50 protein-coding genes and 4 pseudogenes (1 of these 54 running past the window's edge) are annotated in these 57,671 nt (G+C 39.6%); 28 read left to right on the top strand and 26 right to left on the bottom strand.

Annotated elements, in window-relative coordinates; all coding sequences use genetic code 11:
* On the bottom strand, window positions 1-34 hold the 5' end (the start) of the coding sequence (moeB, locus tag KO511_RS00415; protein ID WP_215985550.1) for a molybdopterin-synthase adenylyltransferase MoeB. 728 nt of this gene lie to the left of the window's left edge; only the first 34 of its 762 coding nucleotides appear in the window; it begins with the start codon at window positions 32-34; the stop codon falls past the left edge of the window.
* Between the two features lie 8 nt (window positions 35-42).
* A complete protein-coding gene (gene moeA, locus KO511_RS00410) occupies window positions 43-1,278 on the bottom strand; it encodes a molybdopterin molybdotransferase MoeA (protein ID WP_215985606.1) in 1,236 nt (411 codons plus the stop codon).
* A gap of 263 nt (window positions 1,279-1,541) precedes the next feature.
* Here moeA and folE point away from each other — a divergent pair, with 263 nt between their 5' ends.
* Window positions 1,542-2,195, top strand: a complete 654-nt coding sequence (gene folE / locus KO511_RS00405) for a GTP cyclohydrolase I FolE (RefSeq protein WP_215985549.1) — start codon at window positions 1,542-1,544, stop codon at window positions 2,193-2,195.
* 109 nt (window positions 2,196-2,304) lie between these two features.
* Window positions 2,305-3,681: an ATP-dependent RNA helicase DbpA gene (dbpA, locus tag KO511_RS00400; protein ID WP_215985548.1), complete on the top strand. Its 1,377-nt coding sequence runs from the start codon at window positions 2,305-2,307 to the stop codon at window positions 3,679-3,681.
* 75 nt (window positions 3,682-3,756) lie between these two features.
* Here the strand turns inward: dbpA and msrB are convergent, their stop codons facing one another.
* Window positions 3,757-4,893, bottom strand: a complete 1,137-nt coding sequence (gene msrB, locus KO511_RS00395; protein ID WP_215985547.1) for a peptide-methionine (R)-S-oxide reductase MsrB — start codon at window positions 4,891-4,893, stop codon at window positions 3,757-3,759.
* A 146-nt stretch (window positions 4,894-5,039) separates the two neighbouring features.
* Window positions 5,040-6,245, bottom strand: coding sequence for an aromatic amino acid transport family protein (locus KO511_RS00390; protein ID WP_215985546.1), 1,206 nt, complete (start codon window positions 6,243-6,245; stop codon window positions 5,040-5,042).
* A 651-nt stretch (window positions 6,246-6,896) separates the two neighbouring features.
* On the opposite strand from KO511_RS00390, the gene KO511_RS00385 reads away from it, so the two are divergent.
* Window positions 6,897-8,177 (top strand): DEAD/DEAH box helicase, encoded by a 1,281-nt coding sequence (locus tag KO511_RS00385; RefSeq protein ID WP_215985545.1) that lies wholly within the window; start codon window positions 6,897-6,899, stop codon window positions 8,175-8,177.
* A 25-nt stretch (window positions 8,178-8,202) separates the two neighbouring features.
* Window positions 8,203-8,709 (top strand): GNAT family N-acetyltransferase, encoded by a 507-nt coding sequence (locus tag KO511_RS00380; protein ID WP_215985544.1) that lies wholly within the window; start codon window positions 8,203-8,205, stop codon window positions 8,707-8,709.
* A gap of 118 nt (window positions 8,710-8,827) precedes the next feature.
* Here KO511_RS00380 and KO511_RS00375 read toward each other — a convergent pair.
* Window positions 8,828-10,361, bottom strand: a pseudogene (locus KO511_RS00375) (IS3 family transposase).
* Between the two features lie 265 nt (window positions 10,362-10,626).
* Here KO511_RS00375 and KO511_RS00370 point away from each other — a divergent pair.
* The 3 genes from KO511_RS00370 (at window position 10,627) to KO511_RS00360 (ending at window position 13,686) form a co-directional block, all read left to right on the top strand.
* The gene (locus KO511_RS00370) at window positions 10,627-11,400 is read left to right on the top strand and encodes a substrate-binding periplasmic protein (protein ID WP_215985543.1); all 774 of its coding nucleotides are present in this window, start codon (window positions 10,627-10,629) and stop codon (window positions 11,398-11,400) included.
* A 171-nt stretch (window positions 11,401-11,571) separates the two neighbouring features.
* Window positions 11,572-12,900, top strand: a complete 1,329-nt coding sequence (locus KO511_RS00365) for a hypothetical protein (RefSeq protein ID WP_215985542.1) — start codon at window positions 11,572-11,574, stop codon at window positions 12,898-12,900.
* Window positions 12,901-13,119: 219 nt separating this feature from the next.
* Complete coding sequence (locus KO511_RS00360; RefSeq protein ID WP_215985541.1) at window positions 13,120-13,686, top strand: GNAT family N-acetyltransferase; 567 nt, start codon at window positions 13,120-13,122, stop codon at window positions 13,684-13,686.
* 69 nt (window positions 13,687-13,755) lie between these two features.
* On the opposite strand, the gene KO511_RS00355 is transcribed toward KO511_RS00360, so the two are convergent.
* From KO511_RS00355 to KO511_RS00345, 3 genes are all read right to left on the bottom strand, one after another.
* Window positions 13,756-15,519, bottom strand: a complete 1,764-nt coding sequence (locus KO511_RS00355) for a methyl-accepting chemotaxis protein (RefSeq protein ID WP_215985540.1) — start codon at window positions 15,517-15,519, stop codon at window positions 13,756-13,758.
* A gap of 242 nt (window positions 15,520-15,761) precedes the next feature.
* Window positions 15,762-17,066 carry an inosine/guanosine kinase gene (locus KO511_RS00350; RefSeq protein ID WP_215985539.1) on the bottom strand — a complete coding sequence of 435 codons (1,305 nt, stop codon included), beginning with the start codon at window positions 17,064-17,066 and terminating at the stop codon, window positions 15,762-15,764.
* Between the two features lie 108 nt (window positions 17,067-17,174).
* Entirely contained in the window at window positions 17,175-17,645 is a 471-nt protein-coding gene (locus tag KO511_RS00345; RefSeq protein ID WP_215985538.1) for a CreA family protein, read from the bottom strand.
* Window positions 17,646-17,808: 163 nt separating this feature from the next.
* Between KO511_RS00345 and KO511_RS00340 the strand changes: the two genes are divergently transcribed.
* Window positions 17,809-18,312, top strand: coding sequence for a flavodoxin (locus tag KO511_RS00340; RefSeq protein ID WP_215985537.1), 504 nt, complete (start codon window positions 17,809-17,811; stop codon window positions 18,310-18,312).
* 27 nt (window positions 18,313-18,339) lie between these two features.
* On the opposite strand, the gene KO511_RS00335 is transcribed toward KO511_RS00340, so the two are convergent.
* Window positions 18,340-18,795, bottom strand: coding sequence for a methylglyoxal synthase (locus KO511_RS00335; RefSeq protein ID WP_215985536.1), 456 nt, complete (start codon window positions 18,793-18,795; stop codon window positions 18,340-18,342).
* 9 nt (window positions 18,796-18,804) lie between these two features.
* On the bottom strand, window positions 18,805-19,866 hold the full coding sequence (gene torT / locus KO511_RS00330; RefSeq protein ID WP_436840202.1) for a TMAO reductase system periplasmic protein TorT: 1,062 nt from the start codon (window positions 19,864-19,866) through the stop codon (window positions 18,805-18,807).
* A 17-nt stretch (window positions 19,867-19,883) separates the two neighbouring features.
* On the opposite strand from torT, the gene torS reads away from it, so the two are divergent.
* Entirely contained in the window at window positions 19,884-22,769 is a 2,886-nt protein-coding gene (gene torS / locus KO511_RS00325) for a TMAO reductase system sensor histidine kinase/response regulator TorS (protein ID WP_215985534.1), read from the top strand.
* A 73-nt stretch (window positions 22,770-22,842) separates the two neighbouring features.
* Here torS and KO511_RS00320 read toward each other — a convergent pair whose 3' ends face one another.
* Complete coding sequence (locus tag KO511_RS00320; protein ID WP_215985533.1) at window positions 22,843-23,991, bottom strand: iron-containing alcohol dehydrogenase; 1,149 nt, start codon at window positions 23,989-23,991, stop codon at window positions 22,843-22,845.
* A gap of 166 nt (window positions 23,992-24,157) precedes the next feature.
* Between KO511_RS00320 and KO511_RS00315 the strand changes: the two genes are divergently transcribed.
* Together KO511_RS00315 and KO511_RS00310 are read left to right on the top strand one after the other, a co-directional pair.
* A complete protein-coding gene (locus tag KO511_RS00315) occupies window positions 24,158-25,033 on the top strand; it encodes an AraC family transcriptional regulator (RefSeq protein WP_215985532.1) in 876 nt (291 codons plus the stop codon).
* A gap of 264 nt (window positions 25,034-25,297) precedes the next feature.
* A pseudogene (locus KO511_RS00310) lies at window positions 25,298-28,216 on the top strand (chitinase C-terminal domain-containing protein); the annotation flags it as partial.
* A 112-nt stretch (window positions 28,217-28,328) separates the two neighbouring features.
* Here KO511_RS00310 and KO511_RS00305 read toward each other — a convergent pair.
* Window positions 28,329-28,847 carry a hypothetical protein gene (locus KO511_RS00305; RefSeq protein ID WP_215985530.1) on the bottom strand — a complete coding sequence of 173 codons (519 nt, stop codon included), beginning with the start codon at window positions 28,845-28,847 and terminating at the stop codon, window positions 28,329-28,331.
* A 97-nt stretch (window positions 28,848-28,944) separates the two neighbouring features.
* A complete protein-coding gene (locus KO511_RS00300) occupies window positions 28,945-29,313 on the bottom strand; it encodes a YgiW/YdeI family stress tolerance OB fold protein (RefSeq protein WP_215985529.1) in 369 nt (122 codons plus the stop codon).
* Window positions 29,314-29,469: 156 nt separating this feature from the next.
* On the opposite strand from KO511_RS00300, the gene KO511_RS00295 reads away from it, so the two are divergent.
* The 4 genes from KO511_RS00295 to modC are packed head-to-tail and all read left to right on the top strand — an operon-like array spanning window position 29,470 to window position 33,501.
* Entirely contained in the window at window positions 29,470-30,942 is a 1,473-nt protein-coding gene (locus KO511_RS00295) for a cobyric acid synthase (protein WP_215985528.1), read from the top strand.
* Window positions 30,939-31,697, top strand: coding sequence for a molybdate ABC transporter substrate-binding protein (modA, locus tag KO511_RS00290; RefSeq protein ID WP_215985527.1), 759 nt, complete (start codon window positions 30,939-30,941; stop codon window positions 31,695-31,697). The genes KO511_RS00295 and modA overlap by 4 nt, the downstream gene beginning before the upstream one ends.
* Before the next feature lie 11 nt (window positions 31,698-31,708).
* Window positions 31,709-32,395, top strand: a complete 687-nt coding sequence (gene modB, locus KO511_RS00285) for a molybdate ABC transporter permease subunit (protein WP_215985526.1) — start codon at window positions 31,709-31,711, stop codon at window positions 32,393-32,395.
* Window positions 32,395-33,501 (top strand): molybdenum ABC transporter ATP-binding protein ModC, encoded by a 1,107-nt coding sequence (modC, locus tag KO511_RS00280; protein ID WP_215985525.1) that lies wholly within the window; start codon window positions 32,395-32,397, stop codon window positions 33,499-33,501. The genes modB and modC overlap by 1 nt, the downstream gene beginning before the upstream one ends.
* 20 nt (window positions 33,502-33,521) lie before the next feature.
* Here modC and KO511_RS00275 read toward each other — a convergent pair whose 3' ends face one another.
* The gene (locus KO511_RS00275; RefSeq protein WP_215985524.1) at window positions 33,522-33,968 is read right to left on the bottom strand and encodes a DUF3069 domain-containing protein; all 447 of its coding nucleotides are present in this window, start codon (window positions 33,966-33,968) and stop codon (window positions 33,522-33,524) included.
* A 172-nt stretch (window positions 33,969-34,140) separates the two neighbouring features.
* Between KO511_RS00275 and KO511_RS00270 the strand changes: the two genes are divergently transcribed.
* The 10 genes from KO511_RS00270 (at window position 34,141) to KO511_RS00225 (ending at window position 43,806) form a co-directional block, all read left to right on the top strand.
* Entirely contained in the window at window positions 34,141-35,076 is a 936-nt protein-coding gene (locus KO511_RS00270; protein ID WP_215985605.1) for a GGDEF domain-containing response regulator, read from the top strand.
* Between the two features lie 232 nt (window positions 35,077-35,308).
* Window positions 35,309-35,680, top strand: coding sequence for a late competence development ComFB family protein (locus KO511_RS00265; RefSeq protein ID WP_215985523.1), 372 nt, complete (start codon window positions 35,309-35,311; stop codon window positions 35,678-35,680).
* A gap of 12 nt (window positions 35,681-35,692) precedes the next feature.
* On the top strand, window positions 35,693-35,974 hold the full coding sequence (locus KO511_RS00260) for an HlyU family transcriptional regulator (protein ID WP_215985522.1): 282 nt from the start codon (window positions 35,693-35,695) through the stop codon (window positions 35,972-35,974).
* Between the two features lie 258 nt (window positions 35,975-36,232).
* Complete coding sequence (locus KO511_RS00255) at window positions 36,233-37,771, top strand: Re/Si-specific NAD(P)(+) transhydrogenase subunit alpha (RefSeq protein ID WP_215985521.1); 1,539 nt, start codon at window positions 36,233-36,235, stop codon at window positions 37,769-37,771.
* A gap of 11 nt (window positions 37,772-37,782) precedes the next feature.
* Entirely contained in the window at window positions 37,783-39,159 is a 1,377-nt protein-coding gene (gene pntB / locus KO511_RS00250) for a Re/Si-specific NAD(P)(+) transhydrogenase subunit beta (RefSeq protein WP_215985520.1), read from the top strand.
* 125 nt (window positions 39,160-39,284) lie between these two features.
* Complete coding sequence (gene vxrA, locus KO511_RS00245; protein WP_354668141.1) at window positions 39,285-40,760, top strand: sensor histidine kinase VxrA; 1,476 nt, start codon at window positions 39,285-39,287, stop codon at window positions 40,758-40,760.
* Window positions 40,735-41,394: a response regulator transcription factor VxrB gene (gene vxrB / locus KO511_RS00240; RefSeq protein WP_215985518.1), complete on the top strand. Its 660-nt coding sequence runs from the start codon at window positions 40,735-40,737 to the stop codon at window positions 41,392-41,394. The genes vxrA and vxrB overlap by 26 nt, the downstream gene beginning before the upstream one ends.
* A complete protein-coding gene (locus KO511_RS00235) occupies window positions 41,394-42,266 on the top strand; it encodes a DUF2861 family protein (RefSeq protein WP_215985517.1) in 873 nt (290 codons plus the stop codon). Before vxrB ends, KO511_RS00235 begins: the two co-directional genes overlap by 1 nt.
* Before the next feature lie 59 nt (window positions 42,267-42,325).
* The gene (locus KO511_RS00230; RefSeq protein WP_215985516.1) at window positions 42,326-43,540 is read left to right on the top strand and encodes a conjugal transfer protein TraF; all 1,215 of its coding nucleotides are present in this window, start codon (window positions 42,326-42,328) and stop codon (window positions 43,538-43,540) included.
* Window positions 43,541-43,647: 107 nt separating this feature from the next.
* A complete protein-coding gene (locus tag KO511_RS00225; RefSeq protein WP_215985515.1) occupies window positions 43,648-43,806 on the top strand; it encodes a YoaH family protein in 159 nt (52 codons plus the stop codon).
* Window positions 43,807-44,241: 435 nt separating this feature from the next.
* On the opposite strand, the gene KO511_RS00220 is transcribed toward KO511_RS00225, so the two are convergent.
* The 7 genes and pseudogenes from KO511_RS00220 to KO511_RS00190 form a co-directional block, all read right to left on the bottom strand.
* Window positions 44,242-44,784 carry a hypothetical protein gene (locus KO511_RS00220; protein ID WP_252724189.1) on the bottom strand — a complete coding sequence of 181 codons (543 nt, stop codon included), beginning with the start codon at window positions 44,782-44,784 and terminating at the stop codon, window positions 44,242-44,244.
* Window positions 44,785-44,866: 82 nt separating this feature from the next.
* Window positions 44,867-45,284: pseudogene (locus KO511_RS00215) on the bottom strand (GNAT family N-acetyltransferase).
* 246 nt (window positions 45,285-45,530) lie between these two features.
* Window positions 45,531-46,097 (bottom strand): hypothetical protein, encoded by a 567-nt coding sequence (locus KO511_RS00210; RefSeq protein WP_215985514.1) that lies wholly within the window; start codon window positions 46,095-46,097, stop codon window positions 45,531-45,533.
* A gap of 637 nt (window positions 46,098-46,734) precedes the next feature.
* Window positions 46,735-47,046, bottom strand: a complete 312-nt coding sequence (gene yciH / locus KO511_RS00205; protein ID WP_215985513.1) for a stress response translation initiation inhibitor YciH — start codon at window positions 47,044-47,046, stop codon at window positions 46,735-46,737.
* Window positions 47,047-47,052: 6 nt separating this feature from the next.
* Window positions 47,053-47,427 carry a DUF3319 domain-containing protein gene (locus KO511_RS00200; protein ID WP_215985512.1) on the bottom strand — a complete coding sequence of 125 codons (375 nt, stop codon included), beginning with the start codon at window positions 47,425-47,427 and terminating at the stop codon, window positions 47,053-47,055.
* Window positions 47,428-47,674: 247 nt separating this feature from the next.
* Complete coding sequence (locus KO511_RS00195) at window positions 47,675-48,670, bottom strand: D-alanine--D-alanine ligase (RefSeq protein WP_215985511.1); 996 nt, start codon at window positions 48,668-48,670, stop codon at window positions 47,675-47,677.
* A 155-nt stretch (window positions 48,671-48,825) separates the two neighbouring features.
* Window positions 48,826-49,377: an SPOR domain-containing protein gene (locus tag KO511_RS00190; protein ID WP_215985510.1), complete on the bottom strand. Its 552-nt coding sequence runs from the start codon at window positions 49,375-49,377 to the stop codon at window positions 48,826-48,828.
* 217 nt (window positions 49,378-49,594) lie between these two features.
* Between KO511_RS00190 and KO511_RS00185 the strand changes: the two genes are divergently transcribed.
* On the top strand, window positions 49,595-52,291 hold the full coding sequence (locus KO511_RS00185) for a bifunctional acetate--CoA ligase family protein/GNAT family N-acetyltransferase (RefSeq protein WP_215985509.1): 2,697 nt from the start codon (window positions 49,595-49,597) through the stop codon (window positions 52,289-52,291).
* Window positions 52,292-52,299: 8 nt separating this feature from the next.
* On the opposite strand, the gene KO511_RS00180 is transcribed toward KO511_RS00185, so the two are convergent.
* The 5 genes from KO511_RS00180 to KO511_RS00160 form a co-directional block, all read right to left on the bottom strand.
* Entirely contained in the window at window positions 52,300-53,187 is an 888-nt protein-coding gene (locus KO511_RS00180; protein ID WP_215985508.1) for a LysR family transcriptional regulator, read from the bottom strand.
* Between the two features lie 508 nt (window positions 53,188-53,695).
* Window positions 53,696-53,947, bottom strand: coding sequence for a hypothetical protein (locus KO511_RS00175; protein ID WP_215985507.1), 252 nt, complete (start codon window positions 53,945-53,947; stop codon window positions 53,696-53,698).
* Window positions 53,916-55,655, bottom strand: a complete 1,740-nt coding sequence (locus tag KO511_RS00170) for an SgrR family transcriptional regulator (protein ID WP_215985506.1) — start codon at window positions 55,653-55,655, stop codon at window positions 53,916-53,918. Before KO511_RS00170 ends, KO511_RS00175 begins: the two co-directional genes overlap by 32 nt.
* A gap of 76 nt (window positions 55,656-55,731) precedes the next feature.
* Window positions 55,732-55,965: a DUF3389 family protein gene (locus tag KO511_RS00165; RefSeq protein WP_215985505.1), complete on the bottom strand. Its 234-nt coding sequence runs from the start codon at window positions 55,963-55,965 to the stop codon at window positions 55,732-55,734.
* Window positions 55,966-56,415, bottom strand: coding sequence for a hotdog fold thioesterase (locus KO511_RS00160; RefSeq protein WP_215985504.1), 450 nt, complete (start codon window positions 56,413-56,415; stop codon window positions 55,966-55,968).
* A gap of 83 nt (window positions 56,416-56,498) precedes the next feature.
* Here KO511_RS00160 and KO511_RS00155 point away from each other — a divergent pair, with 83 nt between their 5' ends.
* Complete coding sequence (locus KO511_RS00155; protein WP_215985503.1) at window positions 56,499-57,287, top strand: M48 family metallopeptidase; 789 nt, start codon at window positions 56,499-56,501, stop codon at window positions 57,285-57,287.
* A 79-nt stretch (window positions 57,288-57,366) separates the two neighbouring features.
* A pseudogene (locus KO511_RS00150) lies at window positions 57,367-57,671 on the top strand (alkylphosphonate utilization protein); the annotation flags it as partial.

Genomic DNA, 57,671 nt, shown 5'->3' with positions numbered 1-57,671 from the left:
AGCGCAGCATTTCCTGATCAGAAAGAATGGTCACACTATTTCCTAATAAAGTGAACAATTAAACAATTGAATATTTACCGTATCACCCACATTGACATGGCCGCGATCTTGTTCAAGAACGGCAAAGCAGTTGGCTAAACTCATAGAACGAAAAGCTCCGGAGCTTTGATTTCCAGTACTTTCAACAAAAAATTCACCATTTTCAATGCTGAAGATAGCACGTTGGTAGTCTGTACGTCCCGGAGACTTTCTAAAAACAGAGCGTGTTTTAGCAGGAATAGATTCAGGTTTTTTCCAGCCAGTATGTCCAGCTAATTTTGCTAAAAGGGGTTGGACTAAAACATACATAGTAACAACAGCAGAGACAGGGTTGCCAGGAAGTCCGCAAAACAAAGCATTTGGTAACGATCCAAAAGCGAAGGGTTTACCTGGCTTGAGAGCCAGCTTCCAGAAATCAATTTTTCCTAATTTCATTAATATATCTTTTGTGTAATCTGCTTCGCCTACACTGACACCACCTGATGTAACAACAACGTCAGCTATAGTTTGAGCCTTTCTAAAGGTTGCTTCTAACTCGGCTGGACAATCTGGAATAATACCAAGGTCAATTGCCTTACAACCAAAATTTTCAATGAGAGGCTTTAAACCATAGCGGTTACTATCATATATTTGACCTGCTTTGAGAGGTTCGCCGAGTGAAACAAGCTCGTCGCCTGTTGAAAAAAAAGCGACACGTGGTTTACATAGTACCGTGACATGGCTGATGCCCAAAGTTGCAATCATCGGGATATCACGTGCTGTTAGTCGAGAACCTTTCGCTAAAACCAAGTCTCCTTGACGGATATCATCACCCTTAGGGCGAATGTTATTCTGTGGTTTGATATTAGATTGTTCAAATATGACACCTTGCTCTGTCAAATTTGCATTCTCTTGCATAATAACAGCATCACAGCCATGAGGGATCTGCGCCCCTGTCATAATTTTAATACAGGTACTTTCAGGCCAAATGTCATTAAAAGGCTGGCCTGCATATGATGTTCCCGCTATAGGTAAGGGGGTATAAGTACTCAAATTAGCAATACGAACAGCAAACCCATCCATTGCAGAGTTTGCGAAAGGTGGAACGAAAATAGGAGAAATGATGTCTTCGGCAATAATGTAGCCAATGGCATCAATTAAGGGGAGTGAGAAACTTGTCTGAAGTGGTTTGATTGACGATAATATCTTGTCTATGGCATTTTCAATTGGCATTAAGCCCGGCGCGTCGCAGCAACCCATCATATTAACCCTAAATCTTGTTAGTTTTACACTCAATCTGGTAGTGATTATGGTAACACACATAATTGTAGTCACAATAATAGCCACGGATAAAATATGGGTGTAATTCAATAAAAATACGAGTATCCTTGTCAGCCGAAAAAGCTACCCTATCTTTATCTTGATGGGAACCGTAGCCACTCCGGGTGAGTGAATTATTTTTTGGAGCAACACATGCAGTAGGTTGATGTTGAAACGGCAAACAAACTTTGAGAGGAAGTAGGATGTCAGGTCTGAGTGAATCCGCAAAATTGGTAAAAGAAGCGTTAGAAAACCGTGGTCTAGAAACGCCAATGCTACCGAACCAAATTAGTCGAGAAGAGAAGAAAGAAAAGATCCGGCATCATATGCGTGAAATTCTGACTCTACTTGAGCTTGATCTTACGGACGATAGTCTTGAAGAAACACCACATCGAATCGCTAAAATGTATGTGGATGAAATTTTTTCTGGGCTAGATTACTCAAATTTCCCCAAGATTACTGTTATCGAAAATAAGATGGATATGAGTGAAATGGTGCGTGTAAAAGACATCACTGTTACTAGCACTTGTGAACACCACCTCGTAACCATTGATGGACACGCAACCGTTGCATACATTCCTAGAGGAAAAATAATCGGTTTATCCAAGATTAACCGAATTGTACGCTTTTTCGCTCAACGCCCTCAGGTGCAAGAAAGAATGACCCAGCAGGTTCTAGTCGCATTGCAAACCTTGCTTGAGTCGGATGATGTCGCGGTGACTATCGATGCCACACACTACTGCGTGAAATCAAGAGGTGTTATGGACGCAACCAGTGAAACAACGACTACAGCTCTCGGTGGTATTTTTAAGAGTAATCCAGCCACTCGCCATGAATTCCTGCACGGTATTCGCTAGAGTTTTAATCAAGTTAATGCTTACATGAACCGCTTCTTATCTGAAGCGGTTTTTTATTTTGAACGGCCGACATACACTCTACAGTTGGCTTTTTTTGAGGGTTTTCCCTGTGACAAACACATTTAAAAGTCTAAATATAAAACCTGAATTGATTGAGACACTTGATAGTTTAAATTTTATCGAGATGACACCTATACAACAGCGAGCTTTACCCATTGTTTTACAAGGACATGATGTTATTGGTCAGGGAAAAACAGGATCGGGAAAAACTGCGGCTTTTTCTCTTGGCTTATTAAGTAACCTTAATGTTAAGCGCTTTCGCGTTCAATCATTAGTTCTTTGTCCCACTCGTGAGTTGGCGGACCAGGTTGCACAAGAGATACGTTTACTTGCCCGAGGTATTCATAATATCAAAGTCTTAACCTTGTGTGGTGGTATGCCTATGGGCCCACAAATAGGTTCTCTTGAACATGGCGCACATATATTGGTAGGCACTCCTGGACGTATTCTAGATCATCTATCTAAAGGAAGAATAAATTTACAAGAGATCAATACGTTAGTGTTGGATGAAGCCGATAGAATGTTAGAGATGGGATTTGAAGATGCTATTGATGCAATTGTTGAGCAAGCACCAAAAGCAAGGCAGACCTTATTATTTAGTGCGACTTTTCCAGTAAATATAGAGACATTAGCAGCCAAAGTTATGCAAGGGCCGCAAATGGTAAAAGTTGAATCGACGCATCAAATCACAACTATTGAACAACAATTTTTCAAACTTGAGACACGACAAGATCGTGATGAAGCATTGGAGGCATTACTTCTAACACACAAACCAGAATCTTCAGTAGTATTCTGCAATACAAAAAAAGAAGTTCAGAATGTTGCTGATGAGCTTATCTATCGCGGTTTTAGTGTTGTAGAACTTCACGGCGATATGGAACAACGTGATCGCGAACAATCACTCACTATGTTTGCGAATAAGAGTATCTCTATATTAGTTGCTACCGATGTGGCAGCTCGCGGGTTAGATGTAGACAATTTAGATGCAGTATTTAACTATGAGTTGTCTCGCGACCCAGAAGTTCATGTTCACCGAATTGGTCGCACTGGCCGAGCTGGTGCCAAAGGTGTTGCTTATAGTTTTTATAGTGAAAAAGAATCATACCGTGTTGCTCGTATTGATGAATACATGGATATTGAAATATCTCCAGTCATCTTACCTGAAAAGCCGCTCGAAAAACCTTTCTATCCTAAGATGCAAACGATCCAAATCTTGGGAGGTAAAAAACAAAAAGTTAGAGCAGGTGACATTTTAGGTGCTCTCACGAAGCAAGCTGGCTTGGACGGAAAGAAAATTGGTAAGATAAAAATCTTGTCTATGGTGTCTTATGTGGCGGTCGAACATGAACTTGTAAAGCCGGCTCTTAAACAACTGCAAAACGGAAAGATGAAAGGTAAGAGCTTCAAAGCGCGTGTTATGAAGTAGGTACATTATCTGTTCAATAATGTGCCTAAGAGGCCTTACGTGATACTAATTCAGTAAGGCCTGCAATTGAAAAATTTAACTATCAAACAAATATAAGTACTCGCTGTAACCTTGTTGTTCTAGCTCTTCCTTAGGAATAAATTTCATTGCTGCAGAGTTCATGCAGTAGCGTAAACCTGTAGGCGCGGGGCCATCTTTAAACACATGACCTAAATGGGAATCTGCAAATCTACTCCGTACTTCAGTTCTAGGATAAACAAGGTAGTAGTCTGTCTTTTCAGCAATGTATCCCTCATTGATTGGCTTAGTGAAACTTGGCCAGCCAGTACCAGATTTGTATTTGTCTGTTGAAGAAAACAAAGGTTCACCTGAGACAATGTCTACGTAAATCCCTTCTTTCTTATTATCCCAATACTCATTATTAAAGGCTTTTTCTGTTCCTTCTTTTTGGGTTACATAGTATTGCAAATCAGTTAGTTTGGCCTTAATTTCCTTATTGGAAGGTTTTGTGTAAGGCTTAACGTTGGCCACTGCATTGTGTTTATCAATCAGTTGACGAAGTGTAATTGGATTTTTATCTCGGTCATCACCAAATATTTCATCTAGATACTGATCACGACCTGAAGCATAGCGGTAGTAGTTGTAGCGAATCTTATTCTTCTTGTAGTAATTTTGATGGTAAGTTTCAGCTGGCCAGAATTTTGAAAATTCTTTCAGTTCCGTTTTGAGAGGTTTTTTAAAGATACCAAGACTGTCGATTTCATCCATAAAGTCACGAGCAGTATTTTTTTGCTCAATGCTATGGTAAAAAATGGCTGGACGATATTGTGGACCACGATCAACAAAGGATCCTTTGTCATCTGTCGGGTCTATATGACGGAAAAATTGATCAAGTATCTGTTCATAATTGACCGTTTTGGGGTCGAACTTGACTTCAATGACCTCAATATGGCCTGATTGTCCGGAAGATACCTGTTTGTATGTCGGGTTTTCTAGCTCGCCGCCTGAATAGCCCGACACAACATCAATAACACCATCTAACTTTTCAAGATCTGATTCGGTACACCAGAAACAGCCACCAGCTAAGGTTGCTATTTCATGATTACTATTATTCGTCTCTTTTTTAACTTCAGTTTTCGCTGTGCCAAAAAATGATACTAGGGCCGCAGTTAAAGCTAGGGCAGAAACGGCTATTTTTGACTTAACTTTCATATCAACCTCTTCAAATACTTTATCTTTGATTAATAAGAAAGGTAAGACTTGGAAAAAATTACACTGAAAATTTTTTTTTGCAAAACAGAATCAAATGAAAACAAAAAGGCAGCACTAGGCTGCCGCTGTTAGATCACCCCAAATTGCTAGCCGAGGGCTGGAATAACGCCTGTAGTAATGAGGATTTGAGCTCCAATAATTACAACCCCTACAGTGCCGCTTACTAGCAAGCCAAGATTACCGCCCATCACTTGATAATTTGCTTGATTATTCATAATGATTCGAGCTTTTTTGACCATCAAAATAGGTAAGAAAATGGCCAGTATAGCGAGAGAAATTGCCGCATAACCAAGAGCCATAATGAAACCTTGTGGGTAAAAGATAGCAAAGCCCATTGGGGGCAAGAAGGTAATTGCACCAATAATAACTCGGTTAGAGGAGGCATTTTGCTTGTTAAAGCTATCTCCTAAAAACTCAAATAACCCTAAACTAACCCCTAAAAAAGAAGTCAAAAGTGCAAGATCAGCGAATACACCAATGGTTTGACTTAGACTCGATTGGTGGACCTTGGTCGATAGGGTTGCAATAAGTCCACTTAACCCTTGGTTGTCAATTAATGCTTCTTGACTCACTACACCGAGAGTCACAATCTGCCAAAAGACATAAATTAGTAATGGAATAGAGGAGCCAATAATGATTGCTTTGCGTAATGACGGAGTATTTCCGTCTAGGTAGTTAACGATTGCTGGGATACTACCGTGAAAACCAAAAGAAGTGAAAATTATTGGGATAGCAGCAACAATTAAGCCTTGTTCAATTGGCATACTAAGTAAATACGACTCACTGACATTAGGCGCAAGAAAGCTAAGTGCTATTGCCATGGCAACGAGTTTAATGGTAAATAAAACACGGTTGACTTTATCAACCATCCCGGTACCGATTGTCACAACTGAGGCTACAATAAAAGTAAACAAAATCGTCGATGATGTGCCTGTTAGCTCTATGCCAGTAAAATGAGCTAGGCGCTGTCCAAACTGAGCTCCACCTCCTGCAATGTAAGCGGCGCAAAGTGAATAGAATAAAAAGAGCATAGAGAAGCTCGCGATCCACTTGCCTTTGCTCCCTAGAAACTGCTTGGCGAGAGTATGTAAAGTAGCCTTGGAATCGGCATGTTGGTGTAATTCGATCATTAAGAGTGCGGTATATGACATAAGCCCCCATAATGCGAACATAATGATTAGGGATGCAGAAAACCCTATTCCAGCAGAGGCAAGTGGCAGAGCAAGCATTCCTGCACCAATCGTGGTTCCGGCAATGATCAAAGTGCTACCTAGTACTTTTGATTTTTTCATGTATAAAATTCTTTACAGGTTTATGTTAAAAAATTAAGACTTCTGTCTATAACACATTTAATCTTAAGATCGTATAGAAGAAGCATTTTGCAAACTTCATCGTATAATTACAAGTCCATTGTACATTTTTATGTTCAATACTGTAGTTAATAGTTTACATATTTATAGTTCGGTAAAAGGTAAAGATTACTTATCTCGATGAATAGATTGCTGATTGAGTAGCAACATTTAACATTGCTATTTCAAAAAACTGTCATAAATTTGGTGTAAAAAATAGCTATCGATCTTATATTCGAGCTAAGACTTAAAAAGTCTATATAAATGTCTGTACGCAAGGAGGTCAAAATGAGTGACCAAATCATAAATGATGAATGTCTTGAATTGTTAGATGCTATGGAAATTGGTTTTAACCTGTCAGAATATGAACAGGTAACTAATGAGCTGACGGAAGATAACTTTAACTAATATTCTTTAATAAGTTGAGCTTGATAATGAGCCAGCGCAAAGTTGGCTTTGTGCTTAATACCCCTATTTTAATACCTTTAAACGACACGCCGTAGAACCTTTGAAATCTACTTGAGATGTTTTAGACTAAACGCATCGAAAATATTTTGATAGAATCCCTAACTCTGTTTCATCTGGAAATTTACCATGTCTTCATTCCACCAGTTAGGTTTATCTCAAGTACTAACTAGCACGTTAGATAAATTAGGTTTTAACATTCCAACACCAATTCAGGAGCAAGCTATTCCTCTGGTATTAGAAGGAAAAGATGTGCTTGCGGGTGCACAAACTGGGACAGGTAAAACAGCAGCTTTTGGTCTACCGCTGTTGAATAAACTACTCGAAAAAGATGTGAGTCGAGATGTACAATCTAATGACGTGTTAGCATTGGTAATTGTGCCAACACGCGAGTTGGCTCAGCAAGTATTCGACAGTCTTACTTCTTATGCCGAATCTACCGAGTTAAAAATTGTTACTGCTTATGGTGGTACCAGCATCAATATTCAAACTCGTAACCTAAATCAAGGATGCGATGTTTTAATTTCAACACCGGGTAGACTTCTTGACCATTTATACTGTAAAAACATTAATTTAAGAAAAGCTAGGCATTTAGTTCTGGACGAAGCAGACCGTATGCTAGATATGGGTTTTATGCCCGATATTCAACGTATTTTGAAGCATATCAATCCCGAGCGCCAAACATTGTTTTTCTCAGCGACTTTTGATGAGAGAATCAAAACTATTGCATACCGATTAATGGTTCAACCTACTGAAATTCAAGTCACGCCATCTAATAGCACGGCTGAAACTGTTAAACAGATGATTTATCCAGTAGACAAAAAAAGAAAATCTGAATTGCTTGCGTATTTGATAGGCTCTCGTAATTGGCATCAGGTACTGGTATTTACTAAGACTAAGCAAGGCACTGATATACTGGTAAAAGAGCTTAAACTGGATGGAATTCACGCTGCATCAATTAATGGTGATAAGAGCCAAGGGGCTCGCCAAAAGGCGCTAGATGATTTTAAAACAGGTAAAATTAGAGCGCTTATCGCCACGGATGTTGCTGCAAGAGGGTTGGATATAAATCAATTAGGTCAAGTCGTAAACTTCGACATGCCATATAAAGCAGAAGACTATGTACATCGTATCGGCCGTACAGGTCGTGCTGGTCAAGAGGGGCTAGCTATATCGCTTATGAGTAAAGATGAAGAATATTTGCTTGAAGCTATAGAAAGCCTCTTGGATACACGTTTACCACAAGAATGGTTGCAAGGGTTTGAACCAAGCAAAGAAAAGCATGAGTCTGAGTTTAAACAAGGCAGAAGTAACAACAGTAACAGTCGTTCTGCAGAGAAACGTAAGTTAAAAAGACAGTTTAAAATTCACTCTAGCCGAGGGAAAAATAAGCGACCAAAAATCAATTAGGCACCAAGTAGACAAAGGATTTGATATGCGCCTAGAGTTACTATCTGAAGGTTGGAGTCAACAACTACTTCAATTTGAACTGGAAAATAAAGACTGGTTTGAATCAATGATCCCTCCTCGTGACATTGATTTTTATTCTTCGGATGGATTCAAGGAGCACATCAAGATATTTTTGTTAGAGTATAAAGCCAAAACATTAATCCCAATGTTAATCGTTAATGAAAATGGGGTTATTCTTGGAAGGGTTAATGTATCAAACGTTGATCACCGAAAAAAGCTAGGTCATATAGGGTATCGAGTTGGAAAAAACGCCACAAACCGTGGTGTAGCCAAGTTTGCAGTAGCTAATATGATACGTATTGTTCAAAAGTTAGGTTTGTCAGAGTTAATAGCATATGCATCTACAACAAACCTAGCTTCGAAGAAAGTATTGTTGGCAAACGGCTTTCAACCTGTTGCTTTGGTTTCAAACTACGCAGAATTAAACGGAAGTCCCATCAACTGCATTAAATTTAAATTGTCTATTAAATGATTAAGAGTACATTTTGTGGTATAGGAAAAAGTGAATACACAAAGTAGATCCATTACAAAGTTTAAAAGCTCTTAACTTGCGGCGTTTTTCAAGGTAGTTGTCATCATTTGCTTATTTATTAAGCAGCTTCTCTTTCAGGATTTAGGTGGACTTCACCAACTGGTTCACAGTTCCTGATATCGCTAGCCCAGCGCTCTGGTTTTAACTGTTTCGCGGCAAGCAATACCTCAGCTCGGCGCTTCAAGAGCTCTTTGTCTTTTCCATTATGACGCTGTGAAGGCGTGACATAATTGAGCTTGCTGTGTTTGTGCTCGGTGTTGTACCAACGAACGAAGGCTTCAACCCAACTGCGACTGCTGTCGAGATTTTCAAAGCCCTTTGTCGGCCAGTTTGGCATGTACTTTACCGTTCGGAACAACGACTCGACATACGGGTTATCATCACTGACTCTTGGACGGCTATACGATGAGGTTATGCCTAACTCATCCATCTTTGCTTTAAACGTCAGCGACTTCATCGGCGCACCGTTATCAGAGTGAAGAACCAGCGGCTGATTGAAGCACTGCTCTCGCATCAACGTCCTTTGCAGGAGTTGTGATGCTAACTCACCGCACTCACGTTCATACACCTCATAACCCACGATTTTTCGGCTATAGATATCCTCTATGACGTACAGATAATAGTGCTGACCTCGAACCTTTGAAGGCAAGTAAGTGATGTCCCATGTGTAGACTTGATTCGAGCCTGTCGCCGTATAACTCGTTGGCTTAGCTTGCTTTTGTCTACTCTTATGACGGCCTCGGTTGTGAAGTTGCCCTTGTGCACTCAGTACCCGATAATAGCTCGACTCTGAGGCGATATATTCACCTTTATCAAGCAGTGTCGGTACGATTTGAGTCGGAGGTAAGCTCGCGAACTCTGGCGGTTGCATACCTCGATAATCGCGTCACGTTCTTGCTGCGAGAGCTTGTTAGCAGGCTCTGGTCTGGCACAGGTCGGTCTTTTATCCGCCTGGACTTCTCCTTGTCGATACCATCGACGATAGGTTCTCAGGTCAATTTGAACCTCACAACAAGCCCGTTCTAAGCGACAACCACTTTGCTTGGCATCGTGGATAAGCGCAATCAGGTGCTGCCTTTCATCGGTTGAGGTTAGTCGTCCTCTGTCTCTTCCCCGTAAAAGGCTCTGAGCTTTTTTCGTAGAACCAACAGGGCAGCAGTTTCAGCTAATGCCTTCTCTTTGTGGCGTAACTCCTTTTTAAGCTCTTTGATTTCAAGCTTATCTGCTTTGGCCTGTTTCTTTGCTTCAGCTTCCAGCTCTTTACTCGACATAAACCCTTGCATACATTCGCTGCGCCAGCTCTGGACTTGCTCAGGAAAGAGACCTTTTTCACGGCAATATTGGCTGAGTTCACTCTCGGTCATCGAGTAAGTCTCGGCGACAATGGCGAGTTTAGTTTGAGCAGACCACTGCTCTGATGAAGTGTTGCTGTTTGGCACTGCGGCTCCTGAACGTCTGAGTTGCTGCCGCCAATAATACAGGGTCGCGGTACTAATGCCTTCTTCTTTTGACAACTGGCTCACGGACATTGAGCATGGTGGCAGTAGCTTCTTCAATATGGTTTCTTTTCTTTCTGTTGGAATACGAGACAAGGTTCACTCATTACCGCCCACACTGGTTAAATATTAACAGTGACAACTATCCTGCCAGAGGGGGCTTGGAGTCCCTTTTAATCATTAGTTTCTTTTATTATGAAAAACTATAAATATCAAATGCTTATAAAGACTTCATGCATCTTATACAGACTTTTTATGTATCAGACACATTTTGACCAGCTTGACTTAACTTAACCATGCACTATTACTTACCGTTAGTAACTTATTTTAATAATACTGAAGGAACAGTGCCGGAGTCACTATGAAAAAAACCCTAGCTTTGCTTTGTACAGTTCTCGCGTCTACATCAGTTTTTTCTAAAACAAATGTAATAATATATGGTGATGATTCTTACCCACCTTATTCTTACGTAGAAAGTGGACGCATGACAGGGATTTATACTGTTGTATTAGAACGTATTTTTTCAAAAATGCCTGAATACGATATAACTATCAAAGGAGTTCCTTGGAAACGGGGTTTGCTCGAGATAGAAGGTGGGAAAAGCTTCGCACTTTATCCTCCATATAAGCGACCTGAGCAGCGCCCATTTATGGAATATGATATGTCTATATTGGATGAAAAGCTTGTTGTGATTTGCCAAAAATCTGTATTAAGTTCACCAAAACCAAATTGGCCAGGTGACTACATGGGTTTGACGATAGGCAACAACTCGGGTTTTTCAGCCGGTGGAGATGAATTTAGGGCTGCTGTTAAAGCTGGAAAAATTAAGTTATCGGAAACGAAAGGTACACCAAAAAATCTCCTCAAACTTATTGCTGGGCGTGTTGATTGCTATATGAATGATGCTTTGTCAATACAATGGGAATTGAAAAAACTTCAGAAAGAGGGAAAATACAACGGTCAGAGTCTAGTTGAAGGAGCGATCATAAGCTCGGAGCAAGGCTTCCTTGGTATTGCGACCAAAGGAGGTAATTTTCCGTTTAAAGATGACTTCAAAACTCAATACCATAAAATTCTTTCTGAGATGAAATCCAGCGGTGAAGTTGATCAAATTATTCAAAAATTTGTTCAATGATCTTCTAAAAAACAATAAAAAACGGGAGATTTTTCCCGTTTTTTATTGTTTATATCAAACTATTCATGTCATAAGTAAAATAGCATCGTTATTATTAAAATTAAAAATAAGTAAGCTATAATTAACATATTAATGTATTAAAATTTATTTGTTAGTTATAGGTATTTATGTATGTTGTATAATAAAGATTTAATTTTACAAGCAATTGATCAGTATAATATCTCTAATGGTAGCGTATCAAATAAAAGACGAATTAGTGATTGGTTACACTTTGAAAATCATGGTGGCGGGGGACAGGTTAGGGCAACCATTTTAAAAAGTTATGTAGATAACTCACAGCCAATCTATATTGGTCGTTTAATATCTGAATACTTGTCTGCATCAGTAAGCCCAGGAACGTTAAATAAAATAATTAAAGATAATAGTCAGAAAGATTGCTTTAAACATGCAAAAATTCTCAATGGTGGAGGAAGGAATTCGTCTTCTTTAAGAACGTTTATCAATTCCGCTCATACTAGAGTCACATCCGGAGATGCACAATTCACAAAACCATATCATAATAAGATTCTTGAAGGGAAGTCAGTTCCACCAGTAAGCATAGCTGGTAATCAATTTATAATCTTAAAAGATAATTTAAATAAAGTTAAAGACTTAAACTCCTCAGCACATACGGTTACTATGTACCAACATAAAAGTACAAATGAAATGTATTTTGGAAAATCTTTAACTGACGGTAGCGAAGAAAAAGTAAACGCTTTAGCAGAAGTTTTATACTCCTTAATATGGCAAAAATTTATCGGCGATAGATCTTCTAAGTCACTCATTATGATTGATGATAGTAATAAAATTTCTGGTATTTGCTCAAAAGGCTTAAACCAGTTTAGTGAATTAAAAACCCAGATTGGTAAGAATGGTTATCCTACAAAATTGGGGTTACTTTCAATTGCTGTATTATCATACTTGTTAGTAGAAGATGATTTACATACTAAAAATGTCGGAACATTTAATTATCATGGTGAATCAGTTTTTGGGAAAATAGACCATGATTATATTGTTTCCAAGTTTAATACTCATAGATCTCATTTTAATAATGACTTTAACTTGGAAATATTGATTGCATATTTAGTCACTCAAGATGTTAATATTCTTAAAGTAATACTTAAAAGCCTTAGGTTTTCACCAGGAACAAAAAACAGTACTATGCTCAATGTCGGACATTACTTGAGAGGGATGAACGGTGGAGCTAATACAACACTTGGAAGAAAAGCAACTCGAGATTTTTATTCAAATTATGTGACAATTCATAACAAAGCAGAATGTGAATTCTTAAAAAACAAGATTAAGAAATTTGATATTAGAGAAATGGATAAAGATTATGATAATATAACTAAGTTTGCAGCACAGCATAGCATCGTTGGAATTGAAAAAATCAATGATGTTTATTTCTTTATCAAGAATAGAATATTAATTGCTAAAAGTGAGTTATCCAGTGCAAGCTAATCAATGTAAATACGCTTAATTACTATTAGTTAAACTGAATTTAAGACATTAGGCTCAGTTTACGAGTACTAACGCTGATTTATCACCTACTTGTGTGTTCTAAACGCTATAATGTCCACTTAAATTAGCAGCTGGCGCGGTTTACCTAGCAGTTGTGGTAATGCTTAAATGCTCAATATAGAAGATTATTCTTTCTAGGATGTTACAGGGATTTAATACATGGATTTTAAATTAGCAGGATATAAAGATTATGAACGCATTGCCTCACTGCACACACACAGTTGGAAAATGTTATATCAAGATTTTTTATCACCGCAATACATTGATCTCGACATTATGGCAGAAAGGCGCGTTCTTTGGCAAACACGCCTAATCAATCCCCCCTTTAACCAACATGTTTTAATGCTTGAAGAAGGCGGTTTATTATGTGGGTTTATTTGTGCGTTTGGTAATCATGATTTTGAAAAGGGAACCTTTATTGATGCTCTACATGTTGATCCTAATTATCTCAAAAGAGGGTTAGGTATAAAATTGATTTCTCAGCTATCACAATGGGTTATGAAGTATTTCCCCAATAATGGCATTTATCTACATGTCATTAAAAACAATAATAGGGCTGTCAGGTTTTGTGAAAATCTAGGAGGACAGCTTGTGCAAGAAAGGATTTGGACGTCACCTTGCGGGACTCAAATCCCTGAAGCCGTCTACACATGGGAATCCGCTGCTGGCTTGTTCAAAAGTACAATACGACATGAGAGTAGGGCAAATTGTATTCCACTCAGTTAAACATTGACTAAAACTAAAAGCGCTTCAAAACAATTGAAGCGCTTTTAGATAGGTAATATGTAACTTAAATTATTTTGATGTATGGAACTCTGCAACTGCTTGGTCCATGTCGCCGGCTTGGAGAGAAAGCTTATCAACTTCTCCAAGGCAGTTTTGCGCCGAGTGCATATTACCTTCTGATATGGTATTTAATTCCGTGATAGAGTCACTGACCTGATTCATAACGCTTCCTTGCTCTTCAATCGCAGAAGCAATCCGTTCCGAGTTTGCTTGAATATTAGTCATATCAGTAATTATTTGGCCAAGGCTGTCATCTAGTGTTTCTGATGCAGTTAATGTTTGTTGCCCTTGTTCATTACATTGGTCAATATTGGTAACGACGGTAGCCATTTGAGTCTGGATATCTGTCACAACCTTGGTAATTTCCTCAGTGGACTGGTGTGTCCGACTAGCTAATGCGCGTACTTCGTCAGCTACAACAGCAAATCCTCTGCCTTGTTCTCCAGCACGGGCAGCTTCAATCGCAGCATTCAAAGCTAGGAGGTTAGTTTGCTCTGCAATACCTTGAATTATATTGACAGCATCTCCAATTTTATCAACATGATTGTTTAGAGAACTGATAGAGCCCTGGCTATCGGATAAAATTTGCGATAACTCGCCGATATTCCTTACGGTTTCTTCAACCACAGAGCGCCCATTCTTCGCATTTAGGGAAGCTTGATGAACGCCTTCAACAGCGACAGCTGTACTTTCTGATATTTCATTAATGGTTGATACCATCTCTTGTACAGATGTAGTCATAGTAGATGTGTGGTCCGCTTGGACATGAAACTGCGTAATTACATTCTGCAATTCGTTATGCATGCTTTGTGTGCTTTGTGATAATTCAGATGACTTCGCCTGTGTGCCAGAAATAAGTGCTTCAAGCTTATCAAGTAGACGATTAAAGTAAGTACCGATTGAAACTAACTCATTGTTACCTTCAAGTTGAGAGCGTAAGGTGACGTTATTAGATTGAGCAATTTCTTGAATAATACTGAGCAGCGCCGCTACTTGTTGATTAATAGATCGAGATATTTGGAATATAAACCCAAGGATAAATATCATCACAGCGATACTAACGCTTTGTTTAATGGCAATTAGACTTTCTCGAGTTGACTCACTTTGTTCTGCTAAAGCAGAAACGAATATCTTAAATTGTTTTTCAACACTATGTGATAAGCCTCGGACCTCACCTAATAAACCTTCATTATACTTAAGGCCAATAACACGTTTTTGTGCTACCAAGTCTTTTGCTGCTGTAAGTATCTGACTAGAATTATAAGGTAAAAGATTTTCTTTAATATCTCCGCCCGCTACACCAGCGTCAAACTCAAGTAAACTGACTAGTTGATCGCTTGATAAGGATGGTTTAATCGAAGAAAGGGCACCGTTATAAATTCCTTTAAGTTTTTGATCAGGTTTCAAACCCATAGAGTCATATGCATTCACCAAGTTGGTAAAACCAGTTTGATATTTTAAGATATCATCCCTAACTGGAGCACTTGAAGGTAGATTATTTGACTTTAATACCGAGGAAAGCTCTGACTCTAAATCAAGGAAAATACCCATGTTTTTATCAAATTTATCTAAATACTTCATATCACTACGTAACAAAAAATCTTTTTCATTACGTCTCAAATTGAGCAGACGAATTTCAAGTTTTGCTACTAATAAAGTTGCTTGATTGAGTTGATCAGAGGTTTGAGCAAAATGGGAAGTTGCTAACAGCAACGATGCAACCCCTAAAACAGCGACTGCACCTAATGAATATAGCTTATTCTTAATATTCATGTGACTACCTAAGTTAATGGACCGAGCGAATAATAAACCACTCTATGAAGAATAGTTGTTAATTATAGATATATCAATTGTGCGAGCTTTAGCAATGTATTGCGACATTAATATATATAAACTATTGATATAAAAGATTTAATGAGGTGGAAGTTGACTGATTATCTGAATCGTAGAGATGTAAATTAAAATTTGCCATAGAGAGCTGCACATAATAACAACTCTCTATAATCGATAGGTTTTTATCGATCCCAGTATGTTTCTTCTAAGCTATCTTCCCGTTCAGGTAGCGCTCTTGAAAGCCTAGGAGAGTGCTGTGTTAATACCTCATAACTAACGCGATTCGCATACTTACAAATCTGTGAAAGAGAAGAGTAAGTTAAGTATGGGTAATCATGTTTAGAAGAATTTGGGACATTCATTTGGTGGTGACTGTTGGCAGCCATGTCATGTAAGAGTGCCGAAAGTGCTGCATCCCCTGCGCCATTAGTATTTTTTATTTCTAATGGACCACCTAAATAAGGCCCGATATGTGAATATACTTTTAGTGGTGTTTTGCAATCTCCTTTACGCATAGCACGACTAAACTCATATTTATTAAATTCGGCTATGTTACCCGGTAGAAGTGGGAGTTCCGTTGTACGTTTTACAGATTCTTCGGTGTAACTTGCCATATATAGACCGACTGGCCCCGCGGTACATAACACAAGATCAACCCATTCCAATGCTTTATCGGCCGCAAGGAGAGGATCTTTTTCACCGGTAAGTGCTTCCCCTTCCTCTTCATTCATAGCGACTATTGAAATATTTTCTTTGATGTAGTTTTGCCACCAATCGGCATTACTCTCAATGACCCATTTTGTTCCTAAAGTTAATACGACAGGTACATTTTTGGTCTTTGCAATTTCAATCGCCCTAGCTACCGCTTTTGGCATCGGGTCTTCGGGTTTTCCTCTCATCAAATAAGAAGAAACGATTAAGGCAGAGGCTTTATCAAATACTTCCTCAGGGATACTATCCGGACGAAGCTTATTCATATGTCCTTCATTTATCGCAAAGGTACGTTCGCCATCTTTAGAGATAAGTGTATAACAGCGACCAATAGAACCTTCAACCATTTGTAGATGGTTAAGATTCATACGGGATGAAGTTCTACATAAATAGCGGTATGCAAATGAGCCTACTTCGATATTTTTGGACATTACGCCTAATAAAATAGATTTACTATCAGCAAGCACTGAGTAATTGTGTAATGTATTACCTATTGTATCACCTGGATATTGGTGTGTAATCAATTCTCGATTGATCAATTCTTCATACAATTCATCCGCTTTGCTCTCTTCAACAACCAAAGAGTGTCCTTTGCTTAGATCATATTTGGCGAGAAAATCGTCATCTACACGAGCTTCAATATCAACGATTGTCTGACCAACACCCACTATAATCGGACGAAAAAGCTTAGGTGTTTGCTTCATTTGGTTGACAAGTGGATCTCGAGCGTGAGTAGGGAAGTAATGCTTAGATTTACGTTGTCCAGGAAATTTCATCTTTTGAACAGGGTTGGAAATTTTGGCGCATCATATCACATTCTAATAGGATTGCTTTTATTTTATTTACATCAAACTGGGCCAAGTTTAAATATTTGGCCCTTATGTTCATTTTGGCTCTGCAGAAACTGAATATGCTTTTGTTTCCCAAAGAGGGACGGTAGATAAACTGTGTTTGAAACTGCCTTCAGTTTCTTTAGTGGTATAAGACAAATAGAGTAACGTTTGATTTTCTGAGTCGTAAATACGCCTAACTTTCATTGACTTAAAGAAAATACTTTTAGATTTCCTAAATACCACTTCACCGGATTTACTTTTATCAATTTTAGCGATCATATCTGCAGTAATATCACCAGTTTGTCGACATGAAATTGAACTATCACTAGGATCGGCCAAACTGAAATCGGCTTCTACAGAAGCAATGTGGCAGGTTACGCCAGTCACAATATCATCTTTTAGGTTTTCTATTTTGATGTCCTTTAAGGTAAATAACCCTAGGCTAACATCGCCCACTTCATTGTTATCACACGCTGTAAGACCGAGTGAAAGCATGGTTATTGTTGCCACTTTTCTTAACATGATTTATCTGCTCAAAGTATTTTCTTGATTCTGTCGATTAGAACAGTTTGATAAAGAATATGCCAGCTTGAAGCTTTATATGTAATTAAAAACACTTGTGACGTCATGCTCTTGTCGCTAAGCTTCCTTTCATGTCTCTCCTTCAATCTTATTCAGCTAACATATGAATCGCATATTAAATGAGCTAACTAATATCAAAAATCAATGGTTCAACCAGCATGTTGATGTTGACTTTCCAACTAAAGAAAGTTTGTTGGGGAGAGATTTGTTTTTATCTGATGCCAATGCTCGTTCTAGCTATCAACTAAAAGCATTACCACAAACTAAGTCAGAATATGCGGAAGATGAAATATTTAAAGTGGATTTTCACCGCTTGACCGTTATGTTTTCATTGCTACAATCACAGCGCTGGAACAGTTCAACAGATCAGGCTTTAGTGGTCGAGTTCTTAAGTCAGATAATCTTTTCTCCGCCTTGTGATCTTTATGTCGGTTTTCTTCACGGTGAACCAGCAGCAGCTGCTGTTGTGACCAAACATGGTAGTTCTCTACTTGTTTCCGACATTGTTACAGCTTATTCTAACCATGAGCCTTTTCTTTCAACTCTGCTTAATCACTCATCATTAGACATTGAAAGATATGCGGATATCTACATTGAGTCCCTATAAGTTATCGATAAAAGTGACTTTACGTGTCTATGTACGTTCAGAAAGGTAAGCTTGATAGTCCGGTATTTCAATGCAAACCTCAGACTCTATCAGATCCGATGCAATAAGAAAATTTGCAGTGGCGCGATTGGCTGCGACGGGTATGTTCCAAACACTTGCAATTCGCAGTAATGCTTTTACATCTGGATCATGGGGGACAGAATTTAGAGGGTCCCAAAAAAATATAAGCAGGTCAATTTTACCTTCAGAGATCAACGCACCTAGTTGTTGATCGCCCCCCATAGGCCCAGAAATCATACTTTTAATTGTTAATCCTGTTGCTTTGCTAAGCATCGCTCCGGTAGTACCAGTAGCGTACAGGGCATGGCGCTTAAGTTTTTCTTTATATTCATTGACCCAGCGAAGTAGCTCAGGCTTATAATTATCATGAGCGACTAGGGCTATGTGTTTGTGCTTAGGCATGATGCGCGTGGTTTTTTTCATGATATATTCCTATTCGCTGATGTAAAAAGTTGGACGATACTCAGAGGGAGACAAAGATTCTGATATCACTACTGGGTCTAAATGCTCGGGTGTGAGTCCTTCTATGGCAGGGGTTTGTTTTGCTTGATATGGTTGACCCCTTAAATAGCGTACAGCTTGCTGAATAGACATTCGTCCCTGTTGTACCATTTTATCGGTAGGCGCAAATTCTACCCGTTCACGCAGCAACCCGCGGTAGACTCCATGACTTAAATAAGTAGCAATCAATCCAACATCATCAGCTTTATTGGCGGTACGCAGCTCACTTATCGCAGCCTCGATGGCAACAGCGCTACCCACGATATAATCAATATCATTCCTCTCTATGAGCTTTTGAACTAGGTTACGTTGTAACTCTTTGTCATTGTCTGCCCAGTAAGATTCGACTATTTGAACATCACTGTTCTGAATTTCACTCAGCAGTCCTTTCATCACTGGCATGGTACCACCACTAGATTCAGGGCCAAGTAACAATGCGATATTGGTTTTCCCTGAACCCGGAGGATGTTTATTTTTAAGATATTGGCCAACATAGCGTCCCATTAGTAGCCAATCGACTCCCACTTGGCCTTTTAATTGCTGACTATTTTCTTCTAGTGTTAGTGCATTGACAATTGAAAATATTGGTATTTTTCCAATAAACTGATTTATATTGTTTTTGTAAAGGTTGGGACTTACGGTACCTAAAATAATTGCATCAGAATTCCAAAGACGACAACTTTCGAACTGCTTTTTCTGCTTTTGTTTGTTAGGGTAGCCACCTGCTTCGAAAACTTTTAGTTCGACTCCAAGTTTAGTGGCTTCGTTTACCATGCCATAATTAACTGATAGCCAATAGGAGTCTTTAAGATGTGGATATAAGGCGCAGAGTTTGATGGGATTCTCAAATGCAAAGACTCGATCCGACCACATTGAGATTAGAAAAAGTGTAACGACTAGGGTTCGTTTAAAGGAGAAAACTGAAAGCATGAGATATATCGTTACTAATAAGTCCATAAACACTGAAGAATATAGCCTATTATCAACAAGCAAAGAAGTGTAGTGGCTAAATGTTGTTAGAAAAGGCTAGTATTGGAAAAAAATTATTATTTGCGTTTGTTTCTATGGCAATGTTAGTGGTTATTTCTGCTGCTATCGGAGTGATCGGCTTCTCATCAGTCGCTAAAACGGAGCGGCAAGTGGTCAATTCAGCGCTACCTTCTATGATCGAAGCAAGACAGGTTTCTGAACTCAGTGCGCGTATTATTTCCTCAGTTCAAACTCTCTCCAATGCTAAAACTGAGCAAGAACGGCAGCAATCTGGTAAAATTCTATTTACTCAGTTAGAAAGCTTATTATCTCATACAAAGCAATTAGGTTCTGATTCCTTTGATTCGACATTACTTGTTAGGCTAGAAAACGATCTGCAAAGGGTTATTAATACTCTAGCGGAACTGGGGCTAGTCGTAGAGAAAAAACTGTATTATGAGAAAAAATTATCCTCGATAACAGAAGTGCTGCGCCAGCAGGCAACGGAGCTTGAGCTTCTCACAGGTACACAAGTTTCAAATACAAGTGCTAATGCTGTCGCGAATATTACTCAGATTTATAACTTACTTGAAACTAACCAAGCAGAAAAGGTTTATCAGGCTCTAGATACACTAGTAGAAGTAGACCTAGATCGTTCAGAGCGACTACACGAATTACATTTACTCGCATTTAAAGTGTTGAACCATATCGAGGAAACCAGAACGACTTCTAATATTGATCGAATTTACAGTATTGAGAAAGAGTTTCTATATAACCTAGACATAATGCAGCGCCGTGTCAAAACAGTCGAAGATCCTACACGCTTACGTCAGATGGCTGATTTATTGGAGCAATTAGAGCAAGGAAGTATTGTTTTCGAGTTCTTAGCTCAGCGCTATCAAAGTGAACACTCAGCACAAATGCTACTGCGAAATACACTGATCCAGTTTACTGACTTAAATAGTACAGTAGCAAAACTAATTGATGACTCAAATAAGGCGACGAGCCAATCAGTTGAAAAGCTGAATAAAACGTTAAAGTACTCACAGTTAAGCTTGGTTGTAATTACAGTCGTTGGTATGCTGATTGTTGCCATCATTCTATGGAAACTAGTTTATATCTCAGTGATTAAACGACTAGCAGAATATTCCTCAGCGTTACTTTTAATCGCCAAAGGTCATTTAAACATTGATATTAATGTTTATGGAAGCGATGAATTAGCGAATATGGGAAGAGCGATTGTTAATGCACGAGACACAGCAAAATCACTTAAAGTTGTAGCAGAAAGTGAAACCCAAGCTAAGCGAGACTTACAACAACATAAAGAGCATTTAGAAGAAATTGTTACTGAAAGAACCCATCAACTTGAAAATGCCAACGAACGCCTCAATCAAGAAGTTGTAAACCATGAAAAGGCTAGATCGTTAGCTGAACAGGCCAACCGAGCAAAATCTACATTTTTGGCGACGATGAGTCATGAAATACGAACACCACTAAATGGTGTACTTGGAACAGCTCGCTTATTAAAAGATACGATCCTGACCTCTAAACAAAGTCATTTTGTTGAAGTTATTAACCGTAGTGGTTCGACATTACTCGCCGTTCTAAATGACATTCTTGATTATTCAAAAATTGAAGCCGGTTTTTTGGAAATAAGGCCTACTGACTTTTCAATTCACGAAGTGATTGAAGAGGTTAAACAGTTACTAGAGAGTAAGGCACTTGAAAAAAACATTGATATCAGAACCTCTATTGATGGCTCAGTTAATATGTACTTATACGGCGATGTTATCCGTATTAGTCAAGTGTTAACCAATCTAGTGAGTAATGCGGTTAAATTTACCGAGCATGGACACATTGATATCTGTGTAGTTCCAGATCCTTTACAGCCAGATAATACATTATTTGTGGTTACCGATACGGGTATTGGAATCGAAACAGGTGATCAAACAGCCCTTTTTGATGCTTTCACTCAGGCATCAGGAGGGATTCAATCAAAAGGCGGAACGGGACTGGGCTTAGCAATTAGTAAACGTATTGTGGATGCGATGGGGGGGACGTTACAACTAGAATCACAAATAGGTAAAGGAAGTCAGTTTAGTTTCAGTATCTTTTTACCTAATGGGAAAAAAATGCTTCCTAAACAACGTATTTCTGGAGAAAAGCATCCAGCTAGAGTATTACTTGTCGAAGACAATCCAATTAATAGCATGGTTGCGGAGGGCTTTTTAGAAAGTTTAGGACATCAAATTGACATTGCACCCGATGGCAGTTCAGCCCAAAGATTATATCAGCAGAATAGTTTTGATATTGCATTGGTGGATATCAACCTTCCAGATTGTAATGGCGTAGAGCTACTGGATGTACTTAAGCAACTTAAAGGTGACGCCGTCACTAAAATGATTGCTGTATCAGCGCATGTTTATAAAGAAGAAGTGCAAAGCTATCTAAAAGCTGGTTTTGATGGTTTTTTACCTAAACCTTTAGATAAGGATTCATTAGCTGAGATCATTGAAAATACCATGCTAGGTCAAACAATAACACAACAGAATAACCACCAGTTGCATAGCGAACTCTCCTTGGATCGCGTTATTAACTCAAAAATAATAGAGCAAGATACTCTGATTTTAGGCCCTAAAAAAATGAAAGAGATCATAGAAATATTTGATGATACTGCAAATTCAATATTGAGGTCTCTGCAAGATGCACTTGATGAAACAAACTCAAAGCAAATAAAAGCGCTTGTGCATAAGCTGAAAGGCTCTGCAGGCAGTTTAGGGCTCAATGAATTGTACGATATATGCTTAAGTATCGAAAAGTCAGAGCATCCAACTAAAGCCTATAAGCATGTCCAGTCAAAATTACCAACGCTGATTCAACAGTCAATCCAAGCGCTATACCAAGTAGTAAGTCAAACGACTAAATAGTGCTAAGTGAAAGTGCTATCAGTTAAATCTAGAAAAAGCAGCGAATGCTGCTTTTTAACTAATTTTAATAAATTTACGCTATAGCATTTGCAAGTATTTGCCGACTTGCTTCAAGAGATATTGATTGATTTTCACCGAGAGCACTCATGCCATGTACCTCTAACTGGCTAACAACAGTATCGATTGCTTGTTGTTTGTTATTTCCATGTTCGGTCAACTTTGTTGGAACCTTCATCTCTTGGTAGAATCTTTCTATTGCATCAATTGTACGTTCAGCTAAATCATCAGATTGCTCTAAACCAAATACATTGATACCCATTTGTTCAAGCTTCAAGCGTTTATGTTGGAGCTGATTACGTAGCAGAGAAGGTTGTACTATTGCTAATGAGCGAGCATGATCAACTCCCCATAAAGCCGTAAGCTCGTGCCCTATCATATGAGTGGCCCAATCTTGAGGAACACCACTCCCTATTAAGCCATTTAGTGCCTGGTTTGCTGACCACATGAGGTTTGAACGCCACACATCACTATCTCGCTGGTCAAAATTTTCACCCAGTTTTTTTAGAGTGCTAAGTAAAGTCTCAGCATAACCATCTTGAACCATGGCATCATGAGTTGTCGTCAAATATTGCTCGCATACATGGACCCAAGCGTCAACAATACCATTAACCAGTTGTTTATCAGGTAGCGTTTTCATTACATCAGGATCCATTACAGCAAATTTAGGCTGCACATGTGTACTCATAAAAGCTAACTTGTCTTGTGTTGCTGCTTTGGTGATTACCGCTCCCATGTTGGACTCAGACCCAGTTGCAGGCAGTGTTAACACTGCACCAAGAGGCGTAGCATCAATAACTTGGTGGCTACCAGTTAGTATATCCCAGCCATCACCATCATATTTTGCAGCAGCTGCGACATACTTTGAGCCATCAATAACCGACCCTCCACCGACAGCAAGGATAAAATTAATACCTTGTTGCTTCACAATGTTGACGGCCTTATCAAGTGTTTCAATTGTTGGGTTAGCTTCAACACCGGAAAATTCAACCCATTGGTGGTTTTTTAGTGAGTCTAAAACCTGATCGTACACACCATTTCGTTTAATAGAGCCACCACCATATATCACCAATACTTTATCTTCTTGTGAAATAGATGACCGTAATGATTGAATTTGACCTTGCCCAAATACTATTTGAGTAGGGTTAACATAACTAAACTGCATTGTCATTCCTCTTCTACTGGTAATAAAAGCATATTGCTTCAGCCTTCTCTCGGACTATGAGTGCATATTAGTATTTTATTATGCGAAAAAAAATATCGATTCCTCTACTTTTGTTGCCTAATACTACATATTCAGTATTCTTTATATAAATACAACAGGAGGTAATATGAACCTTGCTCAACTGATGCAGCAATACGCAGATATTAACAATTTGAATAACCTTGAAGGTGGGGTACAAACTGAACTCTCTGGTATATGGTTTTATCGAAGCAGTTGCGGTAACTCTCGTCAACCTTTGACCTATCAGTCCGGAGTTATCATATTAGGGCAAGGGCAAAAAAATATTTATGTCGGTGATGAGTCGGTTACCTATGGCCCTAATGATTATTTGGTAGTGGGTGTCCCAATGCCTTTGGAGTGTGAGGCAATCCCTGTTGATGGGAAGCCTTTATTGGGTTTAAGCGTAGATATAGAGCCTCAATTACTGCATCGACAAATCAATATTTTAGAGTCTATGGGCTATATAACAAATAAAACTCCCAGCGATAATGCCTTTGGCCTACGTTCAGTCACAATACAACCCCCAATGCTTGACGTATGCAAAAGACTAATGATAGCGCTCACCAAACCAGTTGAGTTAGCTGTCTTGGGCCAATCATTGAAAGAAGAACTCGCTTATCGTGTTTTAACCAGTGGTGAAGGGCGTGTGTTATTCGATTTAGCTCAACACGAAGGTCACTATGCCAGGGTGGCTAAGGCACTTAGTAAGGTTCACCATAGCTATAGCGAGAACCTTTCGGTGGAAAGGCTTGCTAAAGAAGCCAATATGAGTATTTCTGCATTCCATACTGCTTTTCGAAAAATCACGTTAGAATCACCGATACAGTACATAAAGAAAGTACGTTTGAATAAAGCAAGAGAACTGATTCAGTTAAGCGGTAGACGGGTAAACGATGCTGCAAGGCTCGTGGGTTATAATAGTGTTTCCCAATTTTCTCGAGAATATAAGCGTCATTTTAATCAAACACCTACTGATTTTTAAAGCTAAAATAGGCCATATTTTTACCAATACATAACGGCTTAAGTTTATTTTTTTCAAAAATGACACAATGTTCTCGTCGCAAATTTACTTACGAGATATTGCACTTCAATCAGAAAAACTTGCGAGTCGTTTTATAGATATAACATTTTTATCGATACAGCATCGTGTTCTTTCCTAGAGTTATTTCACAACGAAATTTAAGTTGGCTTAAAGATAAAAAAATCAGCTAATAGTATTAAAACAATAACTTAAAGGATAATTAGAATGCATCTATCGGTATCAAGAGCCCAAAGGCACTTGTTTAAACTCAGTCTACTCAGCGCTTCTTGTCTCGCAGCTTTTCAAAGTTACGCAGCGATTGATTGCACACTCCTAGATAACTGGAATGTGGCAATCGTCTATACAGGTGGCCAGGAAGTTCAGCACCAGAACTATGCTTATAAAGCAAATTACTGGACAAAAGGAGACTCACCAGAAACTCATTCAGGAGAGTGGTCGCAATGGAAGAAGCTTGGGAGCTGTGTTGGGGATAATAATAAAGCTCCTAAAGTGGAATTGACTTCTCCAAAACCTTCAGACTCCATTGAAGCGGGTGAGAAAGTAGTTATCTCTGCCGATGCAAGTGATTTAGATGGAAAGGTTGATAAAGTCATCTTTTCTATTGATGGACAAAGTTTGTTCGAAGATAAAACCATCCCTTATTCAGCAACTTGGAATGCGGTCGTCGGCAATCACAGTATTACTGCTATTGCCTATGATGACAAAGGAGCTCAAAGTACTATGAGCTCGGTAATGGTTGATGTGAGGGACGCACAGCCAGGTAATACGCCCCCAATAATTTCTCTAACCTTATCCGCTAACAGCGTTGATGTGGGTGATACGGTAACGTTTATATCTGAAGCTACAGATGATGATGGTCGTGTTGAACAAGTTGAGTTTTATGTTTCTGGTCAGAGAGTTGGAGCTGTGACCAGCTTGCCTTATACGTTTGATTACAGAGCGTCTACTTCGGGTATTGTGCCTATCGTTGCAAAGGCAATAGACAACCAAGCCGCATCTTCGATTTCATCAGTGATGCAATTAGAAATAAAAGAAGCTCCAACGGTCTCTTCTTGTCGTCCTGATGGTTTATATCAAACGGCTAACGTCAGTGTTCCTTACTGTACGATCTATGACGAAAGTGGACGTGAAAAAATGGGTGCTGACCATCCACGTCGTGTTATTGGTTATTTTACTAGCTGGCGCTCAGGAGACGACCCACAAACCTCATACCTAGTTAAAGATATTCCATGGCAGCATTTAACTCATATTAACTATGCATTCGTCAGTATTGGTTCAAATGGTAAAGTCAATGTTGGTGATGTTAATGACCCTGATAATGTGGCAGTGAGTAAAACGTGGCCTGACGTGGATATTGATCCCTCTCTTGGTTTTAAAGGCCACTTCGGAGCACTAGCCACATACAAACAAAGGTACAATGTAAAAACCTTGATCTCTATAGGTGGCTGGGCTGAAACTGGAGGTCACTTTGATAAAGACGGCAAACGTATTGCAGATGGTGGTTTTTACACTATGACAACCAATTCAAATGGCTCAATAAACCATGCAGGAATAGAAACATTTGCAAATTCTGCCGTTGAAATGATGCGAAAATATAAGTTTGATGGACTAGATATTGACTACGAATACCCTACGTCAATGGCAGGTGCTGGTAATCCAGACGACAAAGACTTTATGGAGCCTAGACGTAAGTATTTGTGGGCTTCGTATCAAGAGCTTATGAAAGTTCTTCGTAACAAATTAGACAAAGCTTCAGCTCAAGACGGTATACATTACATGCTGACTATTGCAGCCCCTTCATCGGGCTATTTATTGCGTGGAATGGAATCGTTTGATGTGACTAAGTATCTAGATTACGTCAATATAATGTCATACGACTTGCATGGAGCTTGGAATGATCATGTGGGTCACAATGCGGCATTATATGATACAGGTAAAGACTCGGAACTGAAACAGTGGAACGTTTACGATACCGCTGCTTATGGGGGGATAGGTTACCTTAATACAGACTGGGCTTATCACTATTTCAGAGGTTCCATGCCAGCAGGTCGTATTAATATAGGTGTCCCATACTATACACGAGGGTGGCAAAATGTCCTCAGTGGAACCTATGGGCTTTGGGGACGGGCGGCATTACCCGACCAAACCCTATGCCCACCAGGCACCGGTGAAGGCGAGAAAAATAATTGCGGTCACGGCGCGGTAGGTATTGATAACATGTGGCATGACAAAGACATCAATGGTAATGAGATGGGCGCAGGTTCAAACCCAATGTGGCACGCCAAAAACCTAGAAAATAATAAATGGGGTTCATATTCTTCTGCATATGGCCTTGACCCAGAAAATGATCCAACTGATCGATTGACTGGTATTTATAAGCGCTACTACGATAGTGTTGCTATCGCCCCATGGCTTTGGAATGACGAAAAGCAAGTTTTCCTATCCATGGAAGATAAAGCTTCAATTGATGTTAAAACTGATTATGTAGTAGATAAAGAAATTGGTGGCATCATGTTTTGGGAGCTAGCGGGAGACTATAACTGCTATTTATTAGATAAGCAGGGTACAAGATCTGGAATTGATAGCTCAGAACAGTCTTGTGAATCTGGTCAAGGGGAATACCATATGGGAACCACAATGACCAAAGCAATTTATAATAAATTTAAATCAGCCACACCATACGGAAATAAACTGTCTACTACACCAATTGCGACACAAGCTCTTGACATCGCTGTTAAAGTTTCAGGCTTCAAGGTAGGCGATCAAAATTACCCGATAAATCCCAAAATTACCTTTATCAATAATAGTGATAAAGAATTACCGGGAGGAACCGAGTTCCAATTTGATGTGCCAGTTTCAACTCCCGATAATGTCAAGGATCAATCTGGTGCTGGTTTATCAGTCATTTCTTCTGGGCACACACGTCCCAATAATATTGGTGGATTAGATGGACCAATGCACCGAATATCTTTTACTTTACCTAGCTGGAAGAATTTACCTATTGGTGGCGAGTATGAACTTGATATGGTGTACTACTTACCAATTTCTGGACCAGCTAATTTCAGTGTGAAAGTTAATGGTGTAGATTATGCCTTTAAATTTGAGCAGCCTGATTTACCTATCGATAGTCAGATTGTTGATCAATATGCTAAGTGATTAATACACTAGGGCCTTGGTACACCAAGGCCCTACAAGCTAAGATCTTAAGTTTTAAGGCTACCTATTATCCATGTTTCTAATATTGGAATCTAACTGACATTGTCACTTGGGGTCCATACAAGCCATTGTTACGTGTTTCTGCGGCAAGCAAGAGCTGCTCGGTGGAGTGAAAACGAATACCTGCATAGAAAACTGAGCTGTCATCATTACGCCCCATTCTACCCGATACTTCGATCTGATCGGCTAGCCACAACCGGACACCAATATTAATTTCGGCAGTGGTATCCTTATTCGCGCCATACTCGGGGGTGTATTTAGTTCGATGGACCAATAACTGACCATATACATCAGCAAACTGGCTTATTGGACCATTAAAGCCGATTCCTCCCGCTAGGTCATAATCTTTGTCGAATTGAGTATCAGCCCGCAAAATAAAGTGGGAATTACCTGTAAAAAGGGCGCTAAGCTCTGCACCAAACATTTCAGGGTTGATCGCCGTTCTTACTTCGAAAAAATTATAGTTAAAGTTGTTTGCATTTACGGTACTTGCAAAACCAGAACATAGGAGTGCGCTGAACAGTTTTATCTTTTTCAAAGTAAGTACTCCAACTCACATCAAGTTTTTGACTGTTAAAATAGACTGCAATAAGTAAGCCAAATATTAACGTAGTAAGAGACGAATTACTTTATGTTTACAAAATATGAATATGATCTACTTCAATTTCTGGAGTATTTCCTCCCTCAAACTTACCAAAAATACGCAAGTTTGTACTTTCATCAATAGACTGACTTAACCTTACCTTATCACTGATTTCAATTTTAATTTCTCTCTTGCCATCAAAAAAAATAAAGCTGCTGATACTTATTTGCCTTATTATATACCCATCAATAATGGCATTTCGTTTGGTAAAAACACTGTTGTCATCTAACAGGGAATCGACAGTCGTTAAGTTTACCGGGCCATTAAATTGAAGGTTTTCTGAAATTCTTTCGTTACTCGCAATAACGGCTACCGGCATGAGAAAGAAGGTCATGACGATCACCAAAATGATTTGCTTCATTTTTTTCCTTTTTATTAATCAATGAATATGCCGCATTATGCCATATAAGAAATAAGGCGACTCTTACAAAACAATGGATGTGAAATTCATAGGTTGAGGCAAGTAGTGCAAAAAAGTTATGATGATTGCTCTACTTAAAAACTTACAGAATGTAATATGCAGAGCCCATTAAAAGCCTTAATGGTTCAAGGTACGACGTCTGATGCTGGCAAAACTGTATTTGTCGCTGCACTTTGCCGTCTCTTAGCACGAAAAGGCATTAGAGTAGCCCCATTTAAACCACAAAATATGGCCCTCAACAGTGCCGTCACCTCTGATGGTGGAGAAATAGGACGAGCACAAGCCGTTCAAGCTAAAGCAGCATGTATACCATCCACTGTACATATGAATCCTGTATTATTAAAACCTAACTCAGATACAGGTGCTCAAGTCATCCTCCAAGGTAAAGCGATTGGAAATATAGAAGCTGTGGGCTACGAGCAATACAAACAAGCCGTTTTCCCAAAAGTGTTGGAATCATTCTCTTTGTTACAACAAGATTTCCAATCAGTCGTCATTGAAGGTGCGGGTAGTCCAGCTGAAATTAATCTGCGAGATAATGACATCACCAACATGGGTTTTGCTGAAGCTACTGACGTACCTGTCGTCCTTATAGCCGATATCGATCGTGGTGGGGTTTTTGCTCACATTGTTGGCACTTTAGAACTGCTTTCAAAATCAGAACAAAATCGAGTTATAGGCTTTATTATCAATCGTTTTCGTGGCGATATATCACTTCTTCAATCTGGACTTGATTGGTTAGAAAATAGAACCTCTAAACCCGTATTAGGTGTACTCCCATTTCTACATGGTTTAGAACTAGAATCCGAAGATAGTATTAATAATCAGCAAAACTTAAGTAAATCTAGTCAACTTAATGTTGTCGTCCCGGTATTGACGAGAATGAGTAACCATACGGATTTTGATGCCCTTAGATTAAACCCTGAAATCCATTTTCGCTACGTAGGAAAAGGTGAGAAAATCGACAATGCTGATCTCGTTATCTTGCCTGGAACAAAATCGGTTAGAGCGGATCTTGACTATCTTCGTGAGCAAGGGTGGGACAAAGACATCAATAGACACCTAAGATTTGGAGGAAAGCTAATTGGGATCTGTGGTGGCTACCAAATGCTTGGTCGATGCATTGTTGATTCTCTAGGAGTCGAAGGGAGAATTGGGGAATCTGAAGGACTTGGTTATCTCCCAATTGATACCGAGTTAACTGCCCAAAAGCAACTCACTAAGTTAACAGCAATACTCAAACTCAATCAAAAGTCTGCTTCAGTAAGCGGCTATGAAATTCATGTCGGCCGGACATCTAGATATGAAACCAACCCCTTAATATTTAACGAACATGAATTGCAACCGATTGATGGTTCTGTTAGTGATTGCAACCAAGTTTTTGGTACTTATTTACATGGCATTTTCGATAAAAAACAAGCACTTGAACTTATCTGTGAATGGGCAGGAACAACACAAATTACTGCCATCAATCATATTCAACAACAAGAAAACACAATAGATCAAATTGCAGATGCAGTAGAAGAACACATTAACTTAAACGGAATTTGGCCAGAGCTCTATTCATGAATCGAAAAAACCATATTGGATCTCGAATTCTTTCAAGCTTTGCTTTGTTATGTATATCAACTCATCTTAGTGCCACATCGATTAATATTTATGCTGCATCTTCAATGACTAACGTTGTTACAGCTCTAGCTGATGCTTATTCTACTAAAACAGGCATTACTGTAGTCCCTGTGTTAGCCAGCTCTTCCTCGCTTGCTAAACAAATTCTAGCGGGTGCGCCTGCTGATATTTATATTTCCGCAAATACTCACTGGACTCACCACCTTATACAAGAGGGAAAAATAAATAATGATGATGTCATCAACATAGCAACGAATCAACTTGTCGTCATTTGTTCCGTCACACAACGCAAAACATTAGAACTTGCTAATGCTGAACAATGGCTGGACTACTTAGTTAATAAACGACTTGCTATTGGAGATACTCGGGCGGTTCCTGCCGGAATATACGCAAAAGAGGCTTTACAAACATTGGGATTATGGCAAACCTTGCAAGGACGATTAGCGCCTGTCAGCAATGTACGACTAGCGTTGATGCTAGTCGAGCGAGGTGAAGCCCCTTTGGGTATTGTTTATAGGACAGACGCTTTGATAAGTGATAACGTTAAGGTTGTTGCTACTTTCCCCTCATCTAGTCATACAGCAATAACATATCCTATGGCGATAATGACCAATAATGTTGCCACACACAATTTGGCTGAGTTTATCCAAAGTGATCAGGGACAATCAATATTTAAACGTTACGGTTTTCTCTAGGAGATAAAGACGTGCTTTCCAATTATGAATTTCAAGCTCTAATGCTTAGCCTGAAAGTTGCGTTTTATACTATTATTTGGCTGTTGCCAATTGGAATAGGGCTTGGTTGGCTTCTTGCGAGAAAACAGTTTTGGGGGAAAAGTGGGTTAGATAGCATTATTCATTTACCATTGGTACTTCCCCCTGTGGTGATAGGATATTTGCTGCTTATCTCTATGGGACAACAAGGGTATATTGGTCAATGGCTTAATCAATATTTCGGCATTGTATTTTCTTTCAGTTGGAAAGGAGCAGTGCTTGCCAGTATGGTTGTAGCATTACCATTAATGGTCCGCTCTATTCGGTTAAGCATAGAAAATGTTGACCCAAAACTTGAACAGGCAGCAGCAACATTAGGGGCATCGCCGTTGAAGCGTTTTGCCACGATTACCTTACCCTTAATGAGTTCCGGAATAGTGACTGGAACTTTACTCTCGTTTGCACGAAGTTTAGGTGAGTTTGGTGCCACTATCAGTTTTGTATCTAATATCCCAGGAGTGACTCAAACCCTTCCTCTCGCTATGTTTTCTTCAATAGAAACACCAGGGGCAGAAATTGAGACTATGCGGTTGTGCATCATTTCACTATTTGTTGCTCTATTGTCGTTGCTTGTTTCGGAACTATTATCACAGCAATGTACCAAAAGGTTGAAAGAATAATGAGCAACATACATGTCAGCTTTAAACAGTATTTCAGCGATCAGAGTTTTGATATTGATGTTACCATTCCCGCTAATGGAATTACCTCGGTATTTGGTAAATCAGGGGCAGGCAAAACCTCATTAATTAATGTCATTGCTGGATTGAACACTCCAGTTGAGGGTAAGGTGACTGTTTCAGGTAAGACCTTTTTCTGTTCTAAAACCAAAGTAAATATCCCGATACATAAACGTAGGGTTGGTTATGTGTTTCAAGAGGCAAGGCTATTTCCTCATTATCGAGTCAAAGGTAACCTTCTATATGGTGTGATTCATCCAGACAAACATCATTTTGATAAAGTCGTACAACTACTTGACTTACACTCATTGCTTAGTCGATATCCGAGTCAACTATCAGGGGGTGAAAAGCAACGGGTGGCAATTGGGCGGGCATTACTGTCAAAACCATACGTATTATTAATGGATGAGCCACTTGCATCACTTGATAAACCATTGAAAAATGAGGTGTTACCGTATTTAGAGCACTTAGCACATGAAATGAAGCTTCCCATCATCTATGTCTCGCACAGCTTATACGAAGTAGTACGCCTAGCTAATCATATGGTTGTCCTTGATAACGGAAGAGTTCTCGCGTCAGACACCCTTGAAAAAATATGGGCGACACCTATCTTAGGACAATGGGGGCAATCAAGAGATCAAAGCTCACTCTTCGAAGCTACCTTAATAAATCACAATACAAATCATGCCTTGTCTCAAGTTCAACTCGCAAATGATGTATGCCTTTGGGTACAGAAACTCGAAGTGGATATTTCATCAAACCTCAGGGTACAAGTCAGAGCTTCTGACGTTTCGATCGCCTTAAAAAAACCATATAAAACATCGATACGCAATATTTTAACTGCAAAAATTGTTGAGATTAATACATCAGTAGATGGGGTTGAGCAAAAAAATGTCTCGGTTAAATTAGAGCTAGCAGAACAGTGTTTTCTGTGGGCAAGTATAACGATTTGGGCAATGGATGAACTTTCATTGCAAGTCGGTTTACAAGTATTCGCGCAAATTAAAGGCGTCAGCGTGACACAAAAAGATATTGTTTTGCATCCATAGCCACGCTGAACAAAGCAGTATTAATAGCCGCTTTCTTGAATAAACACCTGAGTAAAATCACGTTTCAGCAATGGATCTCGACGAGCTTTTTTTATCTGTTTTAGCATGTCTTTGATACAATTGTGCATTACCTGTTCAACCACTTCAGTTTGATAACTTTCTTTTTCCTCATTAGTCATATTTTCAGGTAATGCTTGCGCCTGAAGTTCTTCTATAACACTCAGGCCTGCAAAAGCTTGACTGACAGAAACTAAGGCGTGAAATTGCTCAAAGTTATCCAGAATATTTTGAGCACTTGGTGGAAGCTCGCTCCAAGCATTACGTACAATATCTTCTGAAGCGTCATGGATTGAAGTCACCATAATGTGCATGGTTTCTGGAACATTATCAAATTCTATAACGCGGCGAAGTTCTTCTGGCACGCTAGAAAGATCAAAGTGGGTAAGATTTTGGGTTTCTTCGGACATCAGATTTATCTCATCAATAGTTACAACTTATGTGTATGTTATCGTAAAAAATCCACATAAAATGTCAACCATGGTGGAGGAAGTAGTAAGCATGGATTATTCTTTACTATAAGCAACTGATTTTCAAAATTTAGTTTATAAGGTATCTTGCGTGAAACTGTCTGGTTCTTCGATGAAAATTCTCCTAGTTGATGACGTGCAAATGGAGCGCATGCAGTTGGCTATTCGCCTGAAACAACTGGGTCATACGGTTGAAATGGCCGCATCTGGTGAACAAGCTTTAGAGTTGTATCCAACTTTTGAACCCGACCTTATCTTATTGGACATTTCAATGCCAAATATGGATGGCTTTGAAGTTTCTCAGTGCATACGTTCAATGTACGAAGAGTGGGTGCCGATTATTTTCCTTAGTAGCCATGACGAACCTGCAATGATAGCGAACGCTATAGAGGCAGGTGGTGATGATTATTTAACTAAACCCGTCGATAAGTTAGTACTGGGCTCAAAACTCGTTGCTATGCAAAGAATCGCTTTTATGCGGCGAGAATTAAAGCAGAAAACCTCTGAGCTTGCGAAAGTAAATCAAGAATTGGAAAAGCTAGCTAGTGAAGATGGGCTAACTAAAGTTAAGAACCGACGTTATGTAGATGAAAAACTAAAAGAGATGATATCCATTCATGGTAGGCATGGTTTACCACTAAGTTTAATTTTGTTAGATGTTGATTACTTTAAACTCTATAACGATAACTACGGGCATATCGAAGGCGATAAGTGTTTGATCGAGATGGCACAAGCGTTAGCCCTGCTGTTTTCTCGCAGCGGAGAAATCGTTGGAAGGTACGGTGGGGAAGAATTTGTCGTCGTATTAGGACATGTCGACGAGGAAGATGCAAAACAACACGCCATGAGAATACAGTCGACTATTGAAGCTCTTGCCATTAAGCATGAGTATAGTGGCGTGTCAGATCTCGTTACAGTGTCACAAGGTGTTTGTTGCTTTAATCCAACTGGAAAAGAAGGACCAGAAGAAATATATACATTAGCAGACAAAGGCTTATATGCATCGAAAAATGCAGGTAGAAACCGTTTTACCTTTGTTAGCGAGTGACAACGATAAAGTGGGAACGGTACTTAATCTCTACTTTAATTTATGAAGCCAGAGGTTTTTGGTAATACATGGGCTTAATGACTCAGTTTTATCTGATGACATCCCTAACTTTTTACTAAAATTGGTTATGAAAAGGTGAGTAATAACTAAAAGGTAAATAGATTTAGTACATCTATGTTTTACTGTTGGCAAATACTCAAGAATAATCTAAATCTTAAAGGGGTTAAGGTTTATGAAGATTAGTGTTGATGTTCATAACTATATGGAAACACTTGTAGGGCAAGTTTTAGCCGACAGTGAATATGCTGACCAACTCGATCATGAGCAACTCGCCGACCTAGCCTGCCTAGCTCTGAGCCAACTTCGCCCTGTATATATTCGTTACGATATCGATTTTCTTTCAGCATTGTCAGAAGAAAGATTAGTTGTACTTAAACGTTATTCTGAAGACGCCGTAAATACTTCACTTCCGATGATCATTGACGATAGAAGAAATACACGTAAAGATGAGGTCCCAGTTATGTTCAGCAAACCACGGTTCGATGACGATACTGAACTTGAGTGGTTTGAAAAACCACTTGCATCAAACCATAAAGATACTTAAAGGAGTTAATTGGTGGGTTTATTTTCTGTACTTTTTGGTCGCAGCAAAAAAGAACAACATAAAGTTGAAGTACAACCAACAGAATACAAGGGTTTTCTAATCTATCAAGAAGCACAACCTGAGGGTGGCCAATACCGTATTGCTGGCAGAATCACGAAACATATTGAAGGTGAGATGAAAGAACATCGCTTCATTAGATCAGACGTATTGATTTCGGAAACAGATGCAAACGATTTCATGCTAACAAAAGCCAAAATGTTCATAGACCAAACCAGTGGTGATATTTTCAATTAAATTTGATTCTGCTTTGTAAAAAATCACATACAAGCCATCAGTCATTAGCTTAGCCACTAATGGCTTTTTGCATTTAGCCGATTAACCTCTCACTTTAGTATGAAATGCCCACCTTATTTCTCTGTAATATAGGAAATAAAACGTTATCGCCAAGTATATATCACTACATTTTGTATTTTCGAAACAAAATACTTGAAGTTAATGTGAGCCTTCGATACAAACGATGAATCATTGTTGTTAAGTAGCCAAGGAATCACTATGCAGATCGGGGTACCAAAAGAAATACTCGCAGGTGAAACGCGAGTGGCAGCTTCTCCGAAGTCAGTAGAGCAGTTGTTAAAGTTAGGGTTTAACGTCCATGTTGAATCAAGCTCTGGGTCTCTTGCCAGTTTTGATGATGCTGCATTCACATCTTCAGGCGCCACTATTGGCACCAAAGATGACGTGTGGTTGTCAGATATTATCCTTAAAGTAAATGCACCAAGTGATAAAGAAATAGAACTAATTAAAGAAGGTGCTACCCTGATTAGCTTTATTTGGCCTACTCAAAATACAACGTTATTGGAAAAACTTTCGGCTAAGAAAATTAATGTGTTAGCAATGGATTCTGTACCTAGAATCTCTAGAGCCCAATCTCTTGATGCCTTATCTTCAATGGCGAACATTGCTGGTTACCGAGCTGTTGTGGAGGCCGCCCATGAATTTGGCCGTTTCTTCACGGGACAAATTACAGCAGCAGGTAAAGTACCTCCAGCTAAGGTACTTGTCGCAGGAGCGGGGGTTGCTGGTCTCGCCGCTATTGGGGCTGCTGGCAGTTTAGGTGCCATCGTCCGTTCTTTCGATGTCCGACCCGAAGTCAAAGAACAAGTCCAATCCATGGGAGCAGAATTCCTTGAAGTTAATTTCAAGGAAGAATCAGGATCAGGAGATGGATACGCAAAAGAAATGTCAGAAGCATTCAATAAAAAGGCCGAAGAACTCTACGCTGACCAAGCTAAAGACGTCGATATTATTATTACTACTGCTTTAATCCCGGGAAAACCTGCACCCAAACTGATTACCAAGAAAATGGTAGACAACATGAAAGCGGGTAGTGTCATAGTAGATTTAGCAGCTGCCAATGGTGGGAACTGTGAATATACAAAAGCAAACAAGGTGGTGACCACCAAAAATGGTGTAAAGATCGTCGGTTATACTGATATGGTCGGCCGTCTTCCAACACAGTCATCTCAACTTTATGCAACGAATCTTGTCAATCTTCTTGCATTACTTTGTAAAGAGAAAGATGGAAATATTCACATAGACTTTGATGATGTCGTACTGCGAGCTGTAACTGTTATTAAAGGAGGTGAGGTCACTTGGCCAGCACCGCCGATTCAGGTTTCAGCACAGCCACAACCAAAGTCGATAGAAAAATCTATAAAAACTGACGATAAAAAAAATCAGCCTGTTTCAAAAACCAAAAAATTCGTCGCTTTAGGAGTTGGTTTAAGTAGTTTTGCATGGGTAGCCTCTGTTGCGCCCGCTTCTTTTCTATCACATTTTACCGTTTTCGTATTAGCTTGTGTCGTTGGTTACTATGTAGTTTGGAATGTTACTCATGCTCTACACACACCGCTTATGTCCGTAACAAATGCGATATCAGGTATTATCATCGTTGGCGCTTTATTACAAATAGGTCAAGGTAATGGAGCGGTCTCTTTCCTCGCCTTTATTGCGATATTAATAGCTAGTATCAATATTTTTGGTGGCTTTACCGTCACAAAGCGAATGCTTAATATGTTTCGTAAAGATTAGGGAGTACACGAATGTCTGCAGGATTAACACAAGCAGCTTATATTGTAGCTGCATTATTCTTTATATTGAGCTTAGCTGGGCTTTCAAAACAAGAATCTGCCAAGTTTGGTAATTATTATGGTATTGCTGGTATGGCGATCGCTCTGATTGCTACAATCTTTGGACCAGAATCGCAGGGTTTTGTCTGGATCATTATTGCTATGGCGATAGGTGGAGCAATCGGTATTCACTATGCCAAGAAAGTCGAAATGACAGAAATGCCGGAACTGGTTGCGATACTACATAGCTTCGTTGGTTTAGCCGCCGTATTGGTTGGCTACAACAGCTATTTGGATGCGCCAGAAATAGCTACGCATGCAGAGCATGCCATTCATTTAGTCGAAGTGTTTCTTGGTGTATTCATTGGGGCCGTAACGTTTACTGGTTCAATAGTGGCGTTCGGTAAATTACGTGGACTCGTATCGTCCTCACCTCTCAATTTACCTCATAAACACAAGATGAACTTAGCAGCAGTGATTGTTTCTGCCTGGTTACTGACGCGTTTTATTAACGCTGATGGAAGCTTATTCGCCTTATTTTTAATGACACTTATTGCCTTAGCATTTGGTTATCATTTGGTGGCGTCTATTGGTGGAGCAGATATGCCTGTAGTGGTCTCAATGCTAAATTCATATTCAGGGTGGGCAGCCGCGGCTGCAGGCTTTATGCTTGCTAATGATTTACTCATAGTCACAGGTGCACTTGTTGGTTCATCTGGGGCTATACTGTCGTACATAATGTGTAAAGCAATGAACCGATCTTTTATCAGTGTTATCGCAGGCGGTTTTGGTCAGGACATATCTATTTCGAAAGATGTGGACCACGGTGAACATCGTGAGTCAACAGCCAATGAGGTAGCCGAATTATTAAAAAATTCTAAGTCCGTAATTATTACACCTGGGTACGGAATGGCTGTAGCACAGGCGCAATATCCAGTGCATGAAATTACTGAAAAGTTAAGAGCGAAAGGCGTTGATGTACGTTTTGGTATTCACCCAGTCGCTGGACGATTACCTGGTCATATGAATGTGTTACTGGCCGAAGCTAAAGTACCTTATGATATTGTTCTAGAAATGGATGAAATTAATGATGACTTTGAGGCAACCGATACTGTATTAGTCATTGGTGCAAACGATACTGTTAATCCCGCAGCTCAAGATGACCCTACCAGTCCAATTGCAGGAATGCCTGTACTTGAAGTTTGGAATGCGAAGAAAGTTATTGTGTTTAAGCGCTCAATGAATACAGGATATGCAGGCGTTCAAAACCCACTTTTTTTTAAAGACAATACTCAAATGCTGTTTGGTGATGCTAAAGAGAGTGTGGACGCTATATCCAAAGCTCTGTAAGATGGAGTTATAAGTAGGAGCCAGCAACAGCTGGCTTCTTTCGTTTCATGGTTAATATTATTGACACCAATATCACATTGCAAACTTATATTTTTGCGATAATACTTAACCCTAAATCTAACCTACTGAATTATAGATTTTTTGCATTGAATAGAACGCTTCTCAACATAATGGCACTTATTATTGCAAGTGTGTGTAATACGGCCAACGCAAGTTCACTACCTGAGCGGATTGATCAGTTTGTTGACTCGTTCAATCAAGATATTTTCACCGCATCATATGATATTCGTATTTTACAGTCAGATTATCCAACGCGGTTAATTACTCCAGATTCAATGTTACCTCAAACATCTTCATATCCATTACGAGACATACAGCGCCTGTATCAAATCGCTCAAAACTGTACAGGTAAACTGCCTTTAAGTCCCTTAATAACAGAGCCTTTAGTCTTTACACGTTCCATGTGTAAAGGAACAAAGCTAAGTCAAAAGTGGTTTGCACGAAGTGGTCTTATACATCCCGGTGGAGGGACGTATGCGAAAAGATATGCGGAATTACACCCTGATAAACAGAAGTTTCTTCAGCAGTATATGCATATAAAAGAGAGACCACTTGCCCCAAGAGTTACTCTCTTAGGTCGTTTGCAAAGGATGAATGAAGAAACCATCATGGCCTTAATCTCAGGGTCGAGCATGTTTCTAGAGCAAGGGGAACTATGGTTACGTCAAAACGATAGCTATCTTGTTTACCCAGAAAGTACTTGGAAAAAAAACGCCGATGATGCCGGCTTAAGTGTCGCACTTAAAGGGGAATCAACCAGCTGCTTTGTTAAACGAGGTAACTTATGCTGGGATGTTCAGGACCATTCAGAGGTTCTTCGCATCAGTATGGTCGTACTAGTCATTGCAAATATATTGCTTGTTCTTGGGTGGGCGGTTTACCGTTGGAACACCAAAAGACAGGAAATGAAAAGTCGCATGTTGATTCTCCAGATACTCACACATGAACTTAGAACCCCAATTGCGAGTCTATCTCTAACAGTAGAAGGGTTTCGGCGTGAATTCGAGAAACTCCCGGAGACTGTATACGATGAATTCCGACGTCTTTGTGAAGATACTCGCCGTTTAAGGCAACTTGCAGAAGCAAGTAAAGATTACCTTCAATCTGACAACAAGCCACTTGCTACAGAGTGGGTTCCATCGGTGAAAGAATGGCTTGAGTTTAAGGTTGATGAACAATTTGATAACAAAATAAAACTCAGAATTAATCAAGATGTGGCAGCAAAGCTAAATGTGTATTGGTTGGGTGCCTGCATCGATAACTTAATACGCAATGCCATAAAATATGGCATTGCACCCATTGTACTGGATATCAGTACCGAAAATAATTTAATTACCGTTAAAGTCATAGACCAAGGTGAGTTAACTCAAAAAGATTGGCGTCAATTACGACAACCATTTGTTAGTAAAGCTGGTCTTGGTTTAGGCTTAACTATCGTTGAATCGATGGTGAGCAGAATGGGTGGACGAATGTCACTCACTGGCCCACCGACAACGTTTATATTGGAGATACCTTGTGAAACAGACACTGCTTCTTGTTGAAGATGACAAAAATCTGGCCGATGGCCTGTTAGTAAGCCTGGAACAAGCAGGATATGAGTGTTTTCACGCCGAAAGCATTGCTGATGTTGAACAATATTGGGAAAAATCAGATTTGGTGATTTTGGATCGCCAGTTACCAGATGGTGATTCTGTGGAACACCTCGTTGGCTGGAAAGCCATTAAAGACGTCCCAGTAATTTTGCTTACCGCTTTAGTGACAGTGAAAGATAAAGTCACTGGCTTAGATGCTGGAGCCAACGACTATTTAACCAAACCTTTCGCGGAAGCAGAACTATTTGCACGTATTCGAGCCCAACTCAGAGCACCAGAGTCAGAAGCTCACGACGACAATAAGGTACAGACAGAACACCTTTTAATTGATAAAGCAACGCGTGAAGTATTTTATAAAGAAGAATCCATTACGTTGACGAGAACAGAATTTGATTTGCTACTATTCTTAGCTAGCAACCTTGGACGTGTTTTTACTCGTGATGAGTTATTGGACCACGTTTGGGGATACAATCATTTTCCAACCACAAGAACCGTCGATACTCATGTTTTACAACTTCGTCAAAAATTACCTGGGCTAGAAATCGAAACTCTTCGTGGCGTTGGTTATAAAATGAAGGCCTAATGAGACTTAAAGTACTATTAATTGGCGCAGTAGTTAGTGCGCCTATATCTGCTGCCAATACGTTATGGTTTGAAACAAACTCACCATTGATTCAAGCACATAAGTATTTACTAAATAATGATCTGCCAGCAATGTTTACTGCTTTGGTAGAAGTTTGGCAACAGGAAAAAAATCAGGGCATATCACCTCACCTTAATGAGCTTTTTCAGCAATCACTCCGAGTAGACTGCGGAAAAGGTCTTGACTCAAGACCTTTTCCCGATTGGGTAAAAAATGTCACGGTCAGAGCAATAGATACTCAAAGCCCAGGAAGAGACTCATATAGGGCCATTGTAGAAGTATCATCGAGGAAAGAGATTTCTGATATTTCTTTGACTCGCTGGGTTCAAAAAAGTATCTCTGCAGATCAATCTTTTGTTGACCTCACTCAAGATGAAGCACCACTCAGATCTTACGTAAAACGTTACAACTTAAATAGTAAAATTCCTATGGGGCTTTACCGTATCGATATAACTGCGAAAGATCAAACATCTTGGAGTTCTTGGTTGGTATTTGGTGAATCAAAAGCAAAAGTGACCATTCGTTGGCAATCAAAAGATCAGTGGCGCGTCGAGAGAAACGCACTATTAAATAATCATTGCCCTTTGCCTAAGCTTGATGCTTCACTTTATGACTATATTGATGGTCAGTATAATAAAGTGTGGGGAGAATCTTATGAATCTGATTACCCAACAGCGCTAGAAGCCAATATTGTCCCACCAGATCGTTATGTATTGGCAGTCTCAATGACACATAAAAGGTGGCAAGGTCCAATAATTGTTGAACAATCCCAAATTATTAGTAAAACATATGATATTTCTATAGAGGAATAACTCAAGTTCATACACAATAAGACGATATAAACCACAGGGATGAAGAAGTTTATATCGATATGAAAAATTCAATAAAAATCTTAGTATTGTCTTTAGCATCTATTTCTGTTCAATCTTATGCGGCAACCTATGCAGTGGAAGCAAGAGGAGATTCAATGGGGGGTACTGGTGTCGTATCTGCTGACTTTTTAACCGCTCCGTTTTACAACCCCGCGATTACCGCAATTTATCGTCGTAATGATGATGCAGGTATGATTATCCCATCGGTTGGTTTAGCCTATAATGATGAGCATGAAATGGTTGATGGTCTCGAAAAAGCGGCTGATATTATAAATGAAGCTGTTAGTTCGAATAATATTTCCTCAACAGATGCAGCTAATCTGCAAACAACTTTGGATGGTTTAGAAAATGATATCGCTAAGCTTGAACTAGGGGGGGTAGTTGCATTTGCACTTCCTAACAGCTGGTTAGCTGCCAATATATTCGGCAAAGCTTACATTGAATCTTTCGCACAAACGGATATTTATACAGGTGCCAACACAGGGAACTCTGACCTCAATACTGCAGTCAATGCGGAGTTAAGTGCTGTCAATGCTGTTGCAATTGGAGTAACAGAAATAGGGATATCATTAGCCAAATATCAAACCTTTTTAAACCAACATATTTCATTTGGTGTATCTCCCAAAATACAACGTATTTATACTTATGTATATACCGCCAACCTTAACAATTATGACATTAAAGATGTTCGAGACAATGGCACAGGCGATACTATGTTCAATATGGATGCAGGTTTTTTATGGTTTCGTGGTCCATTAAGGGTTGGTGTGTCAGCCATGAATATTGTTTCTCGTGACATTACTACCCAAGAACTCGCAGCACAAACACTGACATCACAAATAGATAATAGCCAATCTAGAACAACACCCGCAGTGTCTTATTCATATAAAGTTAGGCCGCAATATACGGTTGGTTTGGGGTTGGTCGCTGATTACTCTGCATTGAGCGTCGACTATGACATTAACGAAGATGAACGTTACACTAACTTTAAAGACAACACACAGTATGTAAGAGTAGGGGGAGAGGTTGATATTATGCGTCAGTTAAAATTACGCGCTGGTTGGCGCCGTAATCTTGCTTACGATAACTTAGATGATACCTTCACTGCTGGTATTGGACTATCACCACTTAATTTATTTCAAATGGATATTGGAGCAAGCTATACAAACGAAAACTCCATGGGCGTATACATAAACTTTCTAGGCAGCTATTAACCAAATCAAACGAATAAACAAGCCTTAAACACTTGCTCACCATAGAACACTGGCACTCTCACATAAATAATAATATAGTTAGCTCCTAAATTTTAAGGAGCCAACTAATGTTTGATGATCTCCCAACACTTTCGCATGCCGAGCAACAAAAAGCAGTAGAAAAAATTCAAGAGCTGATGGCTCAAGGGATGAGTACTGCACAAGCAATAAAAATTGTAGCAGAACAGATAAGAAGCCAATCTAATAGCTCACACACATTGCTTTAAAAACTGAGAAGAGGGTCGCCATATAACCCTCTTTGTCTTTTTTTAACAGATCTCACCTCTGTAGAATCAATCATTTCTCCACGAAAAATCAGCTTAAAAAAAGAATCATCATCTTGATACATAATAAAATACTTTAAAAACAAATATATAGCGCAGCATATTATACTGTTCCTTTCATCCAAAAAACCACCCTGTAATTTTATTACAGGGTGGTTTGGCCGGGTCTGCAAGTGCTTACTATCTTGCAGCATAATATATTGCCATGTTATGTTGTCACAAGCTGCGGCAGCTCTTATGCATTTCCAAAGGTCATTTTGTGGTCTGATTGGATATGTCAGTACATAGTTACCTAAAATAACACACTTCGAAATGTGACAGCGTAACTCTTGGTGTGATGAAATACCTAGAAGTGGTGTCTATTAATGAGGGAGATATTTATAAATTAAATTCAACCTTGGTTGACTCAACAATGCTCTCATTTACATATCGTTGAAGTGGATATGCAACAGAGCTTTTACGATAGATAGCTCGGTATTGAGCAAGCTTTTTCATGATTGGCATATATCTGGGACCTGTCTCTGAAAGCTCAACTTTAAAGCCAATTAATAAGTTAAGCTCGTAAGATAGGGCGTATTTGTTATTAATTAAAGGGGTCAGTTTTAACCATGAGTTACAATCAATTTTCTGTGAATTAATATACTCTTCATCAGTATCATCTAGCCCTTCAAACACACCATGCTGCTCACATAGCCTGAAGTGCATAGAGACAGGGTCAGATCCTGCTTCTACATTGATAACCACTTCTCTATCTACCAAGCCCTCTGGACTGTATATAAAACGTATACTTTTCCCATCAGTCATATGCTTACCGAAAGTATGCCGATGATTTAAATTTTCATAAAAAGGGAGCGACTCTGAATGATTGTTTACACAAGCACTGAGAAAAAGGCAAAGCACTACGATAGATAGTATTTTCATAAAACCTTAGTAAAAAGAGAAACGGATGTATTTTTTCATAGTTATTCTTATTTTATAAATTATGGTTTAGGGTAATAAGCTGTTAATATCTCATAACATACTCCCATTGCCCAGTATGTTGATCAGTTTGTTCATTGACGACATTAAAACCTTGTGAAAGGTAAAATTGATAACTCTCCTGATTTTTTGTACACATTAAGAGTCAGCGACCTTCTCTTACTCTTAGCATGACTAATGAGTTGTTTTCCTATACCTATCCCTTGCTTTTCTGGTGACACAAATATGGCAGCAAGCTTATCTTCATACAATGCATAGAAACCAACCACAGAAGAATCTATTTCTAATACATAAACCTCTGAAGCAGGTAGGTATAATTTACGCATGTTATTAACTTGAGACAGCCAGAAAGAACTAGGAACAAAATGGTGCGCCTTGACTGATGCATTCAACCAAATTTCAAGTACGCACTCTATGTCACATTTATCGTACTCCCTTATCATTTATAAATCCTAAGAACAAAATTAGCAACTTAGCACATATTAGATTTTCGTTCATACGAATTGTGATTAATATAAAAAGTGGATAATACTTGCTCCTGCAAGTATATATCAGCAATAAAACGAAATACGGCCATTTTATCACCAAGAAATGGTGTGATTATACTTGCCATGTTAGTCTAGTACATATCTCTGGCCTATAAACGTCCCAAACCAATTACCCTATATTAATTTGAGAAGCCTCAAACTTTACGACTCTGACTTTAATGTAAAATCGATTAAAAGCTCTTGGATAACTTCTTTTAAGACCCCTAATGCTGTGAAATCTTCTTTTTTTATTTGACCAGCTTGAGATAACATCACTTCTCTCTTAGTGAGATCCATTGTAATCTCTAGCATAGAATCATTAGCCAAGGTGATGTCAATGCATTTTTCACTTTGACTAAAACTTTTTTCACCTTCTTCAATTTCAATATCACCTATTTCTGGAACGTTACGTAAGGCCATCATTGAATTTATATCAGATGCTAAATTGCCATAGGTTAGGGCAGGGTAATCGAGGCTGGACTGAAGTTGGCTTCGATTAACCAAAGGGCCTAGAGTAGGCAGCAATAAATTAATGCTTTTATCAACTAATGCTTTGGGCCTTTTATAACAAACGATTTCTTCCGTTCTGGGGTCACGAGCATTTGAAATTTCTTTTTCTAGTTTTTTTTCTATAATTTGACAGTTGATATTGGTTTTGAAAGATGAAGCTATCGTGTTTTCAAAGAACTTCACACTATTTTTTACTGTAGTACTTGATTTCTTAGCCACAGAACGGCAGGTAAGAATGGCTGCTGAGTGAGTTTGGCAACTGTTAGTTTGTGTAGTCGACGTAGAAACATTTCTTATCATAATGAACTCTATTTTGTTGGTTGTATCAATTAAGAAACAATATACCTCCACCATGATTTCTATCACGAGAGTTATTACGATATCTCCTGAAAAGACATTCAATGCTAGTAACTATCTACCTAGCAAATAAGATATGAATAATTATATATATTTTACAAACCATCTCTAAAGAATTGTATATAAGTTTATTATTTGAAGAATAATGTTTATTCCTTACTAAATTGCACAGTGACCTTTGGGTTGCTTTTGAAAAATGTAGTGACATTGGCTTAATTACAGAAGGTCTTTCCAAATTATGAACCATTTTACGGTCCTAAAACTCGTAGACAGGTTTTAATGTAGCTCTTTTTCAACTTTTTCCGACCCACATGTCAAATGCGCATTATATGTATTATGTTAAATTAAGCATGTAAAAATAAAGAGTGTTGCTACACTCTTGGTCTCTTGTGATTTTAAAACTGTGTATTTAAAGCGGTATTCAACATAAGTTAATTTACCATAAAATACCTAATAATCATTGGTTTAATCAAAGATTACCCAACAAATTATTAATTCATTAACCACCCGCTAATTTTACTGTGTGGCCTTTCTTTTCAAGATGCGCTTTAATTTTATCTCTGGCATCACCTTGTATTTCGATGTTGCCATCTTTGACTGAACCACCGCATCCACAAACTTTTTTTAACTCCGCGGCTAAAAGCTTGAGTGGCGCATCATCTAAATCAAGCCCTGAGACTATGACAACGCCTTTCCCTTTGCGACCTTTTGTTTGGCGCTGTATACGCACTATACCGTCGCCTTTGGCGCGCTGTACTATATCAGATTCGGGCGCTATTCGACCGACTTCCGTAGAATAAACAAGACTCATAACTAACTATTTCTTCTGTTCTGCTTTTTGCTTAGCTACCAAGTATGCCTCTATATGCTTCTGCATGGCAAGTTTTCCACCTTTAATTAACTTACCATTGAAAAAACAGTACCATTCATTAGGATCGCCGGTATCGTTCTTGAGCGTATAACCATGAAAACTCTCTTGTGCTGGACTTCCTCCCTCAGCTGGCTTCTTATTATTCAGTGAGCCAAACTCTTTAGGATCAATGATTGTCGCAGTATCACAAAACCAATCGATGCTTTTCTTCACCGCAGGCATACTTCCAGACAAAGTGTGGTTTTTGATCTGTACTTGCCATACATCGGTAGAATTTCCAGCAGTTTTGAGGGTAAATCCTCGATATGTTGCAGCAGCCATAGTATTTTTTCTTAGTTATCAGTTAATTTAATAATAATTGTATATTGCCCTTATTCAAGTTTATCGGCACAAAGTAAGTTTACTGAAGTCCATCCCATAAAAATAAATTCAATACAAATCATCACACTACAATGATACTAACAACAAAGAGACAACGTAACTCATTCACTATAAACAAGAAAAAACAAAGACTTATTTGCTGGTATACCCCAGTAAATATTATACATAGAATGACCAAACATATTCACTACCGAAGAAGTGAAGCTTTAATACAATCTTCCAAAAAGTCAGCAAATTTTATACCGCTGTGTTCTAACATCTTGGGGAACATTGATATGGGAGTCATGCCGGGAAAAGTATTAATTTCATTAAGATAAACATTCCCATTAGCGGTCAGGAAGAAATCAATCCGAGATAAATGCCGCAGCTTCATTTGCTTGAACACTTTTCTCGATGTGTCATGGATCACCATACGTTGTACGTCAGTTAAATCCTTAGCTTCTACATCTGTCAGTGATTGGCTTTTAGGGCTGTACTTTTCATCATATGAATAGAAAGCACCTTCTGGCGCCTTTATTTCTCCAGGTGGTGTAATATGCACCTTGCCTTGATATTCAAAAGCGGCCACTTCAAGTTCCCGCGGCCTGACAGCCTCTTCCACTAGTACCTGATCAGAATAGTCAAAAGCATTATTAATTGCAGTTTGAAGCTGCTCACTATCTTTCACTTTGTAACATCCCACAGATGAACCTTGACGGGCTGCTTTAACAAATACGGTCCCCCACTCATTATATGCAGTAAGGCTTCTTTCATAGGCTTGCTGATTGTTCTCAGATAAAAATATGTAAGGTGTATTAGGAATGGAAAGCGTGTCGTACCATAATTTTGAAGTGATTTTATTAAAGCAGTTTGTACTTGCTTCAGGCCCACAGCCAAAGTAAGGAACACCGGCCAGTTCCAACATCGACTGGATATCGCCTGTTTCCCCCGGATAACCATGAATGCAAGGTACCACAAAATCCAGTTTTATGGACTCATTAGCAAAATTCAGTGTACTTTGGTTGGTATCGAGATAGACAAACTCACTTTTACAAAGCCAACCTTCCTGAGTAATTTCAACTCTGACCACATCGACGTTATCAATTGACTCAAGTTGATCCTGAACGTAATCAGCGGAGACTAACGAAACGTCATGCTCCGCAGAACCACCACCACAAAGTAATAAAATTGTTGTATTCGCCATTAGGGATTTTCCGTGAAGTAACAGAGATAGTTAAGGCCGATAGTAATAAAAAATCAGCAAAGATTCATTGATTTGACTGAACTATGTCATTAATAACAATTTAAACGGTCAATTTATGCGCCTAGAAAGGGGGCTAGGACCCCCTTGGAGAGTAATTAGTTCAACTTGTTGAGCGTTGGGTACTGGGAAGTTTTAATCGAATCTATGCTTTTCACAAATGGCTTCATGCCTTGAAACTCATTAGGAAGCTTTGTAATCGCCTTTTTAGCATCCATCCGTGTCGCATAATCGCCGTAGAGAATCGTATACCACTTGGTACCATTAACTACTTTATAGTTTTCCCAAACTGGCTCTCCATTTTTTGGCAATTTGCGAGCAAACTGATCAACCTTAGTCTGACTGCCTACAGCAACAACCTGGATGGTAAAGCCATAACGTGAGCTCATGGCTTTTTGTTTTGCTGTCGGAGGAACAATGGCAACGGCAGGTTTTGCCTTATTATGCATTTTGCCGTTAGTTTTGTCAGCCATTGGCTTAACTGTCATAGCAGCTTCTTCCATCATGCCTTGGTCTGACATCAACGGTTTCTGCATTGCCGCTGTTTTAAATTCTTCTTGGTAACTTTCAGAGGAGACATCTGTGACATAGTCACTCGACACACACGCTGACAGCACCAATGGTAAGCTAACTATTGCGATCTTTTTCATGAATTCTTCACATGCCTTTTGTAGAAATTACTGTAAATCATGCCGTTAGATAGTAAGAGAATCAAGCCAACATTCGAATTATCTAGTCGTACATTGTGACATAATACACAAACTCGAATGCATGTCAGGTGATCCGAGTATAACTACACTCATTTCATTCTGATTTCGTCGGTTAGGTCCGTTAAACTAGTGATAAAAATCTTTAATGGGTCCTGCCATGAATAATCTAAATGCCCTACTCAAACCTAGTTCTATTGCGGTTGTAGGGGCTTCAACTAGACCCATGAGCGCAGGTAACATTGTTATGGCCAACCTCCTTCAAGGAGGGTTTGAAGGTGTCGTCATGCCAGTAACACCGCGATATAAATCAGTATCTGGTGTACTCGCTTATTACGATATATCTTCCCTGCCTATCACGCCTGACTTAGCGATTTTATGTACCAATATCAACAGAAATGAAGCTTTACTCAAAGAACTTGCTCTTAAACAAGTAAAACATGTCATCATACTTTCTGCTGAGTTGTTTCATGTAAACGAAAATGGGACAGACCCACTAGAGTATTACCAAACTCTCGTAAAACAGCATGGGATGCGATTACTCGGTCCCAATAGCTTAGGGATCATTATGCCCTGGGGGAAACTAAATGCATCATGTTCTCCGATCAATGCTAAGCAAGGAAAAATAGCCTTTATTTCCCAGTCAGCTGCTTTGTGCACCACAATTTTAGATTGGGCCAATGACAAAGATATCGGATTTTCTGCCATTATCTCTCTAGGTAATGCTCTCGATATCGACTTTTCCGACTTACTCGATTACCTGAGTATGGACTCAAAAACCGAAGCAATACTCCTTTACGTAGACACAATAAAAGATGCAAGGCGTTTTATCTCAGCTGCTCGAGCAGCTTCAAGAAATCGTCGCATTTTGGTGCTCAAAGGAGGAAGAACACACGCAGGACATACCGCTGCTCAAGCTCATACAGGTGGGCTTGATAGCCTAGATATTATCTATGATTCTGCTATTCGTCGTTCGGGAATGCTTAGAGTGAATAACACTCATGAACTGTTTGCCGCTGTAGAAACCTTAACTCATTCAATTCCGTTACGTGGTGAACGACTTGCGATCATTTCTAACGGAGGCGGCCCAGCTATTATTGGAGTCGATACACTACTAATACGAGGAGGGCAATTAGCAACTCTGCCGCAAAAGCTTATTAATCAACTTAATGACGCACTCCCTACTAGTTGGAGTCATAATAATCCGATAGATTTAATTGGAGATGCTGGCAGCGAACGTTACATCAGAGCGTTAAATCTCCTTATGGATCATGACTGCGCAGATGCGATATTAATCATGCACAGCCCATCAGCAAGCGCAAATAGTGAGCACACTGCGACTGCTATTGTAGAGGCTCTCAGTCAACACCCTCGTCGAAAGCACTTTAACATTCTCACCAATTGGTCTGGAGAAACGACAGCCAAGCCCGCTCGTCAGATCTTTACTCATTCAGGTATACCAACGTATAGAACACCAGAAAGCGCAGTAATAGCATTCATGCACTTAGTGGAGTATCGGAGAAATCAAAAGCAGCTAATGGAAACCCCTACCACTGCCGAACCTATGCATGTGCGCGAGCTCGCTGACGCAAAAAAATGGATTGACAATAAGTTACAGGATAACGAAATGGTGAGTTTAGATACTCATCAACTTGGCGCTTTCTTAAAATATTTCAACTTTAATGTATTGCCTACTTGGCTTGCTTCCGATGTCAGTGAAGCCGTCCATATCGCTGAACAAATCGGTTACCCTGTGGCAGTCAAACTTCGCTCACCAGATATCAGTCACAAGTCAGACATACAAGGGGTTATGCTAAATTTACGCAACCGACATGAGGTGGCAAGTGCTGCTGAAGCGATTTTGGATGGAGTACAACTGCATTACCCTGCAGCAAATATACACGGCCTGTTAGTCCAAGCCATGGCAAAACTAGCGGGGGGAGAAGAAATACGCATTAAAGTTAAGTCAGATCATACGTTTGGCCCTGTCATTCTTATAGGCCAAGGGGGATCAGAATGGGATGAATCGGTCGATGCAACCTGCGCGCTTCCACCACTTAATATGACATTGGCGAGATACTTGATTATCCGCGCTATTAAAGAAGGTAAGATTCGGCCACAAAAGCTCCCAATCCCCATGGATATAACTCAACTTTCTGAGTTACTGGTCAGGATTTCTCAAATGGTTGTTGATTGCCCACAAGTCCATGAACTGGATATCCATCCATTACTTGCAACTGGCGGCCATTTTACCGTTCTAGACGCTGATCTGATTCTTCGGCAATGTAAAGGTGACAGGCAAAAAAGACTAGCAATAAGACCATATCCTGTTGAATATGAAGAAAAGAGACAATTAAAAAGCGGAATGTCTATCCTCATCCGCCCTATTTTGCCTGAAGATGAGCCAGACCATGCCACCTTCGTCAGTAAAGTCTCTAAAGAAGACTTATACAACCGATTTTTTAGTGATGTCGGTAAGCTTAACCATGAGGCACTAGCCAACCTGACTCAAATTGATTACGATCGTGAAATGGCCTTCATCGCTATCTCCAACTTTGATGCTAAACCAGAGATCATTGGCGTATCACGAGCTTTACTCAACCCAGAAAATACCGATGCAGAATTTGCTATATTAGTACGCTCTGATCTCAAAGGCCATGGGCTCGGAAAACTTCTGCTCAACAAGATTATTGATTATTGCCGTCAAAAAGGAACGATACAGATCTCTGGCGTCACTATGCCCACCAATAGAGGCATGCTAACCCTTGCTCAAAAGTTAGGGTTTGAGTTGGATGTTCAATTTGAGGATGGTATAGCTGATATGCTGTTACCCCTTAATCAACCAAAAACACCTTAATAGGAATGCTATTTAAAAGGCCAGTTTTTCTTAAGAAACTTGATACACCACGACTTAGCTTCGCCCATTTGATTTCGTTTCCAAGCCAGAAGTATCTCGATGCTAAGTTCCTGAGTATCATATATTTTCGCTAAAGAACCTTGTTTTATCAGTCTTTCAGCCACAGGTGATGGCAGAGTCCCTATCCCTAACCCTGACTCTAAAGCAGACACTTTTGCCGATAAGTTAGTTACTGTCAGCGTGGGTTGTTTATGTAAAATATTGACCGTAATTGCAGGTTGCTCTCTGGCTGAATCGGCGATAGCAACGATACGATATTTTGATCTTGCATTATCATCAAACACCCCACTACGGTTGTGAACATAATGATTAGGCGCTGCAACCCAAATCATGGTCATCGACCCAATCGATTCTGTTTTAACATCTTGGGGTAAACTGTCTGGTTTAGGACAAACCAGCAGATCAGCACGGCCCTCTGCTAACGACTCCCAACACCCTGCCAATATTTCTTCCTGTAAACGGATCCGTGTCGAGCTTATGTTTCCTAGCTCCTGCACCATAGGGAAAAAGAGTTCTACCGGTAAAATACCATCAAATGCAATTGCAATGTCTAGTTCCCAACCATTAGCTAAAACACTCGCATCATTGACCAATTTTTCAGTCGCAGAGAGAATCATTCTGCCTCGCTCAAGAATCAATTTTCCTGGCTCAGTAAAACGTGCTTTGTGGCCTGATCGATCAAAAATGGTGACATCCAGGTCTTGTTCTAATTTTTGAATTTGGTAACTCAAAGACGAAGGTGCTCTATCAAGCTCATTAGCGGCAGCCGCAAAGCTTCCTCGGCGGTCAATAGCGTCAAGAATATGCATTGCTTCAAGAGTGATTGGGCTGTGCAATATGAAGGCTCCTGTAAATAAAGGATATGAACTTATTCAAGCCAAACTTTAGAATGTTAACTAACTCTAACCCAAAGTTTTAGCATCATTCTGTATTTTATGACAATTTTTCGCTATCTATTGAACAAATGACAAAATAGTGAGGCACAATTAAAAAAAGCTCCTTCAGAGGAGCTTCTAATGTTCATTCAAAAAGAAAGTAAAACTGTTGTGAATGAAACGGTACTTATTTCGAGCTTGTCATCTCTTTCTTAACCATTACAGCTGAAGTGATGATGAAAGCGATGATAAGACCTAGTTCCATTGTAAACCCCTATTTGATTGCGATGAAGTGGATTGAATTTTCGACAGCGGCATTCTACCATTTTTTAAAATCAATGGTACCTCTAAAAGAGACTTTCATGATTTTTGTGGCTTAAGCTATAAAATTGACGTATTAGGCTGATTTTTAGCACAATGTGATTAGAATTTTCAAACCAATTAGGCCAATGAATTATCCAGGCGATTACTATTTAACCGCCACTTTTCCGCCAATGATTTTATATGCCGGTGTTCCTCTGATAAGCGTGTCTCGGGCAAACTCACTACCACACTCAGGGCAATGACATGGCTGTGATGTATAGTCGGCGATAATTCTTTCTTTAAAACACTTGAGTAAAGCCCCCTTGCCTCCTTTACGGTACTTAAACAGCTCTGTTCGACACTTTATGCAATAGATACCTACTGTTTTAGTCGGCTGTTTCTTGTTCGGTTTCGCCATGAGTTATTTCTCTTTCTATCGCTTGTAAGGGCTTCGACCAAACCTGGCTAAAGTCAAACCAACCTAACGCATTACATTTAGCATTTTGCAATGAACCACATTGATCTTTACTGATCCCCAACCAGCAATGAAACATAGGTATGATTTGCATTTTTTCAGCCAAAGACTTGCCAATTTCCTTTGCTGGAAACACACTGTTTTCTTGTGCTTGCCATTTTTCTATTAATCCAGACCAATGGCTAAAATCTTCTGGTTTACTCATTAAGCCTATATCGCTGTAATTAAGTAGCCAACCAGCCAGCCCATCATCACGATGATTCGAAAGCCCCATAGGCTTGAGCCAGATATCAACAACCTCAGGATCAGGTAAAGTGACATCATACTTTATCATCTCAACATCAAGGCTATCACTTTTAAGCAACGCTTCAATACTTTGAATAAGAACAGCAAACATAGGTTGTTGCCCATGATAAGCGATTGTCACCTTGCGATAAGCCGGTGGAGACGTATACTGCCCTTGAGTAGTATGGTGATACCAACCTGGTTTAAGGCCATGTGCAGGAAGCACTCCCAATTCAAATACCTTTTGGTGAGGAAGTTGATGATAAAGATCTAAACAGCCCAGTTTCTGATTAAAATAATTAGCCCATTGATCCGACTTGGCAAGGCCGCTACGCCGATTAAGCAGTAGATAAGTGCACCCTGGGTCTAACTCAACATCATCGCTTGGCTTATCATGTACTGGCTTAATTGGGGCCCCCATGCTTGGAAACAAAATAGAGTAATGAATATCATCGATAACGCATACTTCAACTCTATCCATCAAGGGTCGAAAGCCAAAGTATCCATCAAAGGCTTGTAAAACAAGGCGCGTGTTACTGTTGCTAATCACTTTGTAGGGACCCGTACCAATAGGTATTTGGTCATAGTCTTCTGTACGGGAATGCTCTGGCAACACAATTTTTGCATCAGATTCGGACATTAGTAACGGTAGGTAGTAATTAGGTATATCCAGTATGACATCCACAACGAATTTGTTGGGGCTAAGCACCTCAATGATATTCCGATAAAGAGGCTTGTTGCGCATGGATAATATCGAATCAACAACCATATTGGTGGTGAGGAGATCGCCATTATGACAACGCACATTGGGCCTTAAATAAAAACGCCAATGGGTTGAAGATAGCATATCCCAATCATGAGCAAGATCTGGGCAAAGAGATTCATTTTCATCTAATTGCGTTAAGCCACTAAAAATTTGCCTTGCAATATGTTGCTCTGAGCGGCGCACTGGCTTGTGTGGATTGAGCATAGACAATGCTCGATAATAAGGGAGCCGCAGCACTTGTTCACCTTCTTGCTGCTGCACACCTAAATAACTTTCGACCACTCGAGCGAGCTTGGCAGAGTCTTGATCCAATACCTTTAACGCTTGAGCAATTTTCCCTTCTTCCAAATAGCGTCGAGCAAGATTTTCACTGACGTCGGTTCGACTCCGCTTAAAATTGAGTTGCGAGAGCTTCCCTCGACCAGGTGTCGGATGCCATTCAATCCATCCCTGCTGTTCCATTTTGTTTAACACAATACGCGCATTACGCCGCGTACAACATAATATGTCTGTAATCTCTTCTAGTTGAACACCGCAATCCTTACCATTGTAGTGCTCAAATAGAGTTTCAAATTGAATGCGTAATCTGGGACTGCTCATAAAGAGGAAATCTCAACTATCTAGAACTTAATTAATTTTCCTTATTTATTTTAAATTTAGCAAGCCTGTTATAACGTTATTGGACTTTAACCCCAATTTGTTCGGCAATCAGTGCAAGTTGCTGTGCATCATCCAGTTTAATTGACCATTTGTTTTCTGCGCCATGGGCAGCAATAACATTAACACCTCTACCGATAAGTTGAATCGCATCGGCTTGAGCTTGCAAAGTAATCATGTGCTCAGAAGACACCTTAATCACAATTTCGTGGGGGGTAACGATCACTTTTCCAGCGGAAAAATCAACAACCATCTAACTCTCCATAAATGCATGTTTAGCATTACGCTTCTTTTTAACAGCAATAGTAAGACGACTAGAGCACACTAACCTCCCTCTATCATCACGAATATCAATTTGCCATACTTGGGTCGATACGCCTAAATGCAGTGGCTCAGCGCGGCCTGTCACTTCGCCCTCTCGCATTGCTCGAATATGATTAGCATTAATATCTAGCCCGACACAATAAGAATCTTCATCAACGGAGAGATTTGCCGCAATTGAGCCAAGTGTTTCAGCAAGAGCCACTGATGCGCCACCATGCAACATCCCAAACGGTTGATGAGTAAAGTGACAAACCGGCATGGTCGCCTCAATAAAGTTGTCACCAAATTTGCTGTAAACTATCTGCAGATGGCGCATCAACGTATTGTCAGATGTCGCATTAAGGCTCTCAAGATCAAAGGTTTGTTTCCATATTGTCATACAAGTTCTCACATGAATAATTACAATGCATTATTAGCTAATGGTATTATGAAAAGAATAATAACAATCATACAGAATATTTTATGTGTAATTTCCTGAAATGCTTCACTTTATTAAGTGTAATAACTATGGTGGCATGCAGTTCATCACCAACAGGCCGCCAACAGTTACTGCTTTTTTCAGATCAAGATATGAGCACACTTGGAGCGCAATCTTTTGCGCAAATGAAACAAGAACAAAACATTAGCAAAGACAAACGCACGAATGCCTATGTGCAATGCGTCGCCAAAGCGGTAACTCAGCATGTTCCGGCTCAAGCTGGGTTTAAAGATTGGGAAGTGGTTGTCTTTGATAGTGAACAAGTCAACGCCTTTGCTCTGCCCGGTGGAAAGATCGGTGTTTATACTGGCCTGCTAGAGGTGGCCAAAAATGAAGACCAGCTTGCCACTGTCATTGGCCATGAAATTGCTCATGTTTTAGCTGATCACAGTAATGAGCGCCTATCACAGTCACAACTTGCCAATGCAGGGTTACAAGTTACCAGTGCTGCACTTAGTTCCTCGCAATACGCCCAATACCAAAGTGCCACTATGGCTGCCTTGGGGCTTGGCATTCAATATGGTGTGCTGCTTCCTTATGGCAGAACCCAAGAGTCTGAAGCTGATTTAGTCGGCCTAGAACTAATGGCAAAAGCAGGTTTTGATCCGACACAAAGTGTTGAGCTTTGGAAAAATATGGCCAAAGCTTCTGGGGGCAGTCAGCCGCCCGAGCTGTTATCAACTCACCCATCGCACAGCACACGCATACAAGATCTCTCAGCAAAAATAGCGACGTTACCCACTTATAACGTAAAGAGACCTAACTGCTCATAATCCACATAGGCCTTTATTTTCAGGCCATAACGTGGATAATAGGCGCCTTAATTAATTACCTATAATATGTGAGCTTATTATGTCTTCAGAAGCGACTATGTTGGAACGTTGCCAATCAAAATGCGAATTGTGCGGCAGTGATACCCCTCTTACCGCTTATCCAGTTCCGCCCCACAGCCATGTTACCGTTGATCAGGCGCTAATGGCATGTGAAAAATGCCTTGGCGAAATAGACAACCCTGAAGATGTCAACCACTGGCGCTGCCTCAATGACAGCATGTGGAGTCAAGTCCCAGCCGTTCAAGTCACCGTTTGGCGACAACTGACTCGCTTAAACAGTGAAAGCTGGGCGCAAGACGCACTAGACATGATGTACATGGAAGA

The organism is Vibrio hepatarius (genome assembly GCF_018860525.1).
GTDB lineage: Bacteria > Pseudomonadota > Gammaproteobacteria > Enterobacterales > Vibrionaceae > Vibrio > Vibrio hepatarius_B.
This window is presented reverse-complemented; position numbering and strand designations above follow the sequence as displayed.

Excerpts from the sequence above, each read along its gene's own strand:
- moeA (WP_215985606.1), bottom strand. The coding sequence starts at position 1,278 with ATGGGTTGCTGCGACGCGCCGGGCTTAATGCCAATTGAAAATGCCATA.
- folE (WP_215985549.1), top strand. The coding sequence starts at position 1,542 with ATGTCAGGTCTGAGTGAATCCGCAAAATTGGTAAAAGAAGCGTTAGAA.
- msrB (WP_215985547.1), bottom strand. The coding sequence starts at position 4,893 with ATGAAAGTTAAGTCAAAAATAGCCGTTTCTGCCCTAGCTTTAACTGCG.
- KO511_RS00390 (WP_215985546.1), bottom strand. The coding sequence starts at position 6,245 with ATGAAAAAATCAAAAGTACTAGGTAGCACTTTGATCATTGCCGGAACC.
- KO511_RS00385 (WP_215985545.1), top strand. The coding sequence starts at position 6,897 with ATGTCTTCATTCCACCAGTTAGGTTTATCTCAAGTACTAACTAGCACG.
- KO511_RS00380 (WP_215985544.1), top strand. The coding sequence starts at position 8,203 with ATGCGCCTAGAGTTACTATCTGAAGGTTGGAGTCAACAACTACTTCAA.
- KO511_RS00370 (WP_215985543.1), top strand. The coding sequence starts at position 10,627 with ATGAAAAAAACCCTAGCTTTGCTTTGTACAGTTCTCGCGTCTACATCA.
- KO511_RS00365 (WP_215985542.1), top strand. The coding sequence starts at position 11,572 with ATGTTGTATAATAAAGATTTAATTTTACAAGCAATTGATCAGTATAAT.
- KO511_RS00360 (WP_215985541.1), top strand. The coding sequence starts at position 13,120 with ATGGATTTTAAATTAGCAGGATATAAAGATTATGAACGCATTGCCTCA.
- KO511_RS00355 (WP_215985540.1), bottom strand. The coding sequence starts at position 15,519 with ATGAATATTAAGAATAAGCTATATTCATTAGGTGCAGTCGCTGTTTTA.
- KO511_RS00350 (WP_215985539.1), bottom strand. The coding sequence starts at position 17,066 with ATGAAATTTCCTGGACAACGTAAATCTAAGCATTACTTCCCTACTCAC.
- KO511_RS00345 (WP_215985538.1), bottom strand. The coding sequence starts at position 17,645 with ATGTTAAGAAAAGTGGCAACAATAACCATGCTTTCACTCGGTCTTACA.
- KO511_RS00340 (WP_215985537.1), top strand. The coding sequence starts at position 17,809 with ATGAATCGCATATTAAATGAGCTAACTAATATCAAAAATCAATGGTTC.
- KO511_RS00335 (WP_215985536.1), bottom strand. The coding sequence starts at position 18,795 with ATGAAAAAAACCACGCGCATCATGCCTAAGCACAAACACATAGCCCTA.
- torS (WP_215985534.1), top strand. The coding sequence starts at position 19,884 with ATGTTGTTAGAAAAGGCTAGTATTGGAAAAAAATTATTATTTGCGTTT.
- KO511_RS00320 (WP_215985533.1), bottom strand. The coding sequence starts at position 23,991 with ATGCAGTTTAGTTATGTTAACCCTACTCAAATAGTATTTGGGCAAGGT.
- KO511_RS00315 (WP_215985532.1), top strand. The coding sequence starts at position 24,158 with ATGAACCTTGCTCAACTGATGCAGCAATACGCAGATATTAACAATTTG.
- KO511_RS00300 (WP_215985529.1), bottom strand. The coding sequence starts at position 29,313 with ATGAAGCAAATCATTTTGGTGATCGTCATGACCTTCTTTCTCATGCCG.
- KO511_RS00295 (WP_215985528.1), top strand. The coding sequence starts at position 29,470 with ATGCAGAGCCCATTAAAAGCCTTAATGGTTCAAGGTACGACGTCTGAT.
- modA (WP_215985527.1), top strand. The coding sequence starts at position 30,939 with ATGAATCGAAAAAACCATATTGGATCTCGAATTCTTTCAAGCTTTGCT.
- modC (WP_215985525.1), top strand. The coding sequence starts at position 32,395 with ATGAGCAACATACATGTCAGCTTTAAACAGTATTTCAGCGATCAGAGT.
- KO511_RS00275 (WP_215985524.1), bottom strand. The coding sequence starts at position 33,968 with ATGTCCGAAGAAACCCAAAATCTTACCCACTTTGATCTTTCTAGCGTG.
- KO511_RS00270 (WP_215985605.1), top strand. The coding sequence starts at position 34,141 with ATGAAAATTCTCCTAGTTGATGACGTGCAAATGGAGCGCATGCAGTTG.
- KO511_RS00265 (WP_215985523.1), top strand. The coding sequence starts at position 35,309 with ATGAAGATTAGTGTTGATGTTCATAACTATATGGAAACACTTGTAGGG.
- KO511_RS00255 (WP_215985521.1), top strand. The coding sequence starts at position 36,233 with ATGCAGATCGGGGTACCAAAAGAAATACTCGCAGGTGAAACGCGAGTG.
- pntB (WP_215985520.1), top strand. The coding sequence starts at position 37,783 with ATGTCTGCAGGATTAACACAAGCAGCTTATATTGTAGCTGCATTATTC.
- KO511_RS00235 (WP_215985517.1), top strand. The coding sequence starts at position 41,394 with ATGAGACTTAAAGTACTATTAATTGGCGCAGTAGTTAGTGCGCCTATA.
- KO511_RS00230 (WP_215985516.1), top strand. The coding sequence starts at position 42,326 with ATGAAAAATTCAATAAAAATCTTAGTATTGTCTTTAGCATCTATTTCT.
- KO511_RS00225 (WP_215985515.1), top strand. The coding sequence starts at position 43,648 with ATGTTTGATGATCTCCCAACACTTTCGCATGCCGAGCAACAAAAAGCA.
- KO511_RS00220 (WP_252724189.1), bottom strand. The coding sequence starts at position 44,784 with ATGAAAATACTATCTATCGTAGTGCTTTGCCTTTTTCTCAGTGCTTGT.
- yciH (WP_215985513.1), bottom strand. The coding sequence starts at position 47,046 with ATGAGTCTTGTTTATTCTACGGAAGTCGGTCGAATAGCGCCCGAATCT.
- KO511_RS00200 (WP_215985512.1), bottom strand. The coding sequence starts at position 47,427 with ATGGCTGCTGCAACATATCGAGGATTTACCCTCAAAACTGCTGGAAAT.
- KO511_RS00195 (WP_215985511.1), bottom strand. The coding sequence starts at position 48,670 with ATGGCGAATACAACAATTTTATTACTTTGTGGTGGTGGTTCTGCGGAG.
- KO511_RS00190 (WP_215985510.1), bottom strand. The coding sequence starts at position 49,377 with ATGAAAAAGATCGCAATAGTTAGCTTACCATTGGTGCTGTCAGCGTGT.
- KO511_RS00185 (WP_215985509.1), top strand. The coding sequence starts at position 49,595 with ATGAATAATCTAAATGCCCTACTCAAACCTAGTTCTATTGCGGTTGTA.
- KO511_RS00175 (WP_215985507.1), bottom strand. The coding sequence starts at position 53,947 with ATGGCGAAACCGAACAAGAAACAGCCGACTAAAACAGTAGGTATCTAT.
- KO511_RS00170 (WP_215985506.1), bottom strand. The coding sequence starts at position 55,655 with ATGAGCAGTCCCAGATTACGCATTCAATTTGAAACTCTATTTGAGCAC.
- KO511_RS00165 (WP_215985505.1), bottom strand. The coding sequence starts at position 55,965 with ATGGTTGTTGATTTTTCCGCTGGAAAAGTGATCGTTACCCCCCACGAA.
- KO511_RS00160 (WP_215985504.1), bottom strand. The coding sequence starts at position 56,415 with ATGACAATATGGAAACAAACCTTTGATCTTGAGAGCCTTAATGCGACA.
- KO511_RS00155 (WP_215985503.1), top strand. The coding sequence starts at position 56,499 with ATGTGTAATTTCCTGAAATGCTTCACTTTATTAAGTGTAATAACTATG.